The 57,671-nt window shown below is 46.9% G+C and carries 39 protein-coding genes, 2 tRNA genes and 1 other RNA gene (1 of these 42 running past the window's edge); 31 read left to right on the top strand and 11 right to left on the bottom strand.

The window, feature by feature from the left end; genetic code table 11:
- The 4 genes from ssrA to H3001_RS07170 all read right to left on the bottom strand — a co-directional run.
- Positions 1-27, bottom strand: a transfer-messenger RNA (tmRNA) gene (gene ssrA, locus H3001_RS07185) (it extends 370 nt beyond the left edge of the window).
- A 180-nt stretch (positions 28-207) separates the two neighbouring features.
- Positions 208-954 (bottom strand): hypothetical protein, encoded by a 747-nt coding sequence (locus H3001_RS07180; RefSeq protein ID WP_181214512.1) that lies wholly within the window; start codon positions 952-954, stop codon positions 208-210.
- A 27-nt stretch (positions 955-981) separates the two neighbouring features.
- Positions 982-2,649, bottom strand: coding sequence for a RagB/SusD family nutrient uptake outer membrane protein (locus H3001_RS07175; protein WP_178244728.1), 1,668 nt, complete (start codon positions 2,647-2,649; stop codon positions 982-984).
- 25 nt (positions 2,650-2,674) lie between these two features.
- Entirely contained in the window at positions 2,675-5,902 is a 3,228-nt protein-coding gene (locus tag H3001_RS07170; RefSeq protein ID WP_181214511.1) for a SusC/RagA family TonB-linked outer membrane protein, read from the bottom strand.
- Between the two features lie 537 nt (positions 5,903-6,439).
- On the opposite strand from H3001_RS07170, the gene H3001_RS07165 reads away from it, so the two are divergent.
- Positions 6,440-7,603 (top strand): site-specific integrase, encoded by a 1,164-nt coding sequence (locus H3001_RS07165; protein WP_181214510.1) that lies wholly within the window; start codon positions 6,440-6,442, stop codon positions 7,601-7,603.
- 179 nt (positions 7,604-7,782) lie between these two features.
- Here the strand turns inward: H3001_RS07165 and H3001_RS07160 are convergent, their stop codons facing one another.
- Positions 7,783-9,042: a DUF2264 domain-containing protein gene (locus H3001_RS07160; RefSeq protein ID WP_181214509.1), complete on the bottom strand. Its 1,260-nt coding sequence runs from the start codon at positions 9,040-9,042 to the stop codon at positions 7,783-7,785.
- Between the two features lie 595 nt (positions 9,043-9,637).
- On the opposite strand from H3001_RS07160, the gene H3001_RS07155 reads away from it, so the two are divergent.
- The 17 genes from H3001_RS07155 to H3001_RS07075 all read left to right on the top strand — a co-directional run bounded on the left by H3001_RS07155 (position 9,638) and on the right by H3001_RS07075 (position 41,091).
- Positions 9,638-12,466 (top strand): SusC/RagA family TonB-linked outer membrane protein, encoded by a 2,829-nt coding sequence (locus H3001_RS07155; protein ID WP_246368520.1) that lies wholly within the window; start codon positions 9,638-9,640, stop codon positions 12,464-12,466.
- Positions 12,467-12,486: 20 nt separating this feature from the next.
- Complete coding sequence (locus H3001_RS07150) at positions 12,487-13,914, top strand: RagB/SusD family nutrient uptake outer membrane protein (RefSeq protein ID WP_181214507.1); 1,428 nt, start codon at positions 12,487-12,489, stop codon at positions 13,912-13,914.
- 550 nt (positions 13,915-14,464) lie between these two features.
- Positions 14,465-17,659, top strand: coding sequence for a SusC/RagA family TonB-linked outer membrane protein (locus H3001_RS07145; RefSeq protein ID WP_181214506.1), 3,195 nt, complete (start codon positions 14,465-14,467; stop codon positions 17,657-17,659).
- An 11-nt stretch (positions 17,660-17,670) separates the two neighbouring features.
- Entirely contained in the window at positions 17,671-19,275 is a 1,605-nt protein-coding gene (locus tag H3001_RS07140) for a SusD/RagB family nutrient-binding outer membrane lipoprotein (RefSeq protein WP_178244514.1), read from the top strand.
- A gap of 256 nt (positions 19,276-19,531) precedes the next feature.
- Entirely contained in the window at positions 19,532-22,468 is a 2,937-nt protein-coding gene (locus tag H3001_RS07135) for a SusC/RagA family TonB-linked outer membrane protein (protein WP_181214505.1), read from the top strand.
- 16 nt (positions 22,469-22,484) lie between these two features.
- Entirely contained in the window at positions 22,485-23,969 is a 1,485-nt protein-coding gene (locus tag H3001_RS07130) for a RagB/SusD family nutrient uptake outer membrane protein (RefSeq protein WP_181214504.1), read from the top strand.
- 133 nt (positions 23,970-24,102) lie between these two features.
- Entirely contained in the window at positions 24,103-25,356 is a 1,254-nt protein-coding gene (gene hflX / locus H3001_RS07125; protein WP_178244511.1) for a GTPase HflX, read from the top strand.
- Positions 25,357-25,474: 118 nt separating this feature from the next.
- Positions 25,475-27,475 (top strand): DUF4954 family protein, encoded by a 2,001-nt coding sequence (locus tag H3001_RS07120; protein WP_178244510.1) that lies wholly within the window; start codon positions 25,475-25,477, stop codon positions 27,473-27,475.
- Positions 27,476-27,491: 16 nt separating this feature from the next.
- Positions 27,492-29,201, top strand: a complete 1,710-nt coding sequence (locus H3001_RS07115; protein WP_181214503.1) for a TlpA family protein disulfide reductase — start codon at positions 27,492-27,494, stop codon at positions 29,199-29,201.
- Positions 29,202-29,299: 98 nt separating this feature from the next.
- Positions 29,300-30,943: a fumarate hydratase gene (locus tag H3001_RS07110; RefSeq protein WP_178244508.1), complete on the top strand. Its 1,644-nt coding sequence runs from the start codon at positions 29,300-29,302 to the stop codon at positions 30,941-30,943.
- 195 nt (positions 30,944-31,138) lie between these two features.
- Positions 31,139-31,573, top strand: a complete 435-nt coding sequence (locus H3001_RS07105) for a DUF6769 family protein (protein WP_181214502.1) — start codon at positions 31,139-31,141, stop codon at positions 31,571-31,573.
- Positions 31,574-31,695: 122 nt separating this feature from the next.
- Positions 31,696-32,907 carry an efflux RND transporter periplasmic adaptor subunit gene (locus tag H3001_RS07100; protein WP_181214501.1) on the top strand — a complete coding sequence of 404 codons (1,212 nt, stop codon included), beginning with the start codon at positions 31,696-31,698 and terminating at the stop codon, positions 32,905-32,907.
- Between the two features lie 17 nt (positions 32,908-32,924).
- Positions 32,925-36,026: an efflux RND transporter permease subunit gene (locus H3001_RS07095; RefSeq protein WP_178244505.1), complete on the top strand. Its 3,102-nt coding sequence runs from the start codon at positions 32,925-32,927 to the stop codon at positions 36,024-36,026.
- Positions 36,027-36,070: 44 nt separating this feature from the next.
- On the top strand, positions 36,071-37,249 hold the full coding sequence (locus H3001_RS07090; protein ID WP_178244504.1) for a TolC family protein: 1,179 nt from the start codon (positions 36,071-36,073) through the stop codon (positions 37,247-37,249).
- 132 nt (positions 37,250-37,381) lie between these two features.
- Positions 37,382-38,305: a homoserine O-acetyltransferase MetA gene (gene metA / locus H3001_RS07085; protein ID WP_178244503.1), complete on the top strand. Its 924-nt coding sequence runs from the start codon at positions 37,382-37,384 to the stop codon at positions 38,303-38,305.
- 7 nt (positions 38,306-38,312) lie between these two features.
- Complete coding sequence (locus H3001_RS07080; RefSeq protein ID WP_181214500.1) at positions 38,313-40,142, top strand: peptidase U32 family protein; 1,830 nt, start codon at positions 38,313-38,315, stop codon at positions 40,140-40,142.
- Positions 40,135-41,091 carry a hypothetical protein gene (locus tag H3001_RS07075; RefSeq protein ID WP_181214499.1) on the top strand — a complete coding sequence of 319 codons (957 nt, stop codon included), beginning with the start codon at positions 40,135-40,137 and terminating at the stop codon, positions 41,089-41,091. The genes H3001_RS07080 and H3001_RS07075 overlap by 8 nt, the downstream gene beginning before the upstream one ends.
- Before the next feature lie 3 nt (positions 41,092-41,094).
- Here the strand turns inward: H3001_RS07075 and H3001_RS07070 are convergent, their stop codons facing one another.
- Together H3001_RS07070 and H3001_RS07065 are read right to left on the bottom strand one after the other, a co-directional pair.
- On the bottom strand, positions 41,095-41,463 hold the full coding sequence (locus tag H3001_RS07070; RefSeq protein ID WP_178244500.1) for a thioesterase family protein: 369 nt from the start codon (positions 41,461-41,463) through the stop codon (positions 41,095-41,097).
- A 30-nt stretch (positions 41,464-41,493) separates the two neighbouring features.
- A complete protein-coding gene (locus H3001_RS07065) occupies positions 41,494-42,699 on the bottom strand; it encodes a mechanosensitive ion channel family protein (RefSeq protein WP_181214498.1) in 1,206 nt (401 codons plus the stop codon).
- A gap of 258 nt (positions 42,700-42,957) precedes the next feature.
- Here H3001_RS07065 and H3001_RS07060 point away from each other — a divergent pair, with 258 nt between their 5' ends.
- The 5 genes from H3001_RS07060 to H3001_RS07040 all read left to right on the top strand — a co-directional run bounded on the left by H3001_RS07060 (position 42,958) and on the right by H3001_RS07040 (position 48,288).
- A complete protein-coding gene (locus H3001_RS07060) occupies positions 42,958-43,845 on the top strand; it encodes an electron transfer flavoprotein subunit beta/FixA family protein (protein WP_178244498.1) in 888 nt (295 codons plus the stop codon).
- Positions 43,846-43,850: 5 nt separating this feature from the next.
- Positions 43,851-44,870, top strand: a complete 1,020-nt coding sequence (locus H3001_RS07055; protein ID WP_178244497.1) for an electron transfer flavoprotein subunit alpha/FixB family protein — start codon at positions 43,851-43,853, stop codon at positions 44,868-44,870.
- A gap of 16 nt (positions 44,871-44,886) precedes the next feature.
- The gene (locus tag H3001_RS07050) at positions 44,887-45,735 is read left to right on the top strand and encodes an energy transducer TonB (RefSeq protein ID WP_181214497.1); all 849 of its coding nucleotides are present in this window, start codon (positions 44,887-44,889) and stop codon (positions 45,733-45,735) included.
- Between the two features lie 13 nt (positions 45,736-45,748).
- Complete coding sequence (locus H3001_RS07045) at positions 45,749-47,455, top strand: acyl-CoA dehydrogenase family protein (protein ID WP_178244495.1); 1,707 nt, start codon at positions 45,749-45,751, stop codon at positions 47,453-47,455.
- 302 nt (positions 47,456-47,757) lie between these two features.
- The gene (locus tag H3001_RS07040; protein WP_181214496.1) at positions 47,758-48,288 is read left to right on the top strand and encodes a hypothetical protein; all 531 of its coding nucleotides are present in this window, start codon (positions 47,758-47,760) and stop codon (positions 48,286-48,288) included.
- A gap of 241 nt (positions 48,289-48,529) precedes the next feature.
- Here the strand turns inward: H3001_RS07040 and H3001_RS07035 are convergent, their stop codons facing one another.
- Positions 48,530-48,904 (bottom strand): hypothetical protein, encoded by a 375-nt coding sequence (locus H3001_RS07035; protein ID WP_181214495.1) that lies wholly within the window; start codon positions 48,902-48,904, stop codon positions 48,530-48,532.
- Positions 48,901-49,452: an RNA polymerase sigma factor gene (locus H3001_RS07030; protein ID WP_178244492.1), complete on the bottom strand. Its 552-nt coding sequence runs from the start codon at positions 49,450-49,452 to the stop codon at positions 48,901-48,903. Before H3001_RS07030 ends, H3001_RS07035 begins: the two co-directional genes overlap by 4 nt.
- 139 nt (positions 49,453-49,591) lie before the next feature.
- Between H3001_RS07030 and H3001_RS07025 the strand changes: the two genes are divergently transcribed.
- Positions 49,592-49,987 carry a DUF6249 domain-containing protein gene (locus H3001_RS07025; RefSeq protein ID WP_181214494.1) on the top strand — a complete coding sequence of 132 codons (396 nt, stop codon included), beginning with the start codon at positions 49,592-49,594 and terminating at the stop codon, positions 49,985-49,987.
- Positions 49,988-50,593: 606 nt separating this feature from the next.
- Entirely contained in the window at positions 50,594-51,976 is a 1,383-nt protein-coding gene (locus H3001_RS07020; RefSeq protein ID WP_181214493.1) for a hypothetical protein, read from the top strand.
- Positions 51,977-52,221: 245 nt separating this feature from the next.
- Here H3001_RS07020 and H3001_RS07015 read toward each other — a convergent pair.
- Positions 52,222-52,296, bottom strand: a tRNA-Pro gene (locus H3001_RS07015).
- Positions 52,297-52,443: 147 nt separating this feature from the next.
- Positions 52,444-53,496: a 3-dehydroquinate synthase gene (gene aroB, locus H3001_RS07010; protein ID WP_178243960.1), complete on the bottom strand. Its 1,053-nt coding sequence runs from the start codon at positions 53,494-53,496 to the stop codon at positions 52,444-52,446.
- A 113-nt stretch (positions 53,497-53,609) separates the two neighbouring features.
- On the opposite strand from aroB, the gene H3001_RS07005 reads away from it, so the two are divergent.
- The 6 genes from H3001_RS07005 (at position 53,610) to H3001_RS06980 (ending at position 57,470) form a co-directional block, all read left to right on the top strand.
- Positions 53,610-54,020 carry a hypothetical protein gene (locus tag H3001_RS07005; RefSeq protein WP_178243962.1) on the top strand — a complete coding sequence of 137 codons (411 nt, stop codon included), beginning with the start codon at positions 53,610-53,612 and terminating at the stop codon, positions 54,018-54,020.
- A 57-nt stretch (positions 54,021-54,077) separates the two neighbouring features.
- On the top strand, positions 54,078-55,373 hold the full coding sequence (locus tag H3001_RS07000; RefSeq protein WP_178243964.1) for an L-cysteine desulfidase family protein: 1,296 nt from the start codon (positions 54,078-54,080) through the stop codon (positions 55,371-55,373).
- Between the two features lie 18 nt (positions 55,374-55,391).
- Complete coding sequence (locus H3001_RS06995; RefSeq protein WP_181214492.1) at positions 55,392-56,042, top strand: AlbA family DNA-binding domain-containing protein; 651 nt, start codon at positions 55,392-55,394, stop codon at positions 56,040-56,042.
- A gap of 64 nt (positions 56,043-56,106) precedes the next feature.
- Positions 56,107-56,733: a hypothetical protein gene (locus H3001_RS06990; protein ID WP_178243967.1), complete on the top strand. Its 627-nt coding sequence runs from the start codon at positions 56,107-56,109 to the stop codon at positions 56,731-56,733.
- Between the two features lie 11 nt (positions 56,734-56,744).
- Positions 56,745-57,347, top strand: a complete 603-nt coding sequence (locus H3001_RS06985) for a uracil-DNA glycosylase family protein (protein ID WP_178243969.1) — start codon at positions 56,745-56,747, stop codon at positions 57,345-57,347.
- Between the two features lie 50 nt (positions 57,348-57,397).
- Positions 57,398-57,470, top strand: a tRNA-Trp gene (locus H3001_RS06980).
- Positions 57,471-57,671 lie beyond the last annotated feature (201 nt).

The following is a 57,671-nucleotide window of genomic DNA, read 5'->3' as shown; positions in this document are numbered from 1 at the left end:
CTCTCGCTGTCAAAACCAAACAACCCCAGATTTTAATGGTATCGTATAATCATTGCAAAGATACAAATGAAATCTGGTATCTCCAACAGATATGCCGATAAAGTTATTTACAGGTAGGATATTGTGCAAAAAAATACCCGGATCTGTTTGGTATACCAGATCCGGGATATTAATAGTCTCATTCAAGAGAGAGTGATAATCATCGGTTTACTGCGGCAACTGCAGAGTTTCAGTATAGCTTCCGAATGAGCCGGCAGAACAAGTGTACTGCAGAGTCAGTGTAATTACACCATTTTCCAATGTACCTCCACCGGTAGCGTATACATCTCCATATCGAGTGTCAGTAGCTACATTCTGCTGTTCTACAGTAGCATTGGCTCCGTCCATCTTGATGACCATGTTCTTGCCTTCTTCAAACAATGACGGGAGTTTGTACCAATCAGCATGAGCTGCTTTGTATACCTGAACCTTAACTTGCTTCTTGAACATTGTGGAATTATAAGTTCCTTCTCCGATGGCATTCCATTCGATACCCATGAAGGATACGGTGGTTGCTGTTTTATCACCCCCGTTTACTGCTACAATGGTAATGCTGTAAGTACCGATCATGTCAGTAACAACGATGTCTGCAGATGAATTACCGCCAAGGCCTTCTACTTTTTTGCCTTTTTCTACTACATAATCCATGTAGCCATATTCTCCCATAGAAGCTACGTTGGTTTCTTTCTGAGAGGCCAGCTCTGCAAGGTAATAGACTTCGCTGGTCTGGCTGTTTGTAGCCAGTCGAAGCTGAAGGTCATTGTCTGCGTTATAAGGTGCTCCCGGCTTGAAGGTATAAACCGTAACTTTAGGAGAACCGTCATTGCCCGGTTCTGTACCTTCGTGCTGCGCACATGATGCAAAGGCAAAAACAGAAAGCAATGCATAAAATAGGTATGAAATGTATTTTATCATAATCTTCTAATTTTTAATGTCAACTTATTACCATATAAATTCTTCTGAATCTGAACTTGGTGGTATCGGAGTCGGATTGTTTGTACAAGCCGTATTGTAGCTTGTTTCAGTTTCGATGATACACAGGTTCATCCAGTCTGGAGGAGTCTGCATGTTCCAGCGGAATGTTTTCAGGTGGTTGGTATTGCCGTAGCTGCGGATGATACCTTTGTTCAGACGCTTGATATCGAAGGTTGCGAAGCCTTCTCCCCACAGTTCTACACGTCTTTGCCACCAAACTTCGTTCTGGAAAGCAGAAGTCTTGAAGTTATAATAAGCTTCATTGTGCTTGCCGTAAGTATATTGCGGGTCACGGGTCTTCGCAAATTCAGTCAGCAACTGGATACCGCGGCTTTCGTCCTGCATACCGGCTGCCTCAATTTCGATCAGTTTCATTTCTTCTACACGCATGAACGGTACAGCTCCCAGGAAACCGATGTACTGGTTCTTATGACCTTCAGCTCCACCTGCTGCGCGGAACTTTACAGAGAATCCGCCTACTGCTTTTGCACCAACACCTTCGTATCCAGACTGATAGATATCATTCGGATAATCAGAATATACTTTCAGTGCTTCTACGATTTTTTCCTTATTGCCCAACTCATCGATAGAGAAATCAATGAATGCCTTTTTACGGAAGTCGGTTGAAGGAATTGTTTCATACAAGTGACGGTCGATGCTGAACTGGTAACCGTAGCTTGATGCATAACCACAACCAGAGCCGTTTACTTCAAGATACATGAAGGAACCCCATGAACCGTCTGCATCGTTTCCTGTGATCACTGGGTCAGTGCTCTTGAACTGCATACCGAACATCCATGAACTGTTAGGAGTGTTGAATCCGGTTTCGCGGCTCAAATATTCTTCCTGGCTCATCATGTTATAGCCATCCTGTGCCAGTTTTGCATATTTCTCAGCGTTAGCCCAGTCTTCCATTACCTGATAAGCACGTGCCTTGAAACCGTAAACTACTGACAGGTCAGGAGTAGAGATGTCTTCACGTTTGTAATCTTTAAGATAGTTTTCAGCTGCATCCAGATCAGAGATGATGAAACTCCACATTCTTTCGTTGGTTGCACGCGGGTTGTTGGTCAACTCATCGATAGATGTCTTTTCTGTAATGATAGGCACCGTCTCTGCGTTTTTGTCCAATGCATAAGTCTTGTTGGCAAACATGCGGGCCAAGTCCATGTAATACATTGCACGCATGGCGTGTGCAATACCGGCTCCCACTTTATGTGCGTCATCCGGTTCATCTCCTGCCAGGGCTAATACGGTATTACAGTTCTTAATCCATTTATAGTAGATGGTCCAAGGGAACTGTGCGATGGCATAACGAGGCCCCAGAGCGGTACTTGAAGTGTACCATGTCTGATACCAGTGTCCGGCGTCATCGATTACTACGTCCTGTCCCATTACGTCGCGCATCTGGAAGAAAGTCGGATAACCGAAGTCGAACGGATAGCTTGAATTATACAAAATCTGTCCGATCATAGAAGAGGTGATACCGTCTACGAATTTCTGGAATGCGTTAGGGGCATCGGCTGTCTGATCTTCTGTCACATAATCAGTCTGAGGAACGACTTCCTCAATGCAGCTCGTGGGAAGTGTGATTCCCAGAGTCGCAACTATAGCTGATAATAATATTTTTTTCATAAAATAATAGTCCTTGTTTATGTTTTTAGAATGTTAATTGAATACCTCCGGAGATGTTACGTGCCGGTGAGTAAGGAGTGATTGATGAGTTACCTTCATAAGAGTAACGTGGGTCAAATCCCTTACGTACTGACCAGAAGCACAAGTTTTCACCGGCTGCATAGATACGCAGCTTAGAGATATGCTTCATCCATTTCTTCGGGAATGTGTATCCGATAGTGAATGACTGGAAGTTCAGGTAGCTTGCATTTGTCAGGAAACGGTCTGACTTAGAGAATGCAGTATACTTGTCACCGAACTGCCAACGTGGAATATTACTTTCTGTATTGTTAGGACTCCATGAGTTGATATAGTCTTTGTGGATAGCAGAACCTGCACCGTTTGAAGTCTCATTAGGAGTCATCAGGCTGGCATAACGATAATCCTGAACCTTTCCACCAATCTGGTAGTCGAATGATACAGATGCATCGAAGTTACCGATTCTCAATGTAGAGTTGAAACCACCGAATACCTTAGGCAGGATAGACCCCTGTTCGTAGTAAGTAGCCTGGTTCGGGTCAGTGGTAGTTGATGAATGGTTCTTTCCCGGAGCACCGGCCTGTGTCAGTTCATCGTCTACCCAGTAAAGTGCTTCACCTTTTTCGTTAACACCTGCATATTCGATACAGAATGCATTGTACAGCGGTCCGCCTACCTGGTACCAGTTACCACCCTGGCCAGTACTGTTGGTTTCATTGAAACCTCCCAGGTTACGGGTCTTAGATTCCGGCAAGCTCAAGATCTTAGTCTTGTTGTGTGACAGGTTGGCTGATACAGTCCAGTCAATGTCTCTCGTACGGATAATACCTGCAGTCAGTGCAACTTCGATACCGTTGTTGCGGATGTCACCTACGTTACCGTAGTAACCACGTGTACCTGATGATTCAGGAATAGAAAGCCAGAAGAGCAAGTCGCTGGTCTTCTTGGTATAGTAATCGATGTTACCGCTCAGACGGCCATGCCACAAACTGAATTCTACACCCACGTTGTAGTTGGTAGTAGTTTCCCAAGTGATGTCAGGGTTACCCATACGTTTGAAGGTAGCTCCCATAGCTGTATCACTTGTCGGAGCCAGCTGATAGATATTGGTGTAGGCGAAAGCACCGATGTTATCGTTACCCTGCTGACCTACAGAGAATTTCACTTTCAACATATCCAGCCAAGAAGCAGTTTCCTTCATGAATTTTTCTTTAGAGATGATCCATGCAGTACCTACAGACCAGAAGTTACCCCAACGGTTTTCCTTTGAGAAGTATGAAGAAGCATCACGACGGAACGAAGCCGATGCGAAATATTTCTGATCATAGTTGTACTGAGCACTACCGAAGTAACCTTCTACGTTGTAAATGCTCTTATAAGAAGAACCGTCAATAACCTTTGCGAATGCATCAATTTCAGGAATTGAAGGAGAGAAACCTCCCTGTGCCTTTGCGCTCAGGTATTTGGTAGTTGTCTTATAATATTCGTGACCAGCCAGTACACTTACACTGTGCAGACCGAAGTCCTTGAAGTAAGTCAATGTCTGTGTATTGTTGGTTCTCAATGTAGTTGTTGACTGCTTGTCAAGTTCACCGTTTACAGAAACTTTTGAACCATAGAACGGGTTACCGTAGTTTGAATAGTTGGTCTGTCCCCAGATTACGTTGCTGGTTACATTAGCCTTCAAATAGCTGGTGATGTTGATGTCGGCAGTAAATGTCGCATTCATCTGGTCACCGATGCTTTCTACCTGGTCGTACTGGTTGGCTGCCAGCGGGTTGGCAGTTGACATAAACGGACGGTTCAATCCATAGTCCTTAGAAGTCATACCAAAGTCGTATGCGTTACGTCCTTGTTCATCCTGTTTGATTACCACGTTGCCGTTCGCATCTACTACACGTACAAAAGCAGGGTAGATAGGAGCGATAGAGCTGGTAAAGTACATCATGTTAGAGCTGGTTGCACCCGATGAGTTCGGAATAGCATGCTGTACAGAGTGGTTATAGCTGAGGTTAGCTCCCAGTTTCAACCATTTCTTTGCCTGATAGTCTGCACGGAAACGACCGCTGAGACGTTCGTAGTCTGAGTTGATGATGATACCTTCATCGTTCAGATATCCTAAACTTGCATAGAAAGATGTTTTTTCATTACCTCCATTGACGCTTACGTTGTATTCCTGACGCAGAGAGTTGCGGTAAGCTATATCCTGCCAGTCGTCAGGACACAGATAATATTCTGTACCGTTGTGAGTGTAGCGGCGGCCCAAAGTTGCATTCGGGTTCAGTCTTCCGTCCATGCCGATCAGCATTTCGTTTTCAGGCACGGTGTATACATTATATCCCAGGTGTTCAATCATGGTCTTGTTTGCCCATGAGTTTGCTGCGGCAACTGAATTTCCCTGACCGTAGAAAGCGTAGTTGTACAACTGTGCATAGTAAGCTTCATAGTACTGTCCCGGATCTGTGATTACATCATAGTCCTGTACGGCACGTGAGTTTACACCCCATTTCATATCCAGGTTGACTTCAGCTTCCTGGCTCTTTCCTTTCTTGGTGGTTACAATGATGACACCGGCTGCACCACGCGCACCATACAGTGCTGCAGAAGCTGCATCCTTAAGTACTGAGATTGACTCAATATCGTTCTGTGGAATGTTGGAAAGGCTGGCAGTATACGGTGCTCCGTCCACGATAATCAGCGGGTCGGTGCTGGCATACATAGAAGCGATACCACGGATGTTGATCTTGTTGCTGTCTGAACCAGGAGCTCCAGAGTTACCTCTGATCTGCAAACCTGCTACAGATCCGACCAATGCATCCGATACATTGGTTGTGATGCGTTTAGCCAGTTCTTTACTGTCTACTACGGCAGCAGAACCTGTAAATGCCGACTTTTTGGCGGTTCCGAAAGCGACTACCATTACTTCATCCAATACCTCAGAATCAGACTTCAGGACAACCTTAACCATCGGTTTGATAGTTACTTCCTGGCTCTGCAATCCGATGAATGAAACCACCAAAGTCTTGGCGGAACTTGGAACGTTGTTAATAGTAAAGTTTCCGTCTATGTCAGTAACTGTACCTACAGTGGTACCTTTTACCAATACAGACGCCCCCACAACAGGCAAACCGTCTTCTTCAGAAGTTACCGTACCGGTTACTTTTGAAATTTGCGCGTTCACCAGACCTATACCTATTACAAGGAAGGTCATAAAAAGCATCAATTTTCTTTTCATAAAAAATCTCTCTTAATGTTTAACTAAAATAAAATACTTTCACTTTATTTCGGAATGCAAAAATAAACAAATAAATAAATATATTATATCTTTTTCGTATAAAAATCACTCTTTGCCCGTCTTTTTAACACTTCTGTTTTTAGAATAGGCATAAAAATGACAAAATAATAGATATTCCTGCAGTCTGCCATTATGCAAAATAAACAAAAAAAATGAAATTACCTATTCAGGATAACATTTATTTTTCCATTATAGGACAGATATTAACAATATGTATTTAAACCGGCCTTAAAACCATGAGACAATAAGATTATCTGTGTAAAACGTGAAGAAAAACATCTTTTTTCCGGATTTTTATTCAAAAAAGGGAAGCAGATATTTATATCTTTTATCATATTGAAAGCATAATCAGCCTTTTTCCATTGAACTATTAGGAAAATCTTTTTAAATATACATTTTGTTATAGAACTGTCATTTAACTATTTCTTTTTAGCAGTAAACCCCATTATACTGAATTATATTTTTAAAAAGAGAATTATGAAGAAAATAAGTTATCGTTTAATTTACAACCGAAAAGGGAAACTGAATAAAGAAGGAAAAGCACTTATACAGACAGAGGCATACCTCTCAGGGCATAAGAACTATTTTTCAACGCATATTTATGTGTTTCCTTATCAATGGGATAATAAGAAACGAATCATCATATGTCACCCGCAAGCCGAATTGCTGAACAGAATGTTAGGGGAGTTCGTGCTGAAGCTCCAGTTGAGAGAGCTGGAATGTTGGAAGAAAGGATTTCCGATTTCACTGGATTTGCTGAAAGAGGAGCACGGAAAGCCCTGCGTTTTCAGAGATCTGATTACATTCGGTAGAAAATGGGTAGAAAATTCACAGAGGAAACAGAGCACCAAACAGAACTTGTATACGACGCTCAACCTGCTTTTGGAGTTCCGGCGGCGGATTGATTTTAAAGAGATGGATTATGCCTTGCTGCAGCAGTTCGAGGGTTTTCTGCTCAAGAAAAACTACTGCACTAATACGATTGGAAAACACATGCGACACCTTAGAACCTTAGTCAACGAGTGTATCCGACAGGGATTGATACCGGCAGAAGATTCTCCCTTTCAGTTTTACAAAATAAAAAATGCCAAAAGCCATCACCGCTATCTTCTTCCTCAGGAAGTGAAAATATTGGAAGAGCATGTTTTCTCGGGAAAAGAGAAGACGCTGCAGCATTCTTTGGATGCCTTTTTGTTCTGCTGCTATACCGGATTGCGCTATTCTGACTTTATCCGTATCACTTCGCAAAACATTGTGACTGTCTCTTCCGGACAGCCGTGGCTCATTTTTACTTCCCAGAAAACTGGAGTGAAGGTACAAATTCCCTTGTACCTTCTGTTCCAGGGAAAAGCAATGAGAATTTTAAAAAAGTATCGTTATGAGGATGCATTTTTCTGTCTGAAGCCTAATTCGAGCATCAACAAGGATCTTATTCGGATAGGCAAGCTTTGCGGATTGAAGAAGCACTTTTCTTTTCACACGGCCCGTCATACCAATGCTACCTTGCTGATTTACCAAGGAGCTCCCATTACTACGGTACAAAAACTGTTAGGACACCGCAGTGTGAAAACGACAGAAATTTACAGTGAAATTCTGCCGGATACCATCATAAAGGACTTGAAAAAGTGTGCGGCGAAATGAAAAAGCAGAAGGAGGAGGACGGCCGGCTTTCCATCCGGTGATTTTATCAGGGCATTTTATCAGGATGCCTGACTTACGCGCCTCAAAAGTGACGTAAGCCAGGCATCATCAGTTCCGGTATAAACCGTTATCTATCTCCGCGGAATATGTACCGCTGACAGCGGACAAGGCAGATCGGTTCAATACTCTACCTTATAGTCTTTGCGCAACGTCTGTCCGCTCCATGCCTTTTTGGTGGTCCAGTCGGCAGCCGGATCTGTCCAGAAAGGATTGTCTGCCGGCAGGCCCAATGGCAAGAAACTCAATGTGGCCATATACAGACTGCCCGTAGAAGTGTATACGTCCGCACACTCCGGCTGGTGACCATTGAATCCAAGTACCAGCCATCCGTTCTTATCAAAATTCTGGTTACCCTCGTACATGTTACGATGCACTGCCGTAAGAGCTTCCCTTACTTGTGCCGGTAAGATATATGCAGGCAACTTTTCGCGCAGGGCCACATCTGCCAGAGACTGGAAGGCTGCCGTACGGTAGGTCACCGAACGTCCGAAGGCCGGGTAATGACCTTCAGGGCTGATAATACGTTCCGAATACTCGGCATGTCTGATCATCCTTTTCAAGGCTTCCTGATATTCTTCCTGTGAAGCCTGACCGGAAGGAAGCAATGTCTCAAGCATCTCCACCATCATGGGGTGCATTACGTAGGCATTGTAATAGTCCATGCTGAATTTGCTGCCGTCGCTATACCATCCATCGCCGACATACCATTCCTTGACCTTGTTTTTGGCAATTCTGATACGGAACGGATCCGGTTTTTCTCCTTGCTGAAGCAGGAAGGCTTCTGTCAGCCCGGTAAACAACAGCCAGTTATTGTAAGCCCCGGTTCTGTCGCGCAGTACCTTAAAGACTTCAATATAACGTTTTTGGGTCGTGTCATCGAGAGGAGCCCACAAGGCTTCAGGAGCCCGTAAAAAGGCATGTACCAAATAAGCGGCATCGACAATGGGTTGTGCATGCTCTGTAAAGTTCAGCCGGTCGGGGGAGGCAGGATCTACTGCGTTTTTCAGTCCTTTCAGCACTTCCTCACGCAACTGCTTGCGCAGTTTCCCTTCTTCCGTATCGTCATCCGGCAAGGCCAGCCAGGGAGCAACTCCTGCCAGGGTACGTCCTACGGCTTCCAGGTAAGTCACCTTTTCTGCATCCAGTTCATAAGTGGGCGAAAGTTCTACGGGCATATTCTGCCGCAAGGTTCCTTCAGCCAGATTGTGAATTACCGGATATGAAATTTTCCAAAGGTACTTAACCCATAACACACGTTCTTGTGCTCCGGTCAAAACCGACGGTTCATTTCTGTGGTCATTTTTCCTTTCACCGGCCTGCAGGCTTGAAAGGGTAAAAAGAGTAAAAAATAAGAATAGCCAATAAAACTGTTTTTTCATAATTAATGAATTTTATTTAGGGTTTATGATATGCAAAGGTATATTTTAATAAGGTGTATATTATATAATAAGGTGTCGGTTGATGAGTTATCCCCCATTGAGAAATTCTCTTACATAAACCTTACTGTACCGACAAAGTCAACCAATTTTCTTACAAAGTTAATCTTTTGCATTAGAAAACAAATTGTTTTTCTTTATATATGGCATTGATGCAGAAATTATTCGGCGTAAAATTTTTCTTTGCTTAAACGTAAGTGAATGCATATTGAAAGTTACCGGGAAAGCTGGCGATGAAACAGGAAAAGCTGGCGATCTTTTTTGAAAACGTCGCCAGTTTTTCACTACTCTTTAACGGGACGATGCACTTTTCTTCAAGAAGAAATAAAAAAACTTCAATAAGGTGGCTGCATCGGTTCTTCTATCCGTTCAGGGGTATATCGGTAGAAAGTTTTTTGTCTGTCCCTTTTCTGAGACTGTCAGGGGAAAGGTTTCTTCAATTTAAACAGGAATTATGATTTTGGTTAATATATTGATAATAAACCATTTAATAAATATCATTAGTTCCGCCAAGACTCTTGTGATTTCATTTATCGGACTGCAGAGTCAAGAAGTAGACATCAAGCCGGTAGTAAAAATAATGTTGAAATCCGATTCGGAACAGCTGGATGAAGTAATGGTCGTAGCATACGGTACTGCCAAGAAGTCATCGTTTACCGGTTCGGCCACCTCAATCAAATCAGAACAGATCACTTCGGGTTCACGAGAATCACTCGATAAAGCTTTTTCCGGAAAAATGGCCGGTGTCCGTGTGGCTTCCGCTACAGGAGATCCGGGTTCTATGGGAGAAATGAACATCCGTGGCGTTGGCTCCATCAACGGTTCAAAGTCGCCGCTGTATGTAATCGACGGAGTAGTCATGAAAGCCGATGACGACATGAATTACTACGGCAAGTCGCAGAGTGTCCTCAGTACGCTGAATCCTGACGACATTGAGTCAATGACTGTATTGAAAGACGCAGCCGCTGCCTCTTTGTATGGGTCACGTGCGGCAAACGGTGTAGTCATCATTACCACAAAGAGCGGTAAGGAGGGAAAGACTCGGGTATCGTACAACGGGGAAATCGGCTGGAACAAGATGGCCGTAGACCAATACAATACCATGGGAGCCTCCGACTATATCAGTTATGCCCGGGAGTCACTGGCCAATTATTACATGGAATACGAGGGAGTGACGAGCAAAGACGAGGCTTACCGCAAGGTGGAGGAAGCCGGTGACCTGTACAGCTTTGTAAAAGATCCTTCTGGAAAGACGGATACCAAATGGAAGGATGAAATCTATCGTACGGCAATTACCCAGAATCACCAGATTTCGCTGAACGGAGGTAATCAGCATACGAAGTTCTATGCCGGCCTGGGTTACAACAAGAGTGAGGGTATTGTACTGGGAAGTGATTTCCAGCGTGTGTCAGGCCGTATCAATGTGGACCAGAAAATCAACAACTGGGCCGATTTCTCGGTGAAGCAGATGGTGGCATCTACCAAGCAGAACGGATTCCGTGACCAGAATAGCCAGGCACAGGGACTGGGTACTTCTTCTCCGCTCGGTATTCTGCTGGCACTCGACCCGACAGCTCCGGTTTACAACGAAGACGGTTCGTACAACGAGAATGTTAGTTTCGGAAAAATCACGAACCCGCACCTGATGCTGGGAAGCAAGGACGAAGGCAATTCAAAGGCCGACTGGATTCAGAGCAAGATGTTCCGCAGCCTGACCAATGCCGAACTGAGCCTGCATTTCCTGGACAAGATTTTCTTTAAGTCGGTATTCGGTTATGACTATATCGACAACAAGCATTTTGAATATTGGGACAAGGACGGAGTAAACGGTTCTTCAGTAGGAGGAATGGGTTCTCGTTATACGTTCCAGAATTCAACTCTGACCACATCGAATACATTGACATACATGGATACGTTCAATGACATGCATAACCTGACTGCCATGGTCGGTTTTGAGGCAGAAGACCAGAACCTGCTGCAGATTGTAACGGTAGCAAAGAAATATTCCAATCACTTGCCGGAACTGGTGAACGGGCAGCCGGATGCAGCCTCAAGTGCGACTTATGGTTCGGGGATGCTTTCTTACTTTGGAAATGTAAACTATAACTTTGACGACAAATATTATCTGTCGGCCAGTTTCCGTCGGGACGGTTCTTCACGTTTGAGTCCGAAAGACCGTTGGGCAAACTTCTGGTCGGTATCGGGTGCGTGGCGTCTGAGCAAGGAAGGCTTCCTGGAAGACATGCCGCTGTTTACCGACTTCAAACTGAAGGCTTCTTTCGGTACAAACGGTAATCTTCCTACCGACTATTATGGATACAAGGACCTGTATGCCGGTTCGGGATACAACGGGGCACCTTCCATTTACTGGTATCAGTTGCCTAACGATGAGCTGACCTGGGAGCGTTCCAAGAACCTGAACGTGGGACTGGAATGGAACATGTTCGGACGTGTGACACTGGGCGTGGAATACTACCTGAAGAAAACGACCGACCTGCTTTTCCAGGTGCCGAATTCTTATGTTACCGGATTCAAAAACCGCTGGGACAACTTGGGTGAACTCAAGAATGACGGTGTGGAAATTGAATTGAATTCTCAGAACATCCAGACCAAGAACTTCAGTTGGACAACCAACTTCAACCTGACTTATCAACAGGCTGTGGTGGAAAAATTGCCGGACGGAAAAGATATCCAATACGGAGACGGACAGATGTATATCCACCGTGAAGGCGAATCGATGTATACATTCTACCTGCCGGAATGGAAGGGAGTAAATCCGGACACGGGGCTCGGTGAGTTCTGGATCGACCCTGCTGACCACTCAAAAGGTGCCACTACGGATTATACGAAAGCCGGATGGGGCGTGGTAGGAAAGGCATTGCCCGATGTAATGGGAGGTCTGACCAATACATTTACCTACAAGGATTTCGACCTGTCGTTCCTGATTACCTACCAGTTCGGAGGTGACCTGTTTGATTATCCGGGATACTTTACCCACAATGACGGATTCCGCCTGGGAAGTACCATGCCGGATTCCGACGTAGCCGGTAACTATTGGACCAAGCCGGGCGATGTGGTAGACAATCCGAAACCGATTTACGGAAACCCTTACAGAGCCGACCGCTTCTCCAGCCGTCAGGTGAAATCGACCGACAACATCCGTTTGCGTGAGTTGACTTTGGGATACAATGTGCCGATAGCCAAGAAGTACATGCAGCGCTTAAGAGTGTACTTCCGCGCCAACAATCCGTGGCTGATTTGGGCAAAGACCAAAAACATCGATCCCGACGTAGCGATCAACGGTTACCGCCAGGTGGACACCCCTCAGTTGAAGAGCTTTGTGTTTGGAGTTAACATTGAATTGTAACATTAAAATAAGACGAAAATATGAAATTAAGATATATAGCCACACTGATGCTGGCGGCCACAGTTGCTTCTTGCAATATCCTGGAAAAAGAACCGGCAGACTCCTGGGAGTCATCCTCTGCCATCGCTTCCTATACGGATCTGGTGAATGCCGTCAATGGAGTTTATGAAAGCCAGACCTGGACAGCTAATACGGTAACCTCTTCAAGAGGTATTTATGCCGGAGATTTTACGCTGTATGCCGACTTGAGAGGGGCCGATTATATGTGTATCGGAAAAAACAACCAGTTTACCGATGTTTCCAAATACCTGGCATCTCCCACCAGCCAGGCACCGGAAACTTTCTATTTCGCTTTTTACCAGTCGCTGGCACGAATCAACAAGGTGCTGGAACAGACACAGGAAGCCGGACTGACGGGAGAGGATGTGGAAGCACAGTTGGGAGAATTGTATGCTCTGCGTGCCTTGTTCCACTTCGACCTGGCACGCTTGTACGCCAAACTGCCGACTACTGCGACCGACCTGAATACGGAAATGGGTATCGTACTGGCCAAACAGAGTTTTCCTGCCGACTATGCCGGAGTGCGTGCCTCACTGGCAGATACTTATAAGACCATTCTGGAAGACCTGCAGACGGCATTGACGAAACTGGAAAATTCCAAGGACAAGACTTCGGGTCACATTAATTATTGGGGAGCACTGGCCCTGCGTGCCCGGGTACATCTGTATCTTGACAAGGCGGACGGTACCGACCATAATGCCCTGGCGCTGGCAGATGCCCGGAAGGTGATAGAAGAAGGACCTTACACATTGTATAAACTGGGAGATTACCTGAATGTATGGTCGCAGGCCTTTTCTCCTTCAGAAAACATCTTTGAGTTTGCCATTTCTTCCCAGTACAATGCCCAGCGCAATTCGTTAGGCTTCTACACGCATGCCGTAGGCTATGCCGAAGCCGGTATCGGTACCTCATTCAAGGCCCTGATGGATGAACAGCCGGAAGGAGATGTACGCAAGCAGTTGATCGCCCATGAAGTAGACGGTACCGACAACGACGGATTCTATACACAGAAATATCCGGGACTGAACGGGGAAATCTATGTGAACAATCCTAAGGTGATTCGTCTGTCTGAAGTCTACCTTATTGCTGCAGAAGCCGCACTGAAGACATCGGGAGATGCAGCCAAATACATCAACGATTTGCGGAAAGAGCGGATTTCAGGCTATTCAGAGGTTGCTTCCGTGACCTTGGAGGATATTCTGAAAGAACGCCGTCTGGAACTCAACGGGGAAGGTCATATGGCATGGGACATGTGGCGCAACCGCAAATCAGTAACACATGCCACTGTGGGTGAAGTCAACTGGAACGATTACCGTACCATATTGCCGATACCTCAGGCTGAAATCAATGTAACCAAAGGCTCTGTCAAACAGAATGCCGGATATTGATCGGGAGGATTTTTGAACAGCAGGGGCTGGAGCCGATGGCTTCGGCCCTTTGTTTTTTATTGCAGTGCGGTGTCTGATGCATGCCACATTCCTGCATTCTTTCGCTCCGGTTATCATATGGACGGATTTCGTATTTTCTTTCCGTCCTGTTGAATTTTTCCAATTTATCTTTTAGTTTAAAACTAAACCGGGCGTTTTTCTTACACTATATATTTTATTTCTTTTCTATTGTATGAATTACATAGTAAATCAGGAAAGACTTATTGTATTTTTTAGAGATATTTATTCATTTTGAGAAAAATTATTGTTAATAAATGTTAGCAGGCATCGGCCTCAATTTGTGATAGAAAAACGCATAAATATTACCCGTTTCTTTTTATCTTCTAATTCTCAAACATTTGCCAAAAATTGTTTGTAAACATTCTTTTAAAATATCTATTTGATACAAAATAGATGTATTTGCTAGACATTTGTCGGTTAAATTCAGTTTTATACTTTTGCGCCTAATTTCGAAAAATAAGTTAATAGAGTAAATTTTAAAGAGAGAATTATGGTAAAAAGAATGTGGTTGTCATGCCTTTTTATATTCATAGGAATAGGCATGATGTATGCTCAGACGACTAAGATTACCGGTACGGTAATGTCGGAAGAAGACGGATTCCCGGTAGTCGGAGCTTCGGTATTAGTGAAAGGTACCTCGGTTGGTACAGTGACAGACATCGATGGTAATTTTACCATTTCGAATGTACCGGAAAACGCCAAGACACTGGTGGTTTCTTTCATCGGTCTGCAGTCTCAGGAAGTTCCTGTGCAGCCGGTAGTCAAGGTAGTCCTGAAATCAGACGCTCAGGCCTTGGATGAGGTAGTTGTCACTGCAATGGGTATCTCGAAAGAGAAAAAAGCATTGGCTTATGCCGTACAGGATTTGAAAGGAGACCAGCTGACTCAGGCTGCCAGCTCCAGTTTGTCATCAGCACTTCAGGGTAAGGTATCGGGTGTCGACATTACTCCGTCATCAGGTATGCCTGGAGCCTCTTCACAGATTGTCATCCGTGGTGTACGTTCGTTTACCGGTGACAATACTCCGTTGTATGTAATCGACGGTATGCCTATTTCTTCTGCTTCAGATATTGATACAGACAGCCGTAACACCGGTAGTGTGGCTGGTGCCGACTTTGCCAACCGTGCGGTGGATATCGACCCGAACGACATTGAAAGCATCAACATTCTGAAAGGACAGGCTGCTTCGGCACTGTATGGTATGAGAGCTTCGAACGGTGTGATTGTCATTACGACAAAGAGTGGAAAGGGAGCTTCTAAAGGCAAACCGACAGTGACATTGAATACGAACCTGTCATTCGAAAAGGTTTCTACTTTGCCGGATTTCCAGAAAGAATTCGCACAGGGTGTGGACGGTGTGTATTCACCTTACGCTTCTACTGCATGGGGACCGCTGATCTCTGACCTGGCAAACGACCTTACTTATGGTGGTAATACCGACAATGAATATACTCAGAAATACGGTAAGCACGAAGGTATGTATTATGTGCCTCAGCGTGCAGCTGCGGGACTGGACCCATGGGCAGTGCCTCAGGCTTATGACAATGCCAAGGAATTCTTCAATACTGGAGTTTCCTGGAGCAACAACGTGAACGTGGCTCAGGCATTCGACAAAGGTTATTATTCATTCTCTTTGGGTAACAGCAATTCGGAAGGTATCATCCCGAATACCGGTATGGACAGATACAATGCCAAACTGAATGCAACTGCCAACTTGAGCGAGAACTGGAGCACTGGTTTCAGCGGTAACTTCATCACTTCTAAGATTCAGAAACAGAGTGCCGGTAACGAAGGTGTGGTAGCTACTATCTATGGTGCACCTTCAAGCTACGACTTCAACGGTATTCCTTCACACATTGAAGGCGACCCGTATACTCAGAACAACTATCGTTCGTCTACTTTCAACAACGCTTACTGGGCTACTGAGAACAACTCGTTCGAAGAACGCTCACAGCGCTTCTTCGGAAATGCGTATGCACAGTATCATACGAATTTCGGAACAGAAAACCATAACCTTACTGCAAAATATCAGTTGGGTGTGGATGCTTACAACACAATCTATTCAGATAACTACGGATACGGTGACTCAAGCTATCCGACAGGATATTCAAGACAGGATTCGTATACCATCACTGAAATGAACTCTTTGCTGACAGTTACTTACGACTGGCAGGTGAACAGCAACTTTAACTTCAACCTTATCTACGGTAATGAATGGGTAGACAAGGCAACACGTGTGACGACTGCAGAAGGATATAACTTCAACTTCCCGGGATGGAACCATATCGGAAATGCGACTTCTTTCCAGTCTAACCAGAGTACGACTAAAAAGCGTACGGTCGGAAACTTTGCCAACTTGTCTCTGTCATGGAAGAGCATGTTGTACTTCAACGCTACAGTGCGTAATGATATTGTGTCTTCAATGCCGCGCGGCAACCGTTCGTTTACTTATCCGTCAGTATCTTTGGGATGGATCTTTACAGAACTTCCTTTCCTGAAAGACAACTCAGTCCTGACCTTCGGTAAGGTACGTGGTTCGTATGCAGAAGTAGGTATGGCTGGAGAATACATTGAAAACTTCTATGCAGTGCCGGGTTACGGTGGCGGTTTCTCTGCCGGAACTCCTATCCAGTATCCGTTCGGTTCGGTTACTTCATACATTCCTTATTACAGAATTTATGACCCGAACCTGAAACCTCAGAACACTAAATCGTATGAACTTGGTCTGGATCTTGCTTTCTGGCACGGCCTGATCTCATTGAACTATACTTATTCACGTCAGAATGTAAAAGACCAGATTTTCCCTGTGCCATTGTCTCCATCTACCGGTTACAGCGAAATGATCACCAACGGAGGTGCCATCCATACTAACGCACACGAATTGTCACTGACAGTGAAGCCGATTGACAAGAAGAACTTTTACTGGGATTTCGGATTCAACTTCTCTAAGATTGACAACTACGTAGATGAACTGGCTGACGGTGTAAACAGCATCATGTTGGGTGGATTCGTAACTCCTCAGGTACGTGCCAGCATCGGCGACAAGTTCCCGGTTATCTATGGTACAGGATACCTGCGCAATGAAAACGGTGATATCGTCGTAGATGAGAACGGTATGCCGATGGCTGGTGAGCCGCAGGTGATCGGAAAGATTTCTCCGGACTTCCGCTTAGGATTTAATACAAGCATCGAACTGTTCAAGTTCCGTCTGTCGGCAGTGTTCGACTGGAAGCAGGGTGGACAGATGTATTGCGGTACAATGGGTGTACTCGACTACTACGGTGTGACACAGCGCTCAGCTGATTACCGCAAGCAGGAAGAATTCCTGTTCGAACTGCCGGCCGTAAAACAGAATGCAGACGGTTCTTACTCTCCGAACGACATCATGATCAAGGGTGAGAATGCATTCGATTACTTCAATGCTCTGAACTCAATCGATGAAGCTTCTGTATACGACAACTCATTCATCAAGTTGCGTGAAATTGCATTGAGCTATCCGATTGTAGACAAGAAATTCCTGCACATCACAGCCAATGTGTTTGCCCGCAACATCCTGATCTGGTCACAGCTGCCAGGTTTGGATCCGGAAGCTACCCTGGGTAACAACAACATGGCCGGAGCATTTGAAAGATTCTCTATGCCGGGTACATCAAGCTATGGTTTTGGTTTAACATTTAAATTTTAAGCAGATTCATTATGAAATATACATTTAAAAATATCCGTTTTTATTTGTCTATGGCTCTGGTGGCAGGTACAATGATGTCTTGTTCCGAGGATAAAATGGACAAAATAAACACCGACCGTGATAACCCTCATCAGGTGGATGCCAAGTTTATACTGACCGATGCGATTACAGCAACAGCGTTCAGTAACGTGGGAGGAGATTTCAACCATTATTTTTCTTCATACATCGAACAGGAAGTCGGAGTTTTCAACCAGTTGTGGAATGCAGAGACCCGTACCACAGAAGTGTACTCGTCTACTACCTATAATAACGTATGGACCAACTTGTACAGCACGCTTAAGAATGCCCGTATCATTATTGACCGATGCGCAGAAGGCGGTGCACAGTCGGGTAATTACACTACAAAAGGAATGGGAGAAGTGCTGGCTGCCATCAATGCCGCTCTGATTACCGACGCATTCGGTGATGCACCGTTCAGTCAGGCAGCTCTGCCGAACCTGGATAACGGTAAGCCTCAGTCCATGACTCCGGAACTGGACAAGCAGGAAAGCATCTACAATGCAATCATGGACTACCTGAATGCGGCCATCGATGATCTTCCACGTGGAGACGAACACGCTACCGGAGGTCCGGGAGCACAGGATATTCTGTTCGGTGGAGGAAGTACCGCTGCTAACAAATGGCTGAAACTGGCTTATGGACTGAAAGCCCGCTACCTGATGCATACGCTGAACAAAGCAACTGATAAAGAAGCTACCCTGGAAACAATTCTGGACTGTATCAGCAAAGCGGCTCAGTCGACAGACGAACAGGCTGCCTTTACCATCTACGATGGAATGACCAACCGCAACCCGTGCTATGACTTCTTCGACAGCCGCGAATACATGGCTGCCAGCAAGAGTATGTATGATAAACTGGTTGCCCGCAAGGACCCGCGCTTGCAGCGTGTGTATGTCACTGCCCTCGACAACAACAGCAAAGGCACACAGATCAAGGATCTGGACGAATCAAAACAGCTGTTGGCTCCTAACGGTAAACCGGATCAGGACCAGCGTAAGTACGTGACTTCTATCTTCGGATTTGCCAGCGATGCTCCTACTTATCTGCAGAGCTACCATGAACTGCTCTTCCTGAAAGCAGAAGCCCTGGTACGTCTGGAACGTCTGGATGAGGCTAAATCAGTCTTGAAGGATGCGGTAGTAGCCGGATTGATGAATATGGAGAAAAATGTGGCTTCAGGATTGAAGCAGACAAGTTATCCGATTACTGCCAATGACGTAGCTGCACTGACAGAAGAAGAGGCAAAAGAATACTTCGATACAGAAATCGCAGCACTGTTTGATGCTGACCCGTTGAAGGAAACCATGATTCAGAAGTACATTGCAATGTGGGGATCGAATGGTGAAACTACAGAATGCTACAACGATGTACGTCGTCTGATGGCAGAAGGAAAAGACCTGAAGACTTTCTACGGATTCCAGAACGAAAACAAATTCCCGTTGCGTGCCCCATACGGAAGTGACGAAGTCAGTGCAAATCCGAATGTACAGAGTGCATACGGTAACGGACAATACGTGTTCACTGAAAATGTATGGTGGGCCAATGGTACTCGCTAATAAAATCTGATTTTTTGGGAAAACACACGAGTAAGATCTGACAGTATAAATGGTCTGAAAAAGAGACTGCACTTGTTTGAGTGCGGTCTCTTTTGTTTTTATGGAAATGGGAGAATGAGGTATGTTTCGGAGTGATTTCGGGTAGAAAATCGGAGGTCCTCAATGTAGGACAGACTATCTGGAGGCGTGATAGAGGGAGATTTTAAACTTTTCCGTTAAGAATGATAATCATCTGTAAATCAACGGAATTGTTTGTATGAGAAGTTCCGCCAAGACTTTGGTGGTTTCATTCATCGGATTGCAGAGCCAGGAAGTAACTATCAAACCGATGGTTAAGGTTGCCTTAAAGTCAGATTCTGAACAGCTTGATGAAGTAATGGTTGTAGCATACGGTACAGCTAAAAAATCATCCTTCACTGGTTCGGCTGCCGCAGTCAGTGGTGAAAATATCGCTAAGTTACAAGTCTCTTCTGTTTCCAAAGCGCTTGAAGGTGCTGCCGCAGGTGTACAGGTGATATCTACTAGTGGTCAGCCTGGTGAAAACTCAAAAATCCGTATCCGTGGTATAGGATCTTTCAGTGCTTCTTCTGCTCCTCTTTATATTGTAGATGGTATGCCATATGAAGAAGATGCTGTAAATGCGTTGAATCCATCGGATATTGAAAGCATGTCAATTTTGAAGGATGCGGCTTCTGCTGCCCTTTACGGTTCTCGTGCTGCAAATGGTGTGGTAATGATTACAACTAAAAAAGGTTCGGCCGATAAAAGTCGTGTAAGTGTGGAAGCCCGTTGGGGTGTTAATACACGTGCTATTCCTGAATATGATATTATGAAGGACCAGAGAGCCTATGTGCAGACTGCCTGGGTGGTAGGAAAGAATCAGTTGGGTGATGGTGCAAAGGCCTCGGAAGACTTGATCAATAAGATTGGTTACAACCCGTTTGTAGGGGTAGCCAACAATGCAATGGTAACACCTGATGGTGTGGTTTCAAGTGCTCCCTTGAAACACAATGACGACTGGGCTAAAGAAGCCTTGCACAATGGTACACGTCAGGAATATAATGTCAGTGTACAGGGTGGTAGTTCAAAAAGCACTCATTTCCTCTCTTTAGGATATTTGAAAGACGAAGGTATTTTGCGCAATACAAACTTTGACCGTTTTTCGGCTCGTGCCAATATTACTCATACAGTCAATAAATACATTGATTTAAGCGGAAACCTGTCTTATGCCAGAAGTGAGAAAAACGCAGGACAGGCTGAAGGGGCTTCTCTGAGCAATTTCTCGAATGCATTTATGTTTACTCAGCAGATTGCTCCAATCTATCCGGTATATGCATACGATGCTAACGGTGTGCAAATTTTTGATGAAGCAGGACAACCGATATATGATTTTGGTGACGGTACTTACAGTACACGTTTAGGTGGTTTTGCTAATCAGAATGTGGCCGCAAATTCCGACTTGGATGTACACCGTACATTAAATGATAATTTCTCGGGCCGTGGTTCTGTGAACCTGAATTTGTTCAAAGGCTTTAAACTGAGTGCCAATATTGGTTACGACTTGATTAATCAGGTACGTACAGACCATATGAACCAGCTTTACGGTGATGCCGCTAAAGTAAACGGTCGTACTTATAAGTACAATATTCGTTCTCAGTCGTTTACTGCCAATCAGATTGCCAGCTATGCAAATTCATTGGGCAAGCACTCATTCGACGTAATGGTCGGACATGAATCTTACCTCTATATTACCAGCTATCAGTATACTCATAAATATAATTTCTATACCGTTGGTAATCCGGAGTTCAACAATGCAATTACAATGAGTGATATGGAGTCATATACCCAGGAACACAGTATTGAAAGTTTCTTTGGCCGTCTGAATTATGACTATGATGACAAATATTATTTCTCTGCAAGTTTGCGTACAGACTCTTCTTCAAAATTCCATCCGGATAATCGTAGAGGTACATTCTGGTCTGTTGGTGGTTCATGGAGAATGACACAGGAAGAATGGCTGAAAGATGTGGAGTGGCTGAATGACCTTAAAGTAAAGGCTAGTTTTGGTACTCAGGGTAATGACGGTATTTTGGATGAAGCTAAAAATCCTGTATACCAGCCTTACTTGAAGCAGTATAAAATATCTAATAATAACGGTGATTTCTCTGTAGTAGAAGTTTATCGTGGCAACAAAGACCTGACTTGGGAAAAGAGTAAGAACTTGAACGTTGGTATCGAGTCTGCCTTCTTTGACCATCGCTTGAAGTTTGATATGGAATACTTCTTGAAGAATACTTCTGACATGTTGTACAATATGCCTTATCCGATTTCTTCAGGTATTTCGTATATTCCAATGAATCTGCTGGATATGAAGAATCAGGGTATTGAATTCACTGTGACTGGAACTCCGGTACGGACAGAAGATTTTGAATGGGTGATTTCTTTTAATGGTACTCATTACAGAAATAAAATTATCAGTCTGCCGGAAGAAAAGAGAAAAGATGGTATTATTCATGGTACAGCTTCTTTGTTCCGCTTGACAGAAGGTGGTTCAATTTATGACTTGTATACTTATGAGTATGCCGGGGTAAATCCAGAAACAGGTGCTGCACAATGGTATATGGACGAAAAAGATGAGAAAGGCAATGTGATAGGACGTACGGTAACTGAAGATTATTCAAAGGCTTCCAAGTATGATTTGGGCTCTACTCTTCCAGATTTCCAAGGTGGACTGAGCATGGACTTCTCATATAAGAACTTTGACTTCTCAATCGGTACGAACTTCCAGATTGGCGGACAGTTGTACGACTCAATGTATGCTAACTTTATGCATGCAGGAAGTAACATTGGATCTAACTGGCACAATGACATTCTCAATGCCTGGACTCCTGAAAACAAATATACGGATGTGCCTATTATGGACGGTTCACAAAATGCCAATCAGCAGTCTTCTCGTTTCTTGATAGATGCTTCCTATTTCAATATCCGCAACATCTCATTGGGTTACACATTCCCGAATAAATGGATGAAGGCTATTCAGGCTAATTCTGCTCGTATTTATGTTTCGGCAGATAATGTCGCTATGTTCTCAAAGAGAAAAGGATTGGATCCGCGCCAGTATGAATATGGATATTCTGCAGCGAACTATTCTGCAATCCGTGCTATTTCATTTGGTGTAAATATCAACTTCTAATAAAAACAGGAAATTTATGAAATATTCAAAATATATATTGTGGTTAGCCGCTCCGTTTTTATTTGCGTCATGCGGCGATGATTTCTTGAACAAACTTCCTTCTGAAAATGCTTCGGAAGAGCAAGTTCAGGATGCTATTGAAAGAAATCCGGATGCAATAAAAGGATATATTACTGGTTATTATAAAAACTTGTTCGCTCCGGAAGCTCGGGCTAGTCATGATGACTTTGGTTTGAAGGCATTTGAACTGGCTACCGATATGATGGGAGATGATATGGCTTATATGACTCAGAATTTCTTTGTATACGACTATTTTCTGGATAACAGAGGCTCATCATACCGTCGGCCTACCACTTGCTGGCAGGAACTTTATGCGGTTATCAGTGGTGCCAATGAGGTAATTGCCAAACTTTCTACGTTGGAAGACCAGAGCGCGGAGAATGTGCAGAAGATGTTGGGACAAAGCTATACTGTGAGAGCTTACTGCTATTTCTGGTTGATTAACCTGTACCAGCAGCCTTATCAGTGGAATAAGGAAAAACCGGGTATTCCTATCTATACAGAAGCGTATACTCGTCCTGAACGGGTTCCTGTAGGCGAGGTATATACACAGATTCTCTCGGATATTGACAAGGGATATAATCTCTTGAAAGGGAAAGGTATTTCCAGCAAGAGTGAATTGAATGAATATGCTGCTGCAGCTATTTATGCCAATGTATTGTCTTTTGTAAATGACCATAAAGATCAGTGGGCAGAAGTTGCCAAGTATGCAAAATTGGCCATCGAAGGTGGAAAACTGATGAGCAAAGATGAACTTTTGTCTGGATTCAATGACCTCGGACTGAGCGAGGTTCTCTGGGGAGCAGATATCAATGCGGAAACCAATACTTTCTATGCTTCATTTATGAGTCATATGGATCCATTTGCTCCGGGATATGGTGGAGCGTTGAAGAGCTATAAAATGATTGCCAGCGATTTATACGACAAGATTGCCGCCAATGATATCCGTAAAGGATGGTTTGGTATTGAAATCAAGGAAACCAGTGACCCCCATTACAAGGTACAGCAGTATGTCCAGCATAAATTTGTGGATGTAGGCTCTCTGAAGAAAGGAGATACCTTCAGTTCTGACTATATTTTTCTGAGAACAGGTGAAATGTATTTCTTGGCTGCGGAGGCTTTGTATAATGACAATAAGCCAGAAGAGGCAAAGGCAATGCTGGAGGAGATTATGAAGACTCGTGTACCTGATTATACATGTACTAAGTCGGGTAATGAACTGTTGGAGGAAATCAAAATCCAGAAGCGTATTGAAATGTGGGGCGAAGGACGAAGACTGCTGGATATGAAGCGCCGTGGAGAAAATCTGGATAGAACTCATGCGGTAAATCATAGTCCGAATGCTCCGAAAACGGTAGAAGCCGGTAGTAAATTGTTTATATATCAGATTCCGGATAAGGAACTGAATGCCAACGATGCGATTACCGAGCAGAATGACTAAAATAAAAATATATTTGTCATAAACTAGGCCGGAATTTTAAGATTCCGCAATAAAAAAGCGTGCGTCTCTTTATAAGATGCACGCTTTTTCTGTATATTTGCGATGTTTAGAAATTATGTAGTATACAGACTGAATGAAAGAATTTGTAATATCTGAAGCACAGACCGAAAAGGCTGTTTTGGTGGGATTGATTACTCAGTCTCAGAATGAACGTAAAACCAATGAATATTTGGATGAACTGGCTTTTCTTGCAGAGACTGCCGGAGCGGAGGTGGTAAAGCGTTTTACACAAAAACTGGATACTCCCAGCTCGGTTTCTTATGTGGGAAAGGGAAAATTGCAGGAGATAAAGGAATACCTGGAACTGCAGAATGAGGAGAAAGAGACAGAAATCGGTATGGTGATATTCGATGATGAACTTTCGGCGAAGCAGATTCGTAACATTGAAAATGAGCTGAAGGTGAAGATTCTTGACCGTACTTCATTGATATTGGATATTTTTGCCATGCGTGCGCAGACCGCAAATGCCAAGACACAGGTGGAACTGGCACAATATAAATACATGTTGCCGCGCCTGCAGCGTCTGTGGACACACTTGGAACGTCAGGGAGGTGGTTCCGGTGCCGGCGGCGGTAAAGGTTCGGTGGGACTTCGTGGACCGGGTGAAACGCAGCTGGAAATGGACCGCCGTATCATCTTGAACCGTATGTCGTTGCTCAAGCAGCGTCTGGCAGAGATTGATACACAGAAAAGTACGCAGCGCAAGAACCGCGGCCGTCTGATCCGTGTGGCCCTTGTGGGATATACCAACGTCGGAAAATCGACCTTGATGAACCTGATGGCAAAGAGTGATGTCTTTGCAGAAAACAAGTTGTTTGCAACCCTCGATACGACGGTGCGCAAGGTGATTATCGACAACCTGCCTTTCCTGCTGTCGGATACAGTCGGATTTATCCGGAAGTTGCCTACCGACCTGGTAGATTCTTTCAAGTCGACACTGGATGAGGTGCGCGAGGCCGACCTGCTGCTGCATGTAGTGGATATCTCACATCCCGACTTTGAGGAACAGATCAAGGTGGTGGACAAGACAATCGCCGATCTGGGAGCGGGCGGAAAGCCGACCATGATTATTTTCAATAAGATTGATGCTTATACTTATGTGGAAAAAGCCGCCGATGACCTGACTCCGAAGACAAAGGAAAACATTACGCTGGAAGAGTTGATGAGCACCTGGATGGCGAAGATGAATGAGAACTGCATTTTCATCTCGGCAAAGAATAAGTTGAATATTGACGAATTGAGAGAAGTCATTTACAAGAAAGTCAAGGAACTTCATGTACAGAAGTACCCGTATAATGACTTCCTCTATCAGACGTACGAAGAATAAAGGACAAATCGGGCAGAGTGACGGATCGTGTGGCGGAATGATGGCAGTTGGCTTCACAGGTCTGTCACTTTGTTTGTTAGGAGGCTTTATATTATATAACTAAACGGAATAGGTATTTATGGAAAGAAGTTATCGCTCTTTGAGACCGGAAGAAATTGTACAATTGGAGGCTCAGGCCTGTACTGCTGCAGATTGGTCGGAAGTTTGGGTCGCTGAAGCATTTACTCCAGATCATGTATGTCATGCCCGGTTCTCGGGTAAGGTGTACCTGGGAACTTTTGAAAGTGAATTTCATCTTCCGGGGGGAATTGCGAAGCATGCCGGACTGTCGTATGTGACGCTGCATAATGTAACGGTGGGTAACGATTGTTGCATTGAGTATGTGAAGAATTACATTGCCAATTACGAGATCGGGGACCATACCTTTATCGAGAACGTGGATATTATCCTGGTCGACCGCAAAAGTGCTTTCGGAAACGGAGTGGAAGTTTCGGTCCTGAACGAGACCGGAGGACGGGAGGTGGTGATTTACGACCGTCTGTCGGCACAGCAGGCTTATATCATGGCGCTGTACCGCCATCGTCCGCAACTGATCGGGAAACTGAAGGAACTGGTTGCCGGTTATGTGGAGGAGAAGGCTTCGGAAACCGGAAAGATTGGAAGTCACGTGACGATTGTGGATTCCGGATACATAAAGAACGTGTGCATCGGGGACTATTGTGAGATAGAAGGAGCCGGACGTCTGAAAAATGGCTCAATCAACAGCAATCAGGCCGATCCGGTACATATCGGACAGGGAGTAATCTGTGATGACTTTATTGTTTCGAGCGGCTCGCGTATCGAAGACGGTACGACGCTGACCCGGTGTTTCGTGGGTCAGGCTTGCCACATGGGGCATAATTACTCGGCCTCTGATTCCTTGTTTTTCAGTAATTGCCAGGAAGAGAACGGAGAGGCGTGCGCTATCTTTGCCGGACCGTTTACGGTGACACACCATAAGTCGACCCTGCTGATTGCCGGTATGTTCTCGTTTATGAATGCCGGATCGGGTTCGAACCAGAGCAACCACATGTATAAATTAGGGCCGATTCATCAGGGAGCGCTGGAGCGCGGTGCCAAGACAACTTCCGATTCTTATATTCTGTGGCCGGCGCGTATCGGAGCCTTTTCACTGGTGATGGGACGTCATGTGAAACATCCGGATACTTCTGACCTGCCTTTTTCGTATCTGATAGAGGATAAGAATACTACGTATCTGGTGCCGGGAGTGAACCTGCGGAGCGTGGGTACCATCCGTGATGCCCAGAAATGGCCGAAAAGAGATTTGCGTAAAGATCCGGACCGTCTGGATCAGATTAATTATAACCTGCTGAGTCCGTATACCATTCAGAAGATGATGAAAGGAAGGGAGATTCTGAAGAATCTGGCCCGGGTATCGGGAGAGACTTCGGAAATCTATTCTTATCAGAGTGCGAAGATAAAGAATGTGGCCCTGAACAAGGGAATCGGATTTTATGAGACGGCGATTCATAAATTCTTGGGAAATTCGGTGATCAAGCGCCTGGAGAACCTGCAGTTTGCATCGGATGAGGATATCCGGAAGAGGCTGCTGCCGGATGTTCCGGTCGGAACGGGAGAATGGGTGGACATTTCCGGACTGATTGCTCCGAAGAGTGAGATTGAGCGTCTGATGGAGGACGTGGAGTCGGGCCGTTTGAAGTCGATGGAAGAGATTCATGCACGCTTTGTGGAGATGCACAAGCTTTATTATACGTATGAATGGACCTGGGCTTATGGCAAGATGCTGGAATTCTATGGCCTGGAGCCTGACAAGATCACTGCCAGGGAGATTGCGGCCATTGTGACGCAGTGGCAGGAAGCCGTCGTGCGCCTCGACCGGATGGTGTATGAGGATGCGAAGAAGGAATTCTCACTGACTTCAATGACCGGATTCGGAGCCGATGGAGACAAGGCGGAACAGCAGCAGGATTTTGAACAGGTGCGTGGGGCATTTGAAAGTAATCCGTTCGTGATGGCTGTCCTGGAACATATCCGGATAAAGACAGATCTGGGAAATGAATTGCTGGATCGTCTGCAGCCGTTATTACAGAAGAACTGAAGATTTTAATTGGAATATGTGGAAAAAATATTGGTTGGCGATTTGCGCTTTGTGCTGCATCTTACTGCAGGCAAACGCTTATCACCGGCGTGAGGTGAATTTGCCTCGTTTTATTACGTCGAATACTTCGAAGATAGAAATCAAGCGGATCGTTCAGGGAATGGAGGATACGCAGGTGGATGTGATGGTGTATGGAAATCCGGGGGAGGCTGTGGTCATTTCGTCGAATACGGTACTGAAGACGGCTTCTCAGGAACTGCTCTTGCAGAAGGCGGAGCACGTATCTGTGGATGGGAAGACCGAGCCGGAACAGATCGGGGATTCGGGAAGTCACCTGATGAGTCTTTTCTTTCCTCCGGTTCCACAGGGAGTGCATGTCCTCGATTTTCTGGAAAAGGAAGAGGGATGGAGCATCTGGGGAGTTCAGTTGACCCGGAAAGAGCCTTATGTGTATGTACCGAGTTTCTTGCAGACGGAACCGGACCGGAGGGAGGAGGTACTTCCCGAACCGGTATTGCGGGCCGGAAAAACGGTGATCAACGGGTATGTACTGGGGTATGACGAGGGTATGGAAGTCAAGGCGTCCTTCCGCTTCAACGACTGGCTGGGAGGCAGCCTGAGCGGAGAGGCTGTGAAAATACGTCAGGATGGGTCGTTCCATATTGAGGCCGACTTGCTGCTGCCCGGAGGAGCGGAACTGAATATCAATCAGGGAAAACTGAACCTGTTTCTGGTGCCGGGAAAGGAACTGACGGTATATGTGCATCTGCCCCGATTGAGCATGTCGGCATCGCGTCTGCTGAAAGAGGAATTCCGGGGAGTACGGAAGGCTTGGTTTGACGGGGCGGCTTCGGCCATCAACTCGGACCTTTCTCTGGGAACTTATCCGTTGAAGATGAGCGGATGGGATGAAGTGGAGAAGGCGGAAAGAAGAATGGAGGGCGATGAGGCTGTCGGAAATGCCTGCAAGACTTATCTTCAGGCCAATCAGCGTTTGAGTGCCTGGCTGGCTGCCGGAGCGGACGGTACGGAATGGTTGCCGGAGAATCCTTTGTGGCTTCGTTATGCGCAAGGCTATATGACTTATCTGAGCCGGATGGAGCGTGAGCAGGGACAGGCAGTGGATTGCTGGGAGGATATGAAGGTGGCCCGTGAGGTGTATCGGAAGATGCAGGAACAGCATACATTGGGCGCTGCCGACCGGAAAGAGTTGGGCAAGATAGCCAATCCGGAAATCGGAACCTATGTGAAGAACAGACTGCAAGACTTACAGGCAGTGGCCGAACAGGCGAAGGCTTCGGAAACGTATGTGATAGCCCGTCTGGATACCCTGGTGCAGGGAGCGGATATTTTGCCGGAGATTATTTCCGGACATAAGGGAAGAGCTATCCTGGTTGATTTCTGGGCTACGTGGTGCGGACCTTGCCGGAAGAGCATGAAGGCCATTGGCTGGCTGAAAAAGAAACTGGCGGGAATGGATGTGACGTATATTTATCTGACACCTCCTTCTTCCCCCGAGCGGGAGTGGCTGGCGGCAATTGCTGAGATGAATGGAATCCATTACCGGCTGACGCAGAGGCAGTGGGAGTATCTGTGCCGTTCGTACGGGATTACGGGGATACCGGGCTACCTGATCATCAGCTACGATGGTAAGTTGCAGGACCGTTATGTCGGTTTCCCGGGAGTGGATGTATTGCAGCGGGATTTGCTCCGGGCCATGGACTGACCGGCAGAAAAGGAAATATTTTTATCTTCATTAAGGAAAAATTTCAATAATACTTTGTAACTTTGTGTCACTATAACTAACAATTAATATTTTATATTATGGCAACACCTGAATTCAAGTATCAGCCAATGTTCGAACACGGACATGATACGACTGAATATTATTTGCTTACCAAGGACTATGTTTCTGTAAGCGAGTTTGAAGGAAAACCTATCCTGAAAATCGAAAAGGAAGGTTTGACAGCAATGGCGAATGCTGCTTTTCGTGATGTGTCTTTTATGCTGCGCCGTTCTCATAACGAACAGGTAGCTAAGATTCTGACCGACCCGGAAGCTAGCGATAACGATAAGTATGTGGCGCTGACTTTCTTACGCAATGCGGAAGTGGCTGCCAAGGGTGTTTTGCCTTTCTGTCAGGATACTGGTACGGCAATTATCCACGGTGAAAAAGGACAGCAGGTATGGACTGGATACTGTGACGAAGAAGCTCTTTCACTGGGTGTATACAAGACTTATACGGAAGAAAACCTGCGTTATTCTCAGAATGCTCCTCTTACCATGTATGAGGAAGTGAACACCCGTTGCAACTTGCCGGCTCAGATTGATATTGAGGCTACTCAGGGAATGGAATATGAATTCCTGTGCGTGACTAAGGGTGGTGGTTCTGCCAACAAGACTTATCTGTATCAGGAAACCAAGGCTATCCTGAATCCGGCTACTCTGGTTCCTTTCCTGGTTGAGAAAATGAAGACTCTGGGTACAGCTGCTTGTCCTCCTTACCACATTGCATTTGTAATCGGTGGTACATCGGCTGAAAAGAACCTGCTGACTGTGAAACTGGCTTCTACTCGTTTTTATGATAATCTGCCTACTACCGGAAATGAGTACGGACGTGCTTTCCGCGATGTAGAACTGGAAAAACAGGTGTTGGAAGAAGCACATCGTATCGGTCTCGGTGCTCAGTTCGGCGGTAAGTATTATGCACATGATGTACGCATCATCCGCTTGCCTCGTCACGGAGCTTCTTGTCCGGTAGGTCTGGGTGTTTCTTGCTCGGCAGACCGTAACATCCGTTGTAAGATCAATAAGGACGGTATCTGGATTGAAAAACTCGACTCTAATCCGGGTGAACTGATTCCGGAAGAATTGCGTCAGGCTGGTGAAGGCAATGCAGTACGCATCGACCTGAACCGTCCGATGTCGGAAATCCTGGCTGAACTGGATAAGTATCCGGTAGCTACCCGTCTGTCTTTGAACGGTACTATTATCGTAGGACGTGACATCGCTCATGCAAAACTGAAAGAACGTCTCGACCGCGGCGAAGATTTGCCTCAGTATATCAAGGATCATCCTATTTATTATGCTGGTCCGGCCAAGACTCCTACCGGTATGGCGTGCGGTTCTATGGGACCGACTACTGCCGGACGTATGGACCCGTATGTAGACCTGTTCCAGAGTCACGGTGGTTCTATGATCATGTTGGCGAAGGGTAACCGTAGCCAGGCGGTAACTGATGCTTGTAAGAAGCACGGTGGTTTCTACCTGGGATCTATCGGTGGTCCGGCTGCTATCCTGGCTCAGAACAACATCAAGAGCATTGAATGCGTAGAATATCCGGAATTGGGTATGGAAGCTATCTGGAAGATTGAAGTAGAAGATTTCCCTGCATTTATTCTGGTGGATAATAAGGGCAATGATTTCTTCAAGCAGATTAAGCCCCGTTGTGCAGGAAACTGTAAATAATTTTACGGATTTGAGCATTTGACATATTTATGAAAGGGGAGGGGAAGTCATTCTTTCTCCCCATAGGAATAACCTCTATCACTGTAGTTTGAGATAGGGGTTATTTTGTTTTTTTAGTATGTGTGCGTGAAAAAGATTTGAGCGGGTGTACTTTTTTCATTATTTTTGCGCTTGTTTTATAAGTAAGAATGAGCGATGAAAAGGGAATTTAAGTCATATCTGTTACTGGTCATCTGTGTGCTGACACAGGTGGTGGCTGTATTTCCCCATCATCATCATGCAGACAATCTTTGCTTGCAGTCCGACTGGGAGGTATTGTGTGCCGTACACGGTGAAAAGGACTCGTGTCCGCACGATACGCCGGCTGAGAATGCCGCTCACAATTGCTGTGGGGGCAGTTGCGCTACCAACCTTCAGTTTGCTTCTTCCGATAATCATTCGGAGGATGTCGGTCCCGATTATTCTTTTTATTCGATATTATATTCATTTCTGACTACTTGTCGCACGTGGATGCTTCCGGAAGTCTCTTCTTCTCAGGAAAAAGGGATTTATGTGGAACGTCTGTATGCCCGTAATGTGTTGCGGGCCAGTGGACTCCGTGCGCCTCCTTCTTTCTTCTTCTCTTTGTAATGACGGTCTGACACAGGTCTGTCAAGAGGTATGATGCAACCCGTTTGCACGGGGAGGCATGTATCTTTGTGTGTGAATTCAGAAGATAACTGTTTTAATTTTACTATTATATATTTATTGCCATGAAATATAATTTTTGGATGGGGATCTGTGCACTGGGGCTCTTTATGGGAAGTTGTTCCGGCCACGGACATGAGGGTCATAACCACGAGGAACATGAAGCGGCGCTTCATCAGGAAGAGGGTCATGAAGGTCATAATCACGAGGAACATGAGGCAGCGCTTCATCAGGAAGAAAGTCATGAAGGACATTCGGGAGAAATTGTTCTTACTGCCGAAAAGGCCAAGGCTGCAGGAGTAGAGGTCATGAAAATCGAGCCGGGCACATTCCGGCAGGTCATCCCTGCCAGCGGCCAGTTGCTTTCGGCCCAGGGAGATGAGGTGACGGTGGTGGCCAGTGTGTCGGGGGTGGTTTCTTTTGCCCGTACACTGACTGAAGGTAGTCAGGTGGCGGAGCATGCGACTTTGCTGACTGTCTCTGCCGATAATCTGCAGGATGGAGATCCTGTTAAGCGTGCCCGGATTGCGTATGAAACCGCCAAGGCCGAATATGAACGGGCTGCCAAACTGGTGGACAAACAGATTGTATCGCAGAAAGATTTCAATCAGTTGAGAGAAAATTATGAAAACGCCAGAATCGCTTACGAAGCTTTGTCGCCCGGCAAGAACGGACGGGGAGTGGCTGTCGTTTCACCGGTAGGAGGATATGTCAAGGCTTGTCTGGTAAAAGAAGGAGATTATGTGACTGTAGGACAGTCGCTGCTGAGTGTAACCCGTTCCCGTCGTCTGCAGCTTCGTGCGGATGTATCTGAACGCTTTTATCCGAATCTCCGCTCGGTGGTTTCGGCTAATTTCCGGACAAATTATGGAGACCGGACTTATCGACTGGAGGACTTGAATGGTCGTTTGCTGTCGTATGGACGTACTTCAGGAAATTCTTCTCTCTATATTCCGGTGACTTTCGAACTGGATAACCGGGGTGACTTGCTTCCGGGGGCATTCGCCGAAATATTCCTGTTGGGTGAAGAACGGAACGGAGTAATCTCGCTTCCGGTCAGTGCGCTGACCGAAGAACAGGGTACCTATTTTGTGTATCAGAAACTGGATGCGGACTGCTACCAGAAGGTTGAGGTACGGATCGGTGCATCCAACGGAGGCCGCGTAGAGGTGCTTTCCGGTCTGAAAGGAGGAGAAGAAATCGTAGTTCAGGGGGCTATTCATGTAAAACTGGCTTCTGCGGCCAATGCCATTCCGGGACATACACATAATCATTGAGAAAAAGTATACGGACTATGCTGAATAAAATTATACACTTTTCGTTACAGAACCGTCTGCTGGTTCTAGTAGCTTCGATTTTGTTGCTGGTGGGAGGTACCTATACTGCTTTTCATACAGAGGTGGATGTGTTTCCCGACTTGAATGCGCCTACGGTGGTGGTGATGACAGAGGCCCGGGGAATGGCTGCCGAAGAGGTAGAGCAGATTGTGACTTTCCCGATTGAGACTGCGGTCAACGGGGCTACGGGAGTACGTCGTGTGCGTTCTTCTTCTACCAACGGTTTTTCGGTGGTATGGGTGGAATTTAATTGGGATACGGATATTTATCTGGCCCGTCAGATTGTATCGGAGAAGCTGGCTGCTGCTGCAGAGGGGCTTCCTGACTACGTAGGAAAGCCGACTTTAGGACCTCAGTCTTCTATCCTGGGGGAATTGCTGATTGTGGGACTGACTGCCGACAGTACTTCCATGCTCGACTTGCGTACGCTGGCCGACTGGACCATCCGGCCGCGCCTTCTCTCTACCGGAGGTGTGGCGCAGGTGGCTGTGTTGGGCGGCGATATCAAGGAATATCAGATCTTGCTGCACCCTGAGCGGATGATGCATTACGGGGTGACGCTGGGAGAGGTGATGGAGGCTACCCGTAACATGAACCAGAACACCAACGGTGGGGTGATTTATGAATATGGAAACGAATACATTGTCAGAGGAGTGCTTTCTACCGAGGATGTGAACAAGATGGCACGTTCGGTAGTGAAGACAGTCAACGGTACTCCGGTCATGCTGGAAGATGTGGCCGATGTCAGAATCGGGGCACAGCAGCCGAAACTGGGACTGGCTTCTGAAAAGGGAAAGCCGGCCGTATTGGTTACGGTGACCAAGCAGCCCAATACCGGAACCATTGAACTGACAGAGAAACTGGAGGCGGCACTGGCTGATTTGCAGAAGAACCTGCCGGCCGATGTCAAGATTTCGACAGATATTTTCCGGCAGTCGCGTTTTATCGAGAGTGCCATCAGTAACGTACAGAGTTCCTTGTATGAAGGAGCGATTTTTGTAGTGATCGTATTGTTCCTCTTCCTTGCCAATGTACGTACTACGGTGATTTCTCTGGTTACCCTGCCTTTGTCGCTGGTGGTGGCCATTCTGGTGCTTCATTACATGGGGCTGAGCATCAATACCATGAGTCTGGGAGGTATGGCCATTGCCATCGGTTCACTGGTGGATGATGCCATCGTAGACGTAGAAAACGTATGGAAACATTTGCGGCAGAACCGGATGCTTCCGGTGGAGCAGCGGCTTCCGGTGCGTGAAGTGGTCTTTCAGGCTTCGCGTGAGGTACGTATGCCGATTCTGAACTCTACGCTGATCATTGTGGTCAGCTTCGTGCCTTTGTTCTTCCTGAGTGGCATGGAAGGCCGTATGCTGGTGCCGCTGGGCATTGCATTTATCGTGGCCCTCTTTGCTTCTACGCTGGTAGCCCTGACGCTGACACCGGTACTTTGCAGTTACCTGCTCGGACGGAACGTAAAAGAAAACGGGTTGCCTAAAGAAGCGTTCCTGGCCGTTTGGCTCCGAAAGTATTACGAACGCGGACTGCTGTGGGCACTGGATCATAAGAAGACGGTACTGGGATGCACCGGTGTGCTGCTGGTGATGGCACTGGGCGTATTCTTTACCCTGGGACACAGTTTCCTGCCTCCTTTTAATGAGGGCTCTTTTACCATAAATGTCAGTTCCATGCCGGGAATCTCTCTGGAGGAGTCGGACAAAATCGGCCGTCAGGCAGAAGAACTGCTGCTTTCTATTCCGGAGATTAAAACGGTGGCCCGGAAAACCGGACGTGCCGAACTGGATGAGCATGCGCTGGGCGTGAATGTTTCTGAGATTGAGGCTCCTTTTGAACTGGACGGTCGTTCGCATGCGGAACTGTTGGATGAGGTCCGTCGCAAACTTTCGGTCATTACCGGAGCCAATATTGAAATCGGACAGCCCATCAGTCACCGTATTGATGCGATGCTGAGTGGTACTCAGGCCAGTATTGCCATCAAACTTTTCGGAGATGATCTGAACCGCATGTTCATGATCGGCAACCAGATAAAGGCTGCTGTGGCGGATGTGGAGGGAATTGCCGATTTGAATGTGGAGCAGCAGATTGAACGTCCCGAACTGAAGATTGTTCCCCGCAGAGAGTTACTGGCACGATATGGCATTACCTTGCCTCAGTTCAACGAGTTTGTTACGGTGAATATGGCGGGTGAAGTGGTCTCACAGGTGTATGAAAAGGGAAAATCATTCAATCTGGTGGTGCGTGCTTCGGAAGGAAACCGCAATTCGATGGAACGTATCCGCAACCTGATGATTGACGATGCCCTGGGACGCAAGATTCCGCTGACGTACGTGGCCGATGTGGTATCTTCTACCGGACCGAATACGATCAACCGCGAGAATGTAAAGCGTAAGATTGTGATTTCGGCGAATACGAGCGGACGCGACTTGCGCAGTGTGGTGAATGACATTCAGGAACGTGTGGAAAAGGAAGTCAGCCTTCCGGAAGGTTATCACGTGGAATATGGAGGACAGTTCGAAAGTGAACAGGCCGCCAGTCGTGTACTGCTGCTTGCTTCGCTGATGAGTATCGTCGTGATTTTCCTGCTGCTTTACATGCAGTTCAAGAATGCGGCCCAGAGTGGAGTAATTTTGCTGAACCTGCCCCTGGCGTTGATCGGAGGAGTCTTTGCCTTGTGGCTGACCATCGATGAGGTGAGTATCCCTGCCATTATCGGATTTATTTCGTTGTTCGGTATTGCTACCCGAAACGGAATGCTGCTGATCAGTCATTATAATCTGTTGCGTGAACAGGAGCATATGGAGCTCCGTGAGAGTATCGTGCACGGCTCGCTCGACCGTCTGAACCCGATTCTGATGACTGCCCTTTCTTCTGCGCTGGCACTGATTCCGCTGGCCTTGCGCGGAGACTTGTCGGGTAATGAAATCCAGAGTCCGATGGCCAAGGTGATTTTGGGAGGACTGCTGACGTCAACCTTCCTGAACGGTTTCATCGTACCGATTGTGTATGAACTGATGAATCGTACTCCCAGGGCAAATAAAGGATGAGGTTGTTGATAGAGGTTGTGTATAAATGAATTAAACTGCTTGTTATGAAAAAGAAATGCATCATGGCGATGGTATGCCTGGCCTGTTCGGCAGGTATGCAGGCCCAGAATAATATAGAAGAGATACTCCGTTCGGTGGAGCAGCACAATAAGGAACTTCAGGCACAGCAGCAGCTGACTGAGGCAGCCCGCATGGAGGTGAATCTGCAGAACAGCCTGGAAGGTCCTTCAGTCTCTTACAGTCCGTTCTTTTCCAAAGACGTGAGCGGGGTAGTCAGTTCCGAACTGGTGGTGAGCCAGGGATTCGACTTTCCTACACTGTATGCAGCCCGCAGCAAGGCTGGTAAGCTGCAGCACAGTGCATTGAATCATCAGCAGGAGGAGGTGAGACGCACCGTCCTGCTGAATGCGAAAAACCTCTGTCTGGACTTGATTTTCCTGAACAAGAAGCAGGCACTGCTGAGTGAGCGCGGAAAGAATGCCGACGAACTGCTGGCTTTGTTTCAGAAACGCCTGGAAGAAGGAGATGCCGGTGTCCTGGAAGTCAACAAAATCAAGATGGAACGGATGAATGTGCGGACGGAAGTGGCACAGAATGAGGTAGCTCACCGGACAGCCCTGCAGAGCTTGTTGGCTTTGAACGGGAATATGCCTTTGGAATTTGCCTTGAAGGATTATCCTGCTGTGGCACCTGTCACCGATTACAATGCGGTATACGATGAGGTAATGGCCGGCGATGCGGTTTTGCTGGCAGCCGATGCCGCTGCACAGTCGGCAGCGAAGAACGTGAGCGTCAACCGTCAGAACTGGTTGCCGAAACTGGAGGTCGGCTATCGTCGGAATACGTCGCTGGGAGAGAAAAGCAACGGTTTCCTGATCGGGGGAAGTCTCCCGCTCTTCAACGGACGGAAAAAAGTGAAAATCGCCAAGGCTCAGGCGGTCGGCGCACAGTACCAGCTGGACAATGTCCGTCTGCAGGCAGAGGCACAGGTACAGAGCCGCTTCAACGAAGTGCAGCAGTTGCAGAAAACCCTGCAGACATACGATGTGCCGCTGATGTACGAGACCTTGGGATTGTTGAAGGAAGCGGTCAAGGCCGGACAGCTTTCCGTGATTGAGTATTACACGGAGGCCGATGCCGTATACCGTAACCTGCAGGCATATATGGAGGTCGAGAACCAGTATCAGAAACTGATAGCCGCTCTCTACAAGCACCGCCTGTAAGACAGCAATACGGTTGATTATCCTACGGAGAAACGGTGGACAATGCCGAAAGCCACCGATTCTCCGTATTTTTTTACCAAGAGATTCTGAAGAATTTTCTACTTTTGCAGAGAAACTGAAAATTAAAGGAAAATGCCATTAAACTTACCCGATAAATTACCCGCTATCGATTTACTGAAAGAAGAGAATATATTCGTAATCGACAGCTCTCGTGCGACCACTCAGGATATCCGTCCGCTCCGGATCGTCATCCTGAATCTGATGCCCATCAAGGTGACTACCGAGACCGACCTGATCCGGTTGTTGTCGAACTCACCGCTTCAGATTGAGGTTTGCTTCATGAAACTGAAAAGTCATACTTCCAAGAATACGCCGATTGAGCACATGAAGGCATTCTATCACGACTTCGATGTGCTTCGCGACCAGAAGTTCGATGGAATGATCATTACCGGAGCTCCCGTGGAGCACCTGGATTTCGAGGAAGTGAACTACTGGACGGAAATTCAGGAAATCTTTGACTGGACCCGTACGCACGTGACATCGACTTTCTACATTTGCTGGGCTGCACAGGCGGGCTTGTATCATCATTATGGAATTCCCAAATATCCGCTCGAAAAGAAGATGTTCGGTATTTTTGAACATCAGATCTGCGAGGGATTCAAGCAATTGCCCATTTTCCGCGGATTCGATGATACTTTCTTTGTGCCTCACAGCCGCCATACGGAGGTGAGACGCAGCGATATCGACCGTTGTCCGGAACTGCAGATTATCTCGGAATCGGCAGAGTCGGGGGTACACATGGTGATGGCACGGGGCGGACGTGAGTTCTTTGTGACCGGCCATTCGGAGTATTCACCTTATACGCTGGATACGGAATACCGGCGCGACCTGGGCAAGGGACTCCCGATTGAGATTCCCCGGAATTATTACCGGAACAATGATCCGGAACAGGGACCGCTGGTACGCTGGCGCAGTGTGGCCAACCTGCTGTTTGCCAACTGGCTGAATTATTATGTATATCAAGAAACTCCATACGACATCAACGAAATCAAGTAATCAAGTCATGCTGAAACAACGTCCTATTGAACTGCTGGCGCCGGCCAAGAACCTGGAATGTGGAATCGAGGCGGTAAACCACGGAGCCGATGCCATTTATATTGGAGCCCCGCGTTTCGGGGCGCGTGCTGCTGCCGGAAACTCTCTGGAGGATATTGCGGAACTGGTGCGCTATGCACATATTTATAATGTACGCATTTATGTGACGGTCAACACCATTTTGCGTGACGAGGAATTGTCGGAAACGGAAGCCATGATATGGGACTTGTATCGGGTGGGGGTGGATGCGCTGATTGTGCAGGATATGGGAATTACCCGCTTGAACCTGCCGCCTATTCCCTTGCATGCCAGTACGCAGATGGACAACCGTACTCCTCAGAAAGTGAAGTTCCTGGCAGAAGCCGGTTTCCGGCAGGTGGTGCTGGCCCGTGAACTGACGCTGGATGAGATTGCGCGCATTCATTCGGCCTGTCCGGATACGCCGCTGGAGGTCTTCGTACACGGGGCACTGTGTGTAAGCTACAGCGGACAGTGCTATGTGAGTCAGGCTTGTTACGGACGCAGTGCCAACCGGGGAGAATGTGCGCAGTTCTGCCGTCTGGGCTTCGACCTGGTCGATGCCGACGGTAAGGTGATAGCCCGCAACAAGCATCTGCTGTCGCTGAAAGACATGAATCAGAGTGAGAACCTGGAGGCCTTGCTCGATGCCGGTGCGTCTTCCCTGAAGATTGAGGGACGTCTCAAGGATGTGTCTTATGTGAAGAATGTAACGGCGTATTACCGTCAGAAGCTGGATGCGATACTGAAGCGGCGGAAAGAATACTGCCGGGCTTCTTCCGGTAGGGTACACCTGGCTTTCCGGCCTCAGTTGGACAAGAGTTTCAGCCGCGGATTCACCGACTATTTTGTACACGGACGCAATCCGGGTATCTTTTCTTTCGATACTCCGAAGTCTTTGGGTGAGGAAGTGGGTACGGTAAAGGAAGTGCGTGGCAACTGGCTGACGGTTGCGGGGGTAAAACCTTTCAGCAACGGTGACGGACTCTGCTACATGGACGAGCAGGGCAAACTGCACGGCTTCCGTGTAAACCGTGTGGAAAACAACCGTCTTTTTCCGCAGGAGATGCCTCGTATCAAACCGAAAACGAAGTTGTACCGCAATTTCGACCAGGAGTTTGAGCGGACCATGCAGAAGAAGTCGGCCGAACGGAAAATCGCCGTATGGATACGGCTGTCGGAGAATGCTTTCGGCTTTACACTGAGTCTGACCGATGAAGATGATTGCAGTGTCAGTGTCTCGTTGCCGAGAGAAAAGGAACTGGCGCGTACACCGCAGGTTGAGAATCTGAAAAATCAGTTGGGCAAACTGGGAAATACTCCGTTTGAGGCAGAGGAAATCACTGTCGACTGGAGTGAGAACTGGTTCATTCCGGCTTCCGAACTTTCGGAACTCCGCCGTAAGGCTGTCGACAAACTTCTGTCGGCCCGGAAAATCGGTTACCGGAACGAAATCTGCCGCCTGAAAGAGACTGCCCATCCGTTCCCGGCACAGGAACTTACTTACCTGGGAAATGTCATGAATGCCCAGGCTGCTGCGTTCTACCGTTCGCACGGCGTAAGAAAAGTGGCTCCTGCGTTTGAAAAGGAAGCTCCGGAAAAGGCGGTGCTGATGTTCTGCAAGCATTGCATCCGTTACAGCATGGGCTGGTGTCCGGTGCATCATAAAGTCCGTTCACCTTACCGTGAACCGTATTGTCTGGTCAGCTCCGACGGACGCCGTTTCCGGTTGCAGTTCGACTGTAAACAGTGTCAGATGAAAGTATATGCCGATGAGTAGACTTTTTCAGATAGGGTTTCTGTGGATAGGGCTGCTGCTCTTCCTGGCATGCTCTTCGGAGCAGGGAAGGCAGGCTTCCGGTGAGTTCGCCTGTGCGGATTCGCTGTGCGGCGATGTGTCCCGGCCTTATTCCTTCAATACCAATCTGATTGTCCTCTCCGATACGCTCTGGCTGCACCAGTTGCCTTTCCGGGATTCGCTGCCGGTGTTTGCCGGTAATGAACTGGTGGTAGCCGAGTTCAGCAATCCGGTTGCCGACAGCATGCAGGTACCCTGGGTGAAGGTGGCCCGCGACCAGGATACCATGGGATGGGTAAAGGAACCGGAACTGTTGAGGCAGGTGGTGCCTGTCGACCCGATTTCGCGCTGCATCCATTGGTTCAGCAGGGCGCATACCCTTCCGTTTTTCCTGATTCTGGCTGTCTTTTTTGTCTGGTACATGTACCGTACGGCACGTAAGAAGCAGATAAAACTCTTGGGAATTAACGATATCGACAGTATTTTCCCGGTCCTGCTGTCGGTGCTCTTCACTACTGCGGCCGTACTCTATAATACCATACAGCATTACATGCCGCACACCTGGGAATTTTATTATTATCATCCTACCCTGAATCCGTTTGAACTGCCTTTTGTGCTGGGAGGCTTTATCACCTGTATCTGGCTGATTCTGCTGGTAGGCATTGCCATGCTTGATGATCTTTTTCATCAGACAACGGCTGTCCTGGGATTGTTTTACCTCCTCGGACTGAGTTCCTGCTGCATCTTCCTGTATATCATTTTCACATCCGTATGGGTCGTGCTGGCCTGGATCGGATGGGCAGTACAGGTCTGGATGGCCTGGCGCTATCTTCGCAGTGCCTCTGCCAACTATCCGTATGCCTGTGGCAACTGCGGGGCAAAGATGCGGGTAAAAGGTATCTGCCCCCATTGCGGGGCAGTGAACCGTTGAGGCTTACAGCTTGCTCATAAACCGTTCCCGGTCTACGATGTAGCGGATATGGGTTCCTTCTCCGATTTTTCCCTTGCTGTCACTGGCAGTGACGCTGAACGAGAGTTTCCTGCCTTCCACCTCCTCCAGTACGGCAGTGGCCGTAACGGTTTCTCCGATGCCCGAAGGCTTGGTGTGTACTATCTGGATGGAGGCGCCAACGGTAGAGCTTCCTTCTTCCAACTGGTCTTTTACGGCATTCATGGCCGCATTTTCCATCAATGCCACCATTGCCGGGGTGGCGAACACAGGCAGGTCTCCCGAACCCATCGTCAGTGCGGTATTTTCCGGAGTCACCTGAGTCGTACTGGTATATGTAAGTCCTTTTTCCATATAAATGATTAATTGAATATAAATGATTGATTACGCATTGCTGGTCTCATTGGCCGGTTGAAAATCCTTTCCGGACGGACGCTGGAAGACCCTCAGGCCGAATTCAGGAAGCATGGCAATGAAGTGGTCGAAGATTTCTCCCTGCAGGCTTTCGTATTTGATCCACTCCGTTGTATCCGAGAAGCAGTACACCTCCAGCGGAAGCCCTTCCGGAGTCGGCTGCATCTGTCTCACCATAATCATGAGTTCTTTATGTACTTTCGGGTGCTGCTTCAGGTAGTTTTGCAGGTAGTCACGGAATACCCTCAGATTGACTGGCGGTTGTGCCTGGGCAGCTTCTTCCGGTGTCAGCCATCCTTTCTCCACAAAATGTTTCTTTTCCTCTTCCGTGCAGAAATGTACCGAAGTCATGTCGATATACAGGGAACGCTTGATGCGCCGTCCACCGGTCTCCCGCATTCCCCTCCAGTTCTGGAACGAATCGCTGACTAGGGCATAGGGAGGGATGGTAGTGATGGTCTTGTCGAAGTTCCGGACCTTTACCGTAGTCAGCGAGACTTCCAGCACGTCTCCGTCGGCTCCGTATTTGGGCATCGTAATCCAGTCGCCCGGACGCAGCATGTCATTGGCTGAGAGTTGCACTCCGGCTACCAGTCCCAGGATACTGTCCTTGAAAATCAACATCAGTACGGCTGCCGAGGCTCCCAGACCGGCCAGGATGGTGGTGGCATCCTGATTGATCAGTACACTGATAATGATGATGATGCCCACTCCGATGGCAATCAGGTTGATCATCTGGTAGATTCCTTTCAGCGGACGGTTGCGCAGGCGTTCGTGTTCATTCGAAATCTCGTACAGCGAGTTCAGGAACTGGTTGATCAGCATCAGTCCGGCTACGATGATGTAGATTACACAACCCTTCTGCAGTACATTGAGCAGGTACTCCATGTCGCGGAAGGCAAAGGGCATCAGTATGTGCAGTACGATGGGCGGTATTAGCCGGCAGAAAGCCTTGAGCATCCGGTCGTTGAACAGATAGTCGTCCCAGGTGGCCTTGGTCTGTTCCGTAATCTTTCTGATGACCGGCATGATCAGGTGGCGGAACAGCTTGGTGGCCAGATAAGCTATCAGGAGAATACCAATGATGATTGTGATGCGGGTGCTCCAGCTGAGGTTTTCCTTTTGGATTCCCAGCAGGGTCAGTATCTGTGCAATTTCTTCATTTACTTCGTTCATGGTTCTGTGAATTACTTTATATTTTCGTGATGCACAAAGATACACATGTTTTTGAAATCTGCCCGTTCCGCTTCGTTAAACAAACGGAAACTTTTTCTGCCAGACTCATTTCAAACTGTGGCCGTATAAGGGATGGAAATAAAAAACTGATGCACATTTTCACATCTTCCGTGCATTTTCTTGTTATATCTTTTTGCAGAACAAATGCTTTCACTAAATTTGCCGTCAGATAATTACTAATACCAAAATATAGATCTAATGAGTTTGAAAATTGTAGTATTGGCAAAACAGGTTCCCGATACTCGTTGCGTTGGGAAAGATGCCATGAATGCCGACGGTACTATCAACCGTGCGGCTCTTCCGGCCATTTTTAATCCGGAAGACTTGAATGCCTTGGAACAGGCACTCAGACTGAAAGACACACATCCGGGGTCTACCGTTACTATTCTGACAATGGGTCCGGGCCGTGCCGCAGAAGTGATTCGTGAAGGATTATATAGAGGTGCTGACAACGGTTATCTGCTGACTGACCGTGCGTTTGCTGGTGCTGATACACTGGCTACCTCGTATGCTTTGGCTACGGCTATCCGTAAGATCGGTGAATATGACATCATCATCGGTGGCCGTCAGGCAATCGACGGTGATACCGCACAGGTAGGACCGCAGGTGGCAGAAAAACTGGGATTGCCTCAGGTTACTTACGTAGAGGAAATCCAGGAAGTGAGAGAAAATTATATCCGTGTAAAACGTCATATCGACGGTGGTGTGGAAACCGTGGAAGGCCCGCTTCCGATTGTGCTGACTGTCAACGGCAGTGCGGCTCCTTGCCGTCCGCGCAATGCCAAACTGGTACAGAAATACAAACGTGCACTGGGCGCTCAGGAAAAAGCAGCGCTTACCAAAGACGGGGCTGCACTTCCGTATGCAGAGTTGTACGAAAGCCGTCCTTATCTGAACATTGTGGAATGGAGCGTGGCCGATGTAAATGGTGATACGAAACAATGCGGTCTGTCGGGCTCACCGACAAAGGTGAAGAAGATTGAAAACATCATCTTCCAGGCAAAGGAAAGCAAGACCATTACCGGCAGCGATGCAGATGTAGAGAATTTGATTGTTGAACTGTTGGCTAACCATACTATCGGATAAAGACTATGAATAACGTATTTGTATATTGTGAGATGGAAGGTGCCCATGTGGCCGATGTCAGTCTCGAACTTCTTACCAAGGGCCGTAAGTTAGCCACAGAACTGGGTTGCCAGCTGGAAGCCATCTGTGCCGGCTCTGCACTTACTGATGTAGAAAAACAAGTATTGCCTTACGGGGTTGACCGTGTGCATGTGTTCGATGCTCCGGGCTTGTTCCCTTATACTTCATTGCCTCATACTTCTATTCTGGTGAATCTCTTCAAGGAAGAAAAACCGCAGATCTGTCTGATGGGTGCTACCGTTATCGGCCGCGACCTCGGTCCGCGTGTATCTTCTGCACTGACCAGCGGTCTGACTGCCGACTGTACTCAGCTGGAAATCGGTAACCACGAAGACAAGAAGAACGGGGTGACTTATGAAAACCTGTTGTATCAGATCCGTCCGGCTTTCGGCGGAAACATCGTGGCTACCATCATCAATCCGGAACACCGTCCTCAGATGGCTACCGTACGTGAAGGTGTGATGAAGAAAGAAATCATTGATACTAATTATCAGGGCGAGGTGATCCGTCACGACGTGGCTAAGTTTGTTCCTGAAACCGACTATGTGGTAAAGGTAATCGACCGCCATGTGGAAAAGGCTAAACACAACCTGAAGGGTGCTCCTATCGTCATCGCCGGTGGTTACGGTATGGGCAGCAAGGAAGGCTTTGACATGCTGTTCGAACTGGCTAAGGAACTGCACGCCGAAGTAGGTGCCAGCCGTGCGGCTGTGGATGCCGGTTTCTGCGAACACGACCGTCAGATCGGACAGACAGGTGTAACGGTTCATCCTAAACTGTACATTGCTTGTGGTATTTCCGGACAGATCCAGCACATTGCCGGTATGCAGGATGCAGGTATCATCATCTCGGTCAACAACGACCCGAATGCCCCTATCAATACGATAGCCGACTATGTAATCAACGGAACCGTGGAAGAAGTGATTCCGAAAATGATTAAGTATTATAAGAAGAATAGTAAATAATAATTTTAGGCTAAGTATGGGATGTAGATTTTTGCTAGGGTTTCTGTTAATGCCATTTCTGCCTGTACCTTCTTTCTCACAAGATACTATTTATCTTGATAAGAAAGACAGATGGCTGGATGGTAAAGAGAATGCTTTTAGATATTGCGTTCAGACAGAATTGTCAAAAGAGAATATAGAAGTAAAAATCTATAATCTTGGAGACACACTATTATATCTACATCATTTCTCCGAATTCGTAGATAACCCCAAACGGCGCGTGCTGAATGGGAAATCTATTGTTTATTATGCCGATGGACAACCATCTGATACATATACTAATGTCAAGGGAAAAAAAGAAGGAGAATACTGCCGGTTTTATAAGGATGGCAAATTGAAGTATCGCTGCCATTTTATAAAGGATAAACGGGAAGGCCTTGTTGAAATGTATTACCCTGATGGTACGTTATGGCGTACAGAAGAATTTAAAAAGGGTGTTTCTCAAGGCGGTCATGTATACGATAAAGAAGGAAAAGAGATTGATTTTTATCCTTCGGAACGTATGGCGGTTTTTCCAGGTGGTTCAGATGCATTGTTGTCTTTTATGAAGGAACATATACGTTATCCGGAAGAAGCTGCCAGTCAACATATAGAAGGCAGAGTAATTGTGCAACTGGTGTTTGACAAAGGTGGACGGATAAAGGGTTATAATGTTCTTCCTGAAAGTGTGGACAATTATTATCTAAGGGCAGAAGCGATACGTTTTGTTGAGGAAGACTTGATGAAAATCGAATGGGAGCCTGCTGTGCGATTTGGAGAATTCATAAGGATACGTTATACAGTACCTGTTACATTTAAATTACAAGCCCGAAAAGCCTTAAAATAAAAAATATAAGATTATGTCAAACTTTTATACAGAACATCCGGAACTCAAGTTTCACTTGAACAATCCGTTGATGGAGCGTATCTGTCAGTTGAAAGAACGCGACTATAGAGATAAAGACGAATTCGATTACGCACCGCAGGATTATGCCGATGCCATCGATTCTTACGATAAAGTACTGGAAATTACCGGTGAGATTACCGGTGAAATCATCGCTGCCAATGCAGAAGGTGTAGACGAAGAAGGTCCTCACTGTGCCAACGGACGTGTGGAATATGCTTCGGGTACTAAGGCTAACCTGGATGCAATGGTGAAGGCCGGTCTGAACGGTATGACGATGCCGCGCCGTTTCGGTGGTCTGAACTTCCCGATTACTCCGTATACCATGTGTGCCGAAATCGTGGCTGCTGCGGATGCCGGTTTTGGTAACATCTGGTCACTGCAGGACTGTATCGAAACCCTGTATGAGTTCGGTAATGAGGACCAGCACAGCCGATTCATCCCTCGTATCTGTGCCGGTGAAACCATGTCTATGGACTTGACAGAACCGGATGCAGGTTCCGACTTGCAGAGTGTGATGCTGAAGGCTACTTACGATGAGGCAAACAACTGCTGGCGCCTGAACGGTGTGAAGCGTTTCATCACCAACGGTGACGCTCACCTGCACCTGGTACTGGCCCGTTCGGAAGAGGGTACACACGACGGCCGTGGCTTGTCAATGTTTATCTATGACAAGAACGACGGCGGAGTGGATGTACGCCGTATCGAGAACAAACTGGGTATCCACGGTTCTCCTACTTGTGAACTGGTGTACAAGAATGCGAAGGCTGAATTGTGCGGCGAACGCAAGTTGGGATTGATCAAATACGTGATGGCATTGATGAACGGTGCCCGTCTGGGTATTGCAGCTCAGTCAGTAGGTCTGAGCCAGGCTGCATACAATGAGGCTTTGGCTTATGCGAAAGACCGTAAGCAGTTCGGCAAAGCCATTATCGAATTCCCGGCAGTATACGATATGCTGTCTACCATCAAGGCAAAACTGGATGCCGGCCGTGCCCTGCTGTACCAGACTGCCCGTTATGTAGATATCTACAAGGCTTTGGATGACATTGCCCGCGAACGCAAACTGACTCCGGAAGAACGCCAGGAACAGAAGCGCTATGCCAAACTGGCCGACAGCTTTACTCCGCTGGCAAAGGGTATGAACTCTGAATATGCCAACCAGAATGCATACGACTGTATTCAGGTTCACGGAGGTTCCGGCTTCATGATGGAATATGCCTGCCAGCGCATTTACCGCGATGCCCGTATCACCAGCATTTACGAAGGTACTACTCAGCTGCAGACCGTTGCGGCTATCCGTTATGTGACCAACGGAGCTTATGCGGCTACTTTGCATGAATACGAAATGGTTCCGTGCGCTCCTGAATACGAAGGATACATGGACCGTATCAAGAACATGACACGTAAGTTTGAGGCTTGCACCAATGCAGTCAAGGAAGCACAGAACCAGGAACTGCTGGATCTGGTAGCCCGTCGTCTGTACGAAATGGCTGCAGTCTGCGTAATGAGCCATCTGCTCTTGCAGGATGCTACCAAGGCTCCGGAAATGTTCGGTAAGTCACTGAACGTATATGTGAACTATGCAGAGGCTGAAATTGAAAAGCATTTCAACTTCATCCGCAAGTTCCAGGCCGAAGAATTGGAAAGCTACCGTAAATAATCATCCGTAAGGAAACGGTGCTGTCTGCACCTTGATCATAGCGTCTCCCTGAAGGTTTTCCCGAATCTTCAGGGAGATTTTTTTGTAGGTATATTCCCGTTTCTGTTTGTAAATAAAAATATACAGAAATAAAATTGCTGTAATAGTTTCAAATTATTCTCATTTAGCCTTCCTCATAAATTCTTTGGTACAGAATACGGGGATAAGCGGATTGTGGCATTGCGTGCCAACCCGTAATTTTGCAGTGAAAAATCTGCCTGAGAAAGGCGGAAAGTAATTAAAAAAAGATAACACATATGCGTATGAGAAAATTTCTATTACATGTGAAGAATGGCTTTTTCATGATAGCCATGTTTTTTGCGCTTGCAGGCGGACTGTCGCTCGCATCGTGCAGCGGAGACACTCCGGGCAATGAAGATGACGGAGAACTGACGGATGGAACCGGAGGTGGTGGCGGAGACGAAGGGGGAGATACTCAGGAACCTCCGTATTACAGTCCGGATATCTTTGTGGGAGTCTGGATATTGTATCAGGATTCGGATAACCAGGGAAATGTCACGATATACGATGATCCGGATATGGAATACAGCATGATGTTTGAAAGTGACAAGAAGCATGGAAGCTATCGTATTTTCTGGTCGGGAACCCCAATCATTGAGGACTTTAAATGGAGCATGGGACCGGGCAAGAAAATGCATATCGTCGAGTTGTCAGGCGGCGAGTACGATTGGGATGTGTTCATGGAACCCGGCAATACCTGCATGACGCTGAGCAAGTATACGGGCGACTATTATGAAGCACATATTTATTATAAAAAAGGATATTTGCCCTGATTTTCTCGCTTTGTCCATGAACATGGACTGGAGAATGCTGCAATGTCTCCAGCCGGTGTCGGTTTCCCGGAGATGAGGCTTGAGCCTATTGTATGTCGGGCTTGCAGCGATTTCCGGATGAAACTTTCTTTACTGATTATTCATAGTGCCGTATCTGCCTTTGTGAAAAGGGATACGGCATTTTTTCTGAGAATGTTTCCTTACGGATGTTTCAGAACATACGGCGGACTGGCGGGAGGAATCATTCCAGCAGGTGGCGGAACCTCTTTCTCAGCCACCAGTTGAATCCGGCCAGTATCGGTAAGGTACCCAGCATGGGGAGGTAAAATCCCCACTCTCTGGAAAATGTCAGTTGTCCGGCCAGTCTGTGAATGAAGGCCAGTAGCGGTTCGCTGTACCACCAGTACAGTCCTCCCAGGCATCCGGTTGCCATGAACAGGGTAGTGCAGACCATGAGTACAAACAACTGTCGTTCCCGCTGTTTTTCCTTTCTGAGCCGTTCCTGCTCCAGCCGTTGCAGCATGCGGTAGGTGAAATTGCTGGCAAGCCTCACCGGCTTTTCGCTTTTCAGCGCCTGTCTGATTCCTTTATCTTCCCATTTTCCGTTGTCGTTCATCTGTCGTCGTTTTGAAGGAGTACATAGAGTTTCTTGCGTATCCGGAACAGCTTGATTTTTACGTTACTTTCCGACAGGTTCAAGATCTGTCCGATTTCACTCACCGGCCGTTCCTCTTCGTAATAGAGTGTGACGAGGGCCCTTTCTTCGGCAGTCAACCGTGTCAGCGCCTGTTGGAGCCGCTGGATCTGTGCTTCCGAGTCGTCATTGAGTTCCTCATCTATCCGGGTATCCGAGAGATTTTCCCACTGCCTCTCATCCAGTGCCAGCACTTCCTCCTGGCGGTTCCGCCGCAGGAAAGAAAGGGCCGTATTATAGGCGATGCGGTAAATCCACGTAGCAAAACTGCTTTGCTGGCCGAACGATCCCAGGTGTTCAAAAGCCTTCATGAAGGTATCCTGTGTCAGTTCTTCGGCATCTGCCTCTACATGCACCATGCGGACAATCAGGTGAAAGACTGCCTGTCCGTACGTATCCAGGAAATAGGCATATTCTTCCTCCTTTCCTGCCAGTATCTGCATGATGATATGTGCCTCGTTTTTCTTCATTTGTCCGTTTAGACGCAATATCGGGCCGCCGGTTACAGGGAGAGAAGAAAAAAATTCCCGGAAAAAGTGTAACCGCTTTCCCGGAGTGGCGTCTAACAGGACAAAGAAACAAAATATTTATCTTTAAAATGAAAAGAATATGGAAGAATTGATGGTAGTAGCCAATGTGGCCATTATTTTTGGAGTGATTTATAAATTGTTCGAACTGTTTGCCTGCCGCAGGGAGCGGATGATGCTGATTGAGAAATTATCGTCGGAAGACCTTACCAGCGGAAAGAAACTGAACGTGAAGTTGCCTGCTTCGTTCAGTCCGTTGCGCTTGGGGTGTCTGCTGCTGGGACTGGGACTGGGATTGCTGGTGGGTTACTCCCTGGCACTGGTTTCACAACCGGAATATTTTACCGAGGAGGTTTCGCATACGGTAAAGGAAACCGTATCGATTATCTATGCGGCCAGTGTATTGCTGGGAGGCGGACTCGGATCGGTGGTTGCTTTCCTGATAGAGGTGAAGTGTACTGGCAAACAGGAGGAATGAGTGGTGTCTGCCTTTGGCACGGTGGGTAAAGGCCGGTTTATACCGATAAAAGTGAAGAAAACCAGTCTCCCTGCGGATACGGAAACTGCAGATGCAGCAACGTATCGCAGGGAGATTTTTGTTAAAAAGTATATGTAAATCCCAGATGATTATTAAAACGTGTTATAAAACATAGTTTTTCTCTTGGAAAATTTGGCAACTAGTCAGAAGTCCGTATCTTTGCAATGTGTTTTTCATAGTATTAGATTTAAGGTTAACAAAGGTTGGAGTACAGCGGTACTCCTTTTTTTATGTCCGTACGTTTCCTGAATGATACCGAAGGCTTTCCGAATTCGTTTTTCCCATGAATAATATTGCCCTGTACCCTTGTGATATCAATGGAAGACATGATGGTTTATTTCAACCTCCGCAGCGGGGCTGTACAACTTCCGTATGGGGGGTATACGACTTTCGTACGGAGGTCGGACAACCTCTGGCCGAGGGGTAAAGAAGGCATTATCTTGTGCTGCGGAAGGTATCGTGAAAGCGATAAATTCATTTGCATTTGTTTGGTGATTTTGGTGGGAATTGCTAATTTTGTTATGTTGTTACCTAACGTAGATTACTATGATTCAAAAAATGCTGCTTTTGCTGATAGGATGCCTATGCTTTTCGATGCTGCCGGCACAAAAACTGAGTATCCCTTTGCCTGCCGACTTTTATCAGGTGGGAACTTCTGAAAATTCTCCTTATGTATTGTTGACCATGCGCCCGATAAAAAAAGGGTATTATACAAATAAAGGAACGTATTGTGTGGTAGATGCCACTACGGGCCAGACCTTATGGACACGCGAACTGGATTACCGTCTGGCTTCTGTCAGTCTGCTGACCGACAAAGTGTTGTATACTTCGGGGATAAAGGCTGTGCTGTACGATTGCAGGACAGGAGAAAAGGTAGGACAGGAGAAAATCCTGACAACTTACATTGATGTGGAACGTGATGTATGGATCGGTTATCGGAGTGAGTTTAACCACAAGGTGAAATGCCTGCAGCTGAGTACGGGAAAGCTGCTGTGGGAGCAGGAGATTCCTTGCCGTACAGGCCGTGCATGGTGGAGCCTGCAGCGTGTCGGTGAAAACCATCTGCTTTTTGTCGCCGATAACCTTTGTCTGCTGAATCTGCAGACCGGCGAACTTAAGGTGCATGAGGCCAAGACAAATATACCCAATGTGAAGGCAAATTTCGCGGTGGGTGCATTGAGTGCCTTGTCTTTTGCATTGGGGGGAGGAGCTATGGCGACTTCTAACGGGAGGACGGGGGGACTGTTCTCCAATGTATTGAACGAGGAGGGACGTTACTATTTTTCAGACCGGACACATCTGGCCTGCATGGACAGTACGCTGAATGAAATCTGGCGGTACGATTTTCCGGAGAAGGAAACTGCCGGTGCCCGTCTGGTGTGCAAGGGGGATACGCTGTTCATGTTGAATGAGGGGACAGGAGTTTTCGGAAACCGGGTGTTGAAGGTTGGAAAACCCTTTTTTGCTGCCTTCCGGAAGTCGACGGGAGAAAAACTGAATCTGGATTATCTTCCCGAGGAATGGGATAAGGAGCACTGGGGAAAGTTCCTGAACTTTGTATCCGGTCATCTCTTCCTCCGGGATGCTTCGGGCGAGGCTTTTTCGCCGCTTTATCGTCCGGGCAATGTATATCCGTTGTTTACAGCCTGGGATGATGTCGCGTTGGTAAACAGCAGGCTGGACGTGCTGGCTGCATATCCTCCGGAACAGGTATATGTAGAAACTGCGCGCTTCGGAGAGGATATGCTGGTTTCTTCACTGGCGGATTCTTCGGAATGTTTTCTGTTGGATAAGGACCGCAAAGTAAAGAGCAGAATCGGTCTGTCTCGTTCGGAGATGCTGGTGAAAGGGGATAAAATCTATACCTTGGGCAATGGAAGAGGCTGCCTGATTATTTCCAGTCCGGATAAGATGAATGCTCCTTTCTGAGATATGGAGTCTTTATGAGGTGAAAAACGATGCTTTCTTAACCCTGTTGATTGTGTAAGATTAAAAATTTGCAAAGTAATCCGCTGGTCTCCTCTCCTGTGGTATTACTGCCCTTTCTGCTCCGAGTTGGAGCAGTTAGCCTTGAAGAGGGAGCTGGGGAAAGAACTGAGACAGAAGGAAGTGGGGGAGTCGGATATAATAAAAAAAGCACCGACAATCATCAGATTATCAATGCTTTTTTCCAGTCGGGGTGACTGGATTCGAACCAGCGACCACACGCCCCCCAGACGCGTACTCTAACCGGGCTGAGCTACACCCCGAATTGCGATTGCAAAGGTACTACTTTATTTTAATAAAACAAGCGCAATTCTGTATTTTTTATTGTGAAACTTTTCTTTCGGAATGAAAAATGTTTCCTTATTGCCCTTAGGATGCTTTTCGATTCTGTATAATGTCCCGGACAGCGGTTATTGCATGGTTTCGGAATAGAAGTCCAGCAGTTCGAACACCTCTTCCTTAGTGGCAATCTGATTGATCTCGATTTGTCCGACATCACGGAGCAAGGTGAAGTTGACTTCCTGGCTGGAACTGTTTTTCTTGTCGTGCAGCATGAACTCATACAGGTGGTCATAGTCCTTGCAGCCAAACATCAGTGCTCCGTAGTTTTCCTTGATGAAATGGACAGTGGTACGCAACTTCTCCTTCGGGAATCCCAGTCGGAGGTGCGAGTAATAGAGTTCACAGACCATTCCCCAGGCCACGGCATATCCGTGCAGTACGGGCTGCTGTTTTTCCAGTGCATAACTTTCAAACGCATGTCCGATGGTGTGTCCGAAGTTCAGCGCCTTGCGGATGCCTTTCTCCCGCGGATCCTGAAGTACAATGTTTTCCTTTATCTGTACAGACTGTCCGACCAGTTCCTGCAACTGCTTGTAATTGATATCGTCCAGGTCGAAACCGATCAGTTCGTTCCAGTGAGCGTCGGTGCTGATCAGTCCGTGTTTCAGCATTTCGGCATATCCCGACAGGATATTGGGGTGATCCAGGGTTTTCAGAAACTCACAGTCCAACAACACACTGTCGGCAGGAGCAAACGCACCGATTTCATTCTTTAAGCCGTTGAAATTGATACCGGTCTTTCCGCCTACCGATGCGTCTACCATGGCAAGAAGGGTTGTCGGAATGTTGATCATGTGAATTCCCCGTTTGAAGGTGGCCGCAGCAAACCCTCCCAGGTCGGTCACCATACCTCCTCCCAAATTAATCAGCAGGGAATGGCGGGTGCCTCCGCGGGAGCTCAGTTCGTTCCACACATACGCCAGGGTTTCCAGATTCTTGTGTATATCTTCTGCCCCGATCTGTATGACCGTAGTATCCTCCGGAAGACGGAGAAGCGGCAGGCAATACTGATGGGTGTGACAATCGGTCAGCACAAAGAGCTTATCATGGGGACACCGGGCCATGGATTGCTCCAGGTCGGTTTGCAGATGCTTGCAGATAATGACTTGCTGTGTACTCATAAAGATGTATTTGTTTGATGTTTGGTGCAAAAATAGAAAAAAACTCAGAAGAACATTGGCTATCGTTTACAATTAAGTATTTTTGCATGGAAATCTTGTAAAATGCTATAATTATGAAAGGAATATTACCGGTATCGTGCAGGGTTGCAGGGTATGCGCTGTTGATTCTGCTGGTATTTACTCCCATGCTTCTTTATATGTTCGGTTACGTCGATGACAGTAATTTGTTTTATATAAAATCGGGAGTCAAGTTGGGTATTTGGGCTTGTCTGTTCATGATTCTGCTGGCCCGGACTAAGGACGAGTGTGAGAAGACGGCCCAGATTCGTGGCAAGTCACTGAAATATGCCCTTTTCTTGTGGGGAATATATTATCTGTTCGTACAGGTCAGTGCAATGTGGAAGGGGGGAGTACAGACCACAGACGATTCAACCAGCATCGTGTACCTGATTCTCTGTGTATTGTGCTTTGAGTTCCTTTCCAAGAAACACCGCATCGAACAGCAGTTTAAGAAAAGGGGATAAACTCGTCGGATATGCCTCCTGGACGGGTGGGTTTAACATGGACAATATTTTAAGACTATGATAGAAAAAAAAGAAAGAGAGCAGATAGTAGCTCTGATAAAGAGAGAAGTTGTCCCGGCAATCGGTTGTACAGAACCAATTGCCGTGGCTTTGTGTACGGCTAAGGCAACGGAGGTTTTGGGATGCCGTCCGGAAAAGATAGAAGTTTATTTGAGTGCCAATATCCTGAAGAATGCAATGGGAGTCGGTATTCCCGGAACCGGAATGATCGGATTGCCCATCGCCGTGGCACTGGGAGCCCTTATCGGAAAATCGGAATATCAGCTGGAAGTGTTGAAAGATTCGACTCCGGAATGGGTAGCGGAAGGAAAAAAGATGATCGATGCCCAATGCATCAGCATTGCATTGAAAGAAAATATAGAAGAGAAACTGTATATTGAAGTCTCTTGTTCGGGAGAGAACGGAACGTCAAAGGCCATCATCAGTGGCGGACATACGCATTTTGTATATGTCAGCAAGGGTGATGAAGTGCTTCTGGATGCCTGCTCCGGCAAGGAATCGGAACAGGAAGCGGGCGACGTACAGTTGTCATTGAGAAAAGTCTATGATTTTGCCACTACGGCTCCGTTGGAAGAAATCTCCTTCATTCTTGAGGCCAAGCGCCTGAACAAGGCTGCGGCCGAACGCTCTTTCCACGAAAAATACGGTCATGAACTGGGACGTATCCTCCGTGGAAGCAAGAGTGAGAAGGATGTCATGGGCGACAATACGTTTACACACATTCTTTCTTATACCTCTGCTGCCTGCGATGCGCGTATGGCGGGTGCCATGATTCCTGTCATGAGTAATTCGGGCAGCGGTAATCAGGGAATTGCAGCTACCTTGCCGGTAGTGGTCTATGCCGATGACAATCATAAGAGTGAGGAAGAACTGACACGTGCACTGATTCTGAGCCATCTCACAGCAATCTATATCAAGCAGAGCCTGGGACGTCTGTCGGCGCTGTGCGGATGTGTGGTGGCGGCTACAGGAAGCAGCTGTGGTATTACTTATCTGATGGGAGGAGGATATCAGCAGGTGATGTTTGCCGTACAGAACATGATTGCGAACCTGACAGGTATGATTTGTGACGGTGCCAAACCGAGTTGTGCGCTGAAACTGACGAGTGGGGTTTCTACGGCTGTCTTTTCGGCCATTCTGGCGATGGAGAAGAAATGCGTGTCATCCATCGAGGGAATCATCGAGGAGGACGTAGACCGGAGTATCCGTAACCTGACCCGAATCGGGTCGGAAGCAATGAATGAAACAGACCGGATGGTCCTGGATATGATGACTCACAAGCACTGTGATTGATAGTACCCTGTACTGGCTATGAAGGAAAATCAGGATACAGTGTATATTCATGGATTGATTTCAGAGGGAGAGCATCTGCGTCAGGATTTTAAATTTGCGATTTCGGATCCTCGGAAAATCGCGAGGAGTCTGTCTGCTTTTTCCAATACGAAGGGAGGCCGGTTGCTGGTGGGTGTGAAAGACAACGGCAGGATAGCCGGAGTGGACTGGGAGGAAGAGGTGTATATGATTGAGGCTGCGGCCGAGATGTATTGCAAGCCGGTGGTTCCGCTGGTCAACCGGCGGTTCCGGGTGGAAGGAAAGGATGTGCTGGAGGTGTATGTGGCCGAAAGCGACCGGAAGCCGGTCTGTGCTTTGGATGAATCGAACCGTCCGTGGGCGTATGTGCGGATTGCGGATGAGAATATTCTGGCTTCGGCTGTACATCTGGAAATCTGGAAGAATGCCGAAGTGGAGAATGCGCCTCGTGTGGTATATACGGGAGAAGAGAAAAAGTTGCTGGAGGTACTGGACAGGGAAGGTAAACTGACACTGAATCAGTGCAGTCGGAAGAGTGGGTTGGAACGCAGGGTGTGTACGCAGCTGCTGGCCGACTTTATCCGTTTTGAACTGGTGGAAGTGGTGTTCGTTGAGCATACTTTTTATTTTAAACTGAAAGATACTGACTGAAATACGATAAAAGATGCCTATCTTTGTATCGGAAATGGAATGATAAAATAACAAACGTAATAATATGGGTATTTTTACACTTTTTAAAAAGAAACAGCAGGAAGAGGCTGAGGATGTGGTACGCGTAGGGGGCATGGAGGATTTCATGACATTGATCCGGGTGTATTACCAGGCTGTAATGGCCGCACAACTGGGCATTAGTAATATCAACTTCTTGCCGGATATGGCAGTGTTCAAGCGTACACTGAAAATTCCTACTCAGAACAATAAACTGGGTATTGCGGAAAAGTCGCGCTGCAAGAAAATGTTGGTGGAAATTTATGGACTGAACGATGCGTTCTTCAAGGAAATTGATGCGTCTATCAAGAAAAACTGCAAGAATGTGAATGATATCAAGAATTATCTGTTCATGTTCCAGGGATTCAGCCAGGACCTGATGATGGTGATCGGCAACCTGATGCAGTGGAAGTTCCGCATGCCGGGAATGTTCAAGAAGATGTTGCGTAATATGACGGACAAAGCGGTACATGATATCCTGACCAAGCTCGACTGGAAGGATGACAGTGTGCATAAGACTTGTCTGAATATCCGCCGTTACCAGCATGCGCTCGGCTATTCGGAAAGCTGGATGAGTGACTATGTATATAATATCGTAGTACTGGCAAAGAAAGAGCCGAAACCTAAGGCATAACGGCTGAAGATATGGAGGGATTGCCTTTGGTGGAGAATCATCCGCTGGAACCTTTTCTGCCTGCAGGGGCGAAGCTTCTGATGTTAGGGAGTTTTCCGCCTCAGCAGAAACGGTGGAGCATGGATTTCTTTTATCCGAATATCCAGAATGATATGTGGCGGATTTTCGGATTTATTTTTTTCGGTGACAGGGATTTTTTTCTGAAGCCGGGGAAAAAGGCTTTTGATAAGGAGAAGATTGCCGGTTTCTTAAGTGAAAAGGGGGTGGCACTGTATGATGCGGCTTCGAGTGTGAGGCGTCTGCAGGACAATGCTTCGGATAAATTTCTGGAGGTGGTTGAGCCGACTGATATCGGATTACTGTTGAGGCAGTTGCCGCAGTGCAGGGGGATTGTGACTACCGGGCAGAAGGCGACTGATGTAGTCTGTGAGACCTTTCATATTGAACCTCCTTCGGTGGGAGAGCGGCAGTCGTTTGAATTTGCCGACAGGAAGTTGTATCTGTACCGTATGCCTTCTTCCAGCAGGGCTTATCCTTTGAAATTGGAAAAGAAAGCGGAAGTCTACCGGAAGATGCTGGCAGATTTTGGTTTGATAGAAATGGATAATTTTTAAGCGAAACGCTTGCATATATAAAAAATTGTCGTACCTTTGCACACGCAAACACGGGAATAGCTCAGTTGGTAGAGCATCGGTCTCCAAAACCGAGTGTCGGGAGTTCGAGCCTCTCTTCCCGTGCAACGAACGAGGGCTGAAACATCAAGTTTCAGCCCTCGTTCGTTTATGGATTAATAAGGGACACTCAGTAAATAGGCTCAGTAGAAATTTAGTGGGGATAAATTTGTAATCTAATCGAATAGTTCTTTACTTTACAGCATGGAAAACGATTATTTGAGCATGTTGGCCAGTATTGTACTGCCCACACAGATATTGGATTAC

The sequence above is a fragment of the Phocaeicola faecicola genome, from assembly GCF_013618865.1.
Taxonomy (GTDB): domain Bacteria; phylum Bacteroidota; class Bacteroidia; order Bacteroidales; family Bacteroidaceae; genus Phocaeicola; species Phocaeicola faecicola.
This window is presented reverse-complemented; position numbering and strand designations above follow the sequence as displayed.

Bases quoted from the DNA above. Each gene is read 5' to 3' on its own strand.
- H3001_RS07180 (WP_181214512.1), bottom strand. From the start codon at position 954: ATGATAAAATACATTTCATACCTATTTTATGCATTGCTTTCTGTTTTT.
- H3001_RS07175 (WP_178244728.1), bottom strand. From the start codon at position 2,649: ATGAAAAAAATATTATTATCAGCTATAGTTGCGACTCTGGGAATCACA.
- H3001_RS07170 (WP_181214511.1), bottom strand. From the start codon at position 5,902: ATGAAAAGAAAATTGATGCTTTTTATGACCTTCCTTGTAATAGGTATA.
- H3001_RS07165 (WP_181214510.1), top strand. From the start codon at position 6,440: ATGAAGAAAATAAGTTATCGTTTAATTTACAACCGAAAAGGGAAACTG.
- H3001_RS07160 (WP_181214509.1), bottom strand. From the start codon at position 9,042: ATGAAAAAACAGTTTTATTGGCTATTCTTATTTTTTACTCTTTTTACC.
- H3001_RS07150 (WP_181214507.1), top strand. From the start codon at position 12,487: ATGAAATTAAGATATATAGCCACACTGATGCTGGCGGCCACAGTTGCT.
- H3001_RS07145 (WP_181214506.1), top strand. From the start codon at position 14,465: ATGGTAAAAAGAATGTGGTTGTCATGCCTTTTTATATTCATAGGAATA.
- H3001_RS07140 (WP_178244514.1), top strand. From the start codon at position 17,671: ATGAAATATACATTTAAAAATATCCGTTTTTATTTGTCTATGGCTCTG.
- H3001_RS07135 (WP_181214505.1), top strand. From the start codon at position 19,532: ATGAGAAGTTCCGCCAAGACTTTGGTGGTTTCATTCATCGGATTGCAG.
- H3001_RS07130 (WP_181214504.1), top strand. From the start codon at position 22,485: ATGAAATATTCAAAATATATATTGTGGTTAGCCGCTCCGTTTTTATTT.
- hflX (WP_178244511.1), top strand. From the start codon at position 24,103: ATGAAAGAATTTGTAATATCTGAAGCACAGACCGAAAAGGCTGTTTTG.
- H3001_RS07120 (WP_178244510.1), top strand. From the start codon at position 25,475: ATGGAAAGAAGTTATCGCTCTTTGAGACCGGAAGAAATTGTACAATTG.
- H3001_RS07115 (WP_181214503.1), top strand. From the start codon at position 27,492: ATGTGGAAAAAATATTGGTTGGCGATTTGCGCTTTGTGCTGCATCTTA.
- H3001_RS07110 (WP_178244508.1), top strand. From the start codon at position 29,300: ATGGCAACACCTGAATTCAAGTATCAGCCAATGTTCGAACACGGACAT.
- H3001_RS07105 (WP_181214502.1), top strand. From the start codon at position 31,139: ATGAAAAGGGAATTTAAGTCATATCTGTTACTGGTCATCTGTGTGCTG.
- H3001_RS07100 (WP_181214501.1), top strand. From the start codon at position 31,696: ATGAAATATAATTTTTGGATGGGGATCTGTGCACTGGGGCTCTTTATG.
- H3001_RS07095 (WP_178244505.1), top strand. From the start codon at position 32,925: ATGCTGAATAAAATTATACACTTTTCGTTACAGAACCGTCTGCTGGTT.
- H3001_RS07090 (WP_178244504.1), top strand. From the start codon at position 36,071: ATGAAAAAGAAATGCATCATGGCGATGGTATGCCTGGCCTGTTCGGCA.
- metA (WP_178244503.1), top strand. From the start codon at position 37,382: ATGCCATTAAACTTACCCGATAAATTACCCGCTATCGATTTACTGAAA.
- H3001_RS07080 (WP_181214500.1), top strand. From the start codon at position 38,313: ATGCTGAAACAACGTCCTATTGAACTGCTGGCGCCGGCCAAGAACCTG.
- H3001_RS07075 (WP_181214499.1), top strand. From the start codon at position 40,135: ATGAGTAGACTTTTTCAGATAGGGTTTCTGTGGATAGGGCTGCTGCTC.
- H3001_RS07070 (WP_178244500.1), bottom strand. From the start codon at position 41,463: ATGGAAAAAGGACTTACATATACCAGTACGACTCAGGTGACTCCGGAA.
- H3001_RS07065 (WP_181214498.1), bottom strand. From the start codon at position 42,699: ATGAACGAAGTAAATGAAGAAATTGCACAGATACTGACCCTGCTGGGA.
- H3001_RS07060 (WP_178244498.1), top strand. From the start codon at position 42,958: ATGAGTTTGAAAATTGTAGTATTGGCAAAACAGGTTCCCGATACTCGT.
- H3001_RS07055 (WP_178244497.1), top strand. From the start codon at position 43,851: ATGAATAACGTATTTGTATATTGTGAGATGGAAGGTGCCCATGTGGCC.
- H3001_RS07050 (WP_181214497.1), top strand. From the start codon at position 44,887: ATGGGATGTAGATTTTTGCTAGGGTTTCTGTTAATGCCATTTCTGCCT.
- H3001_RS07045 (WP_178244495.1), top strand. From the start codon at position 45,749: ATGTCAAACTTTTATACAGAACATCCGGAACTCAAGTTTCACTTGAAC.
- H3001_RS07040 (WP_181214496.1), top strand. From the start codon at position 47,758: ATGAGAAAATTTCTATTACATGTGAAGAATGGCTTTTTCATGATAGCC.
- H3001_RS07035 (WP_181214495.1), bottom strand. From the start codon at position 48,904: ATGAACGACAACGGAAAATGGGAAGATAAAGGAATCAGACAGGCGCTG.
- H3001_RS07030 (WP_178244492.1), bottom strand. From the start codon at position 49,452: ATGAAGAAAAACGAGGCACATATCATCATGCAGATACTGGCAGGAAAG.
- H3001_RS07025 (WP_181214494.1), top strand. From the start codon at position 49,592: ATGGAAGAATTGATGGTAGTAGCCAATGTGGCCATTATTTTTGGAGTG.
- H3001_RS07020 (WP_181214493.1), top strand. From the start codon at position 50,594: ATGATTCAAAAAATGCTGCTTTTGCTGATAGGATGCCTATGCTTTTCG.
- aroB (WP_178243960.1), bottom strand. From the start codon at position 53,496: ATGAGTACACAGCAAGTCATTATCTGCAAGCATCTGCAAACCGACCTG.
- H3001_RS07005 (WP_178243962.1), top strand. From the start codon at position 53,610: ATGAAAGGAATATTACCGGTATCGTGCAGGGTTGCAGGGTATGCGCTG.
- H3001_RS07000 (WP_178243964.1), top strand. From the start codon at position 54,078: ATGATAGAAAAAAAAGAAAGAGAGCAGATAGTAGCTCTGATAAAGAGA.
- H3001_RS06995 (WP_181214492.1), top strand. From the start codon at position 55,392: ATGAAGGAAAATCAGGATACAGTGTATATTCATGGATTGATTTCAGAG.
- H3001_RS06990 (WP_178243967.1), top strand. From the start codon at position 56,107: ATGGGTATTTTTACACTTTTTAAAAAGAAACAGCAGGAAGAGGCTGAG.
- H3001_RS06985 (WP_178243969.1), top strand. From the start codon at position 56,745: ATGGAGGGATTGCCTTTGGTGGAGAATCATCCGCTGGAACCTTTTCTG.